The 55,060-nt window shown below is 69.4% G+C and carries 54 protein-coding genes (1 of these 54 cut by a window edge); 29 read left to right on the top strand and 25 right to left on the bottom strand.

Going from position 1 to position 55,060, the window contains the following annotated elements; all coding sequences use genetic code 11:
* Positions 1–96: the 3' end of an MOSC domain-containing protein gene (locus AC1DW3_RS07330; protein WP_477930276.1), read on the top strand. The gene continues 405 nt to the left of window position 1, outside the view; the window shows 96 of its 501 coding nt (coding positions 406–501); its start codon lies off the left edge, out of view; its stop codon occupies positions 94–96.
* Here the strand turns inward: AC1DW3_RS07330 and AC1DW3_RS07325 are convergent.
* The 3 genes from AC1DW3_RS07325 to AC1DW3_RS07315 all read right to left on the bottom strand — a co-directional run bounded on the left by AC1DW3_RS07325 (position 93) and on the right by AC1DW3_RS07315 (position 4,822).
* Positions 93–2,417 (bottom strand): TolB-like translocation protein, encoded by a 2,325-nt coding sequence (locus tag AC1DW3_RS07325; protein ID WP_477930041.1) that lies wholly within the window; start codon positions 2,415–2,417, stop codon positions 93–95. The two genes, AC1DW3_RS07330 and AC1DW3_RS07325, sit on opposite strands and share 4 nt — an antisense overlap.
* A 94-nt stretch (positions 2,418–2,511) precedes the next feature.
* Positions 2,512–3,972 (bottom strand): aminotransferase-like domain-containing protein, encoded by a 1,461-nt coding sequence (locus AC1DW3_RS07320; RefSeq protein WP_477930039.1) that lies wholly within the window; start codon positions 3,970–3,972, stop codon positions 2,512–2,514.
* 265 nt (positions 3,973–4,237) lie between these two features.
* A complete protein-coding gene (locus AC1DW3_RS07315; RefSeq protein WP_477930038.1) occupies positions 4,238–4,822 on the bottom strand; it encodes a LysE family translocator in 585 nt (194 codons plus the stop codon).
* A 96-nt stretch (positions 4,823–4,918) separates the two neighbouring features.
* On the opposite strand from AC1DW3_RS07315, the gene AC1DW3_RS07310 reads away from it, so the two are divergent.
* The 7 genes from AC1DW3_RS07310 (at position 4,919) to AC1DW3_RS07280 (ending at position 10,738) form a co-directional block, all read left to right on the top strand.
* Positions 4,919–6,130 carry a PQQ-dependent sugar dehydrogenase gene (locus AC1DW3_RS07310; protein WP_477930036.1) on the top strand — a complete coding sequence of 404 codons (1,212 nt, stop codon included), beginning with the start codon at positions 4,919–4,921 and terminating at the stop codon, positions 6,128–6,130.
* Between the two features lie 3 nt (positions 6,131–6,133).
* Positions 6,134–7,345 carry a helix-turn-helix domain-containing protein gene (locus AC1DW3_RS07305; RefSeq protein WP_477930034.1) on the top strand — a complete coding sequence of 404 codons (1,212 nt, stop codon included), beginning with the start codon at positions 6,134–6,136 and terminating at the stop codon, positions 7,343–7,345.
* Positions 7,346–7,379: 34 nt separating this feature from the next.
* On the top strand, positions 7,380–8,024 hold the full coding sequence (locus AC1DW3_RS07300) for an NHL repeat-containing protein (protein ID WP_477930032.1): 645 nt from the start codon (positions 7,380–7,382) through the stop codon (positions 8,022–8,024).
* Between the two features lie 80 nt (positions 8,025–8,104).
* Complete coding sequence (locus AC1DW3_RS07295; RefSeq protein WP_477930031.1) at positions 8,105–8,866, top strand: DUF899 domain-containing protein; 762 nt, start codon at positions 8,105–8,107, stop codon at positions 8,864–8,866.
* Positions 8,867–8,871: 5 nt separating this feature from the next.
* Positions 8,872–9,429 carry a hypothetical protein gene (locus AC1DW3_RS07290; protein WP_477930029.1) on the top strand — a complete coding sequence of 186 codons (558 nt, stop codon included), beginning with the start codon at positions 8,872–8,874 and terminating at the stop codon, positions 9,427–9,429.
* The gene (gene epsC, locus AC1DW3_RS07285; RefSeq protein WP_477930027.1) at positions 9,386–10,309 is read left to right on the top strand and encodes a serine O-acetyltransferase EpsC; all 924 of its coding nucleotides are present in this window, start codon (positions 9,386–9,388) and stop codon (positions 10,307–10,309) included. The genes AC1DW3_RS07290 and epsC overlap by 44 nt, the downstream gene beginning before the upstream one ends.
* 36 nt (positions 10,310–10,345) lie before the next feature.
* Complete coding sequence (locus AC1DW3_RS07280; protein ID WP_477930025.1) at positions 10,346–10,738, top strand: YybH family protein; 393 nt, start codon at positions 10,346–10,348, stop codon at positions 10,736–10,738.
* On the opposite strand, the gene AC1DW3_RS07275 is transcribed toward AC1DW3_RS07280, so the two are convergent.
* Together AC1DW3_RS07275 and AC1DW3_RS07270 are read right to left on the bottom strand one after the other, a co-directional pair.
* Positions 10,735–11,964, bottom strand: coding sequence for a potassium/proton antiporter (locus tag AC1DW3_RS07275; protein ID WP_477930023.1), 1,230 nt, complete (start codon positions 11,962–11,964; stop codon positions 10,735–10,737). The two genes, AC1DW3_RS07280 and AC1DW3_RS07275, sit on opposite strands and share 4 nt — an antisense overlap.
* Before the next feature lie 144 nt (positions 11,965–12,108).
* A complete protein-coding gene (locus tag AC1DW3_RS07270; RefSeq protein ID WP_477930021.1) occupies positions 12,109–13,251 on the bottom strand; it encodes a mechanosensitive ion channel family protein in 1,143 nt (380 codons plus the stop codon).
* Between the two features lie 209 nt (positions 13,252–13,460).
* Here AC1DW3_RS07270 and AC1DW3_RS07265 point away from each other — a divergent pair, with 209 nt between their 5' ends.
* From AC1DW3_RS07265 to AC1DW3_RS07225, 9 genes are all read left to right on the top strand, one after another.
* Complete coding sequence (locus AC1DW3_RS07265) at positions 13,461–13,736, top strand: DUF2789 family protein (RefSeq protein ID WP_477930020.1); 276 nt, start codon at positions 13,461–13,463, stop codon at positions 13,734–13,736.
* A 2-nt stretch (positions 13,737–13,738) separates the two neighbouring features.
* Positions 13,739–14,689 (top strand): extracellular catalytic domain type 1 short-chain-length polyhydroxyalkanoate depolymerase, encoded by a 951-nt coding sequence (locus AC1DW3_RS07260; protein WP_477930018.1) that lies wholly within the window; start codon positions 13,739–13,741, stop codon positions 14,687–14,689.
* Between the two features lie 56 nt (positions 14,690–14,745).
* Positions 14,746–15,069, top strand: a complete 324-nt coding sequence (locus tag AC1DW3_RS07255) for an ArsR/SmtB family transcription factor (protein WP_477930016.1) — start codon at positions 14,746–14,748, stop codon at positions 15,067–15,069.
* A 7-nt stretch (positions 15,070–15,076) separates the two neighbouring features.
* Complete coding sequence (locus tag AC1DW3_RS07250) at positions 15,077–15,580, top strand: arsenate reductase ArsC (RefSeq protein WP_477930014.1); 504 nt, start codon at positions 15,077–15,079, stop codon at positions 15,578–15,580.
* Entirely contained in the window at positions 15,577–16,248 is a 672-nt protein-coding gene (locus AC1DW3_RS07245) for an aquaporin (protein ID WP_477930012.1), read from the top strand. Before AC1DW3_RS07250 ends, AC1DW3_RS07245 begins: the two co-directional genes overlap by 4 nt.
* A 115-nt stretch (positions 16,249–16,363) precedes the next feature.
* Complete coding sequence (locus AC1DW3_RS07240) at positions 16,364–16,855, top strand: MarR family winged helix-turn-helix transcriptional regulator (RefSeq protein ID WP_477930011.1); 492 nt, start codon at positions 16,364–16,366, stop codon at positions 16,853–16,855.
* Positions 16,846–18,660, top strand: a complete 1,815-nt coding sequence (gene arsN2, locus AC1DW3_RS07235) for an arsenic resistance N-acetyltransferase ArsN2 (protein ID WP_477930009.1) — start codon at positions 16,846–16,848, stop codon at positions 18,658–18,660. The genes AC1DW3_RS07240 and arsN2 overlap by 10 nt, the downstream gene beginning before the upstream one ends.
* Before the next feature lie 2 nt (positions 18,661–18,662).
* Positions 18,663–19,850: an MFS transporter gene (locus AC1DW3_RS07230; RefSeq protein WP_477930007.1), complete on the top strand. Its 1,188-nt coding sequence runs from the start codon at positions 18,663–18,665 to the stop codon at positions 19,848–19,850.
* Entirely contained in the window at positions 19,847–20,383 is a 537-nt protein-coding gene (locus tag AC1DW3_RS07225; RefSeq protein WP_477930005.1) for an arsinothricin resistance N-acetyltransferase ArsN1 family B, read from the top strand. Before AC1DW3_RS07230 ends, AC1DW3_RS07225 begins: the two co-directional genes overlap by 4 nt.
* Here the strand turns inward: AC1DW3_RS07225 and AC1DW3_RS07220 are convergent.
* Genes AC1DW3_RS07220 through AC1DW3_RS07210 form a run of 3 tightly spaced genes read right to left on the bottom strand, consistent with a single transcriptional unit; the run spans position 20,367 to position 22,638 of the window.
* On the bottom strand, positions 20,367–21,896 hold the full coding sequence (locus tag AC1DW3_RS07220; protein WP_477930003.1) for a tryptophan halogenase family protein: 1,530 nt from the start codon (positions 21,894–21,896) through the stop codon (positions 20,367–20,369). The two genes, AC1DW3_RS07225 and AC1DW3_RS07220, sit on opposite strands and share 17 nt — an antisense overlap.
* Entirely contained in the window at positions 21,893–22,390 is a 498-nt protein-coding gene (locus AC1DW3_RS07215) for a PIN domain-containing protein (protein WP_477930001.1), read from the bottom strand. The genes AC1DW3_RS07220 and AC1DW3_RS07215 overlap by 4 nt, the downstream gene beginning before the upstream one ends.
* Entirely contained in the window at positions 22,390–22,638 is a 249-nt protein-coding gene (locus tag AC1DW3_RS07210) for a type II toxin-antitoxin system Phd/YefM family antitoxin (RefSeq protein ID WP_477929999.1), read from the bottom strand. Before AC1DW3_RS07210 ends, AC1DW3_RS07215 begins: the two co-directional genes overlap by 1 nt.
* A gap of 206 nt (positions 22,639–22,844) precedes the next feature.
* Here AC1DW3_RS07210 and AC1DW3_RS07205 point away from each other — a divergent pair, with 206 nt between their 5' ends.
* A complete protein-coding gene (locus AC1DW3_RS07205; RefSeq protein WP_477929997.1) occupies positions 22,845–24,209 on the top strand; it encodes a cation:proton antiporter in 1,365 nt (454 codons plus the stop codon).
* 133 nt (positions 24,210–24,342) lie between these two features.
* Positions 24,343–24,879 carry an HPP family protein gene (locus AC1DW3_RS07200; RefSeq protein WP_477929995.1) on the top strand — a complete coding sequence of 179 codons (537 nt, stop codon included), beginning with the start codon at positions 24,343–24,345 and terminating at the stop codon, positions 24,877–24,879.
* On the opposite strand, the gene AC1DW3_RS07195 is transcribed toward AC1DW3_RS07200, so the two are convergent.
* The gene (locus tag AC1DW3_RS07195; protein WP_477929993.1) at positions 24,876–25,970 is read right to left on the bottom strand and encodes an alpha/beta fold hydrolase; all 1,095 of its coding nucleotides are present in this window, start codon (positions 25,968–25,970) and stop codon (positions 24,876–24,878) included. The two genes, AC1DW3_RS07200 and AC1DW3_RS07195, sit on opposite strands and share 4 nt — an antisense overlap.
* Before the next feature lie 39 nt (positions 25,971–26,009).
* Here AC1DW3_RS07195 and AC1DW3_RS07190 point away from each other — a divergent pair, with 39 nt between their 5' ends.
* Positions 26,010–26,498 (top strand): DUF7482 domain-containing protein, encoded by a 489-nt coding sequence (locus AC1DW3_RS07190; protein WP_477929991.1) that lies wholly within the window; start codon positions 26,010–26,012, stop codon positions 26,496–26,498.
* On the opposite strand, the gene AC1DW3_RS07185 is transcribed toward AC1DW3_RS07190, so the two are convergent.
* The 5 genes from AC1DW3_RS07185 to AC1DW3_RS07165 form a co-directional block, all read right to left on the bottom strand.
* A complete protein-coding gene (locus AC1DW3_RS07185) occupies positions 26,399–27,619 on the bottom strand; it encodes an acyltransferase family protein (RefSeq protein ID WP_477929989.1) in 1,221 nt (406 codons plus the stop codon). The two genes, AC1DW3_RS07190 and AC1DW3_RS07185, sit on opposite strands and share 100 nt — an antisense overlap.
* 60 nt (positions 27,620–27,679) lie before the next feature.
* Positions 27,680–28,372: a LytR/AlgR family response regulator transcription factor gene (locus AC1DW3_RS07180; RefSeq protein ID WP_477929987.1), complete on the bottom strand. Its 693-nt coding sequence runs from the start codon at positions 28,370–28,372 to the stop codon at positions 27,680–27,682.
* Positions 28,360–29,427, bottom strand: coding sequence for a sensor histidine kinase (locus tag AC1DW3_RS07175; RefSeq protein ID WP_477929985.1), 1,068 nt, complete (start codon positions 29,425–29,427; stop codon positions 28,360–28,362). The genes AC1DW3_RS07180 and AC1DW3_RS07175 overlap by 13 nt, the downstream gene beginning before the upstream one ends.
* Before the next feature lie 76 nt (positions 29,428–29,503).
* Positions 29,504–31,723, bottom strand: a complete 2,220-nt coding sequence (locus AC1DW3_RS07170) for a M9 family metallopeptidase (protein ID WP_477929983.1) — start codon at positions 31,721–31,723, stop codon at positions 29,504–29,506.
* Between the two features lie 219 nt (positions 31,724–31,942).
* A complete protein-coding gene (locus AC1DW3_RS07165; RefSeq protein ID WP_477929981.1) occupies positions 31,943–32,743 on the bottom strand; it encodes a helix-turn-helix domain-containing protein in 801 nt (266 codons plus the stop codon).
* A gap of 207 nt (positions 32,744–32,950) precedes the next feature.
* Between AC1DW3_RS07165 and AC1DW3_RS07160 the strand changes: the two genes are divergently transcribed.
* Positions 32,951–34,096 carry a GGDEF domain-containing protein gene (locus tag AC1DW3_RS07160; protein WP_477930274.1) on the top strand — a complete coding sequence of 382 codons (1,146 nt, stop codon included), beginning with the start codon at positions 32,951–32,953 and terminating at the stop codon, positions 34,094–34,096.
* On the opposite strand, the gene AC1DW3_RS07155 is transcribed toward AC1DW3_RS07160, so the two are convergent.
* Positions 34,093–34,341, bottom strand: coding sequence for a hypothetical protein (locus tag AC1DW3_RS07155; protein ID WP_477929979.1), 249 nt, complete (start codon positions 34,339–34,341; stop codon positions 34,093–34,095). The two genes, AC1DW3_RS07160 and AC1DW3_RS07155, sit on opposite strands and share 4 nt — an antisense overlap.
* Positions 34,338–34,550 carry a hypothetical protein gene (locus AC1DW3_RS07150; RefSeq protein ID WP_477929977.1) on the bottom strand — a complete coding sequence of 71 codons (213 nt, stop codon included), beginning with the start codon at positions 34,548–34,550 and terminating at the stop codon, positions 34,338–34,340. Before AC1DW3_RS07150 ends, AC1DW3_RS07155 begins: the two co-directional genes overlap by 4 nt.
* Positions 34,551–34,737: 187 nt before the next feature.
* Here AC1DW3_RS07150 and AC1DW3_RS07145 point away from each other — a divergent pair, with 187 nt between their 5' ends.
* The 5 genes from AC1DW3_RS07145 to AC1DW3_RS07125 all read left to right on the top strand — a co-directional run bounded on the left by AC1DW3_RS07145 (position 34,738) and on the right by AC1DW3_RS07125 (position 38,900).
* A complete protein-coding gene (locus AC1DW3_RS07145) occupies positions 34,738–35,862 on the top strand; it encodes an MlaE family ABC transporter permease (protein WP_477929975.1) in 1,125 nt (374 codons plus the stop codon).
* Positions 35,862–36,653: an ABC transporter ATP-binding protein gene (locus tag AC1DW3_RS07140; protein WP_477929973.1), complete on the top strand. Its 792-nt coding sequence runs from the start codon at positions 35,862–35,864 to the stop codon at positions 36,651–36,653. Before AC1DW3_RS07145 ends, AC1DW3_RS07140 begins: the two co-directional genes overlap by 1 nt.
* On the top strand, positions 36,650–37,696 hold the full coding sequence (locus tag AC1DW3_RS07135; RefSeq protein ID WP_477929971.1) for an MlaD family protein: 1,047 nt from the start codon (positions 36,650–36,652) through the stop codon (positions 37,694–37,696). Before AC1DW3_RS07140 ends, AC1DW3_RS07135 begins: the two co-directional genes overlap by 4 nt.
* Positions 37,693–38,307 (top strand): PqiC family protein, encoded by a 615-nt coding sequence (locus AC1DW3_RS07130; protein WP_477929969.1) that lies wholly within the window; start codon positions 37,693–37,695, stop codon positions 38,305–38,307. The genes AC1DW3_RS07135 and AC1DW3_RS07130 overlap by 4 nt, the downstream gene beginning before the upstream one ends.
* A 131-nt stretch (positions 38,308–38,438) precedes the next feature.
* Positions 38,439–38,900, top strand: a complete 462-nt coding sequence (locus AC1DW3_RS07125) for a DUF3592 domain-containing protein (RefSeq protein WP_477929967.1) — start codon at positions 38,439–38,441, stop codon at positions 38,898–38,900.
* Between the two features lie 45 nt (positions 38,901–38,945).
* Here AC1DW3_RS07125 and AC1DW3_RS07120 read toward each other — a convergent pair whose 3' ends face one another.
* The 8 genes from AC1DW3_RS07120 to AC1DW3_RS07085 all read right to left on the bottom strand — a co-directional run bounded on the left by AC1DW3_RS07120 (position 38,946) and on the right by AC1DW3_RS07085 (position 49,707).
* Complete coding sequence (locus tag AC1DW3_RS07120; protein ID WP_477929965.1) at positions 38,946–40,337, bottom strand: efflux transporter outer membrane subunit; 1,392 nt, start codon at positions 40,335–40,337, stop codon at positions 38,946–38,948.
* 1 nt (position 40,338) lies between these two features.
* On the bottom strand, positions 40,339–43,629 hold the full coding sequence (locus tag AC1DW3_RS07115) for an efflux RND transporter permease subunit (RefSeq protein WP_477929964.1): 3,291 nt from the start codon (positions 43,627–43,629) through the stop codon (positions 40,339–40,341).
* 18 nt (positions 43,630–43,647) lie between these two features.
* A complete protein-coding gene (locus AC1DW3_RS07110; RefSeq protein WP_477929962.1) occupies positions 43,648–44,877 on the bottom strand; it encodes an efflux RND transporter periplasmic adaptor subunit in 1,230 nt (409 codons plus the stop codon).
* Positions 44,878–45,070: 193 nt separating this feature from the next.
* Positions 45,071–46,645 (bottom strand): peptide MFS transporter, encoded by a 1,575-nt coding sequence (locus AC1DW3_RS07105; RefSeq protein WP_477929960.1) that lies wholly within the window; start codon positions 46,643–46,645, stop codon positions 45,071–45,073.
* Positions 46,646–46,778: 133 nt separating this feature from the next.
* Entirely contained in the window at positions 46,779–47,342 is a 564-nt protein-coding gene (locus AC1DW3_RS07100) for a L,D-transpeptidase (RefSeq protein WP_477929959.1), read from the bottom strand.
* Positions 47,343–47,486: 144 nt separating this feature from the next.
* Complete coding sequence (locus AC1DW3_RS07095; protein WP_477929958.1) at positions 47,487–48,320, bottom strand: hypothetical protein; 834 nt, start codon at positions 48,318–48,320, stop codon at positions 47,487–47,489.
* Positions 48,321–48,355: 35 nt separating this feature from the next.
* Complete coding sequence (locus AC1DW3_RS07090; RefSeq protein ID WP_477929956.1) at positions 48,356–48,739, bottom strand: hypothetical protein; 384 nt, start codon at positions 48,737–48,739, stop codon at positions 48,356–48,358.
* A gap of 173 nt (positions 48,740–48,912) precedes the next feature.
* Complete coding sequence (locus AC1DW3_RS07085; RefSeq protein ID WP_477929954.1) at positions 48,913–49,707, bottom strand: exodeoxyribonuclease III; 795 nt, start codon at positions 49,705–49,707, stop codon at positions 48,913–48,915.
* A gap of 183 nt (positions 49,708–49,890) precedes the next feature.
* On the opposite strand from AC1DW3_RS07085, the gene AC1DW3_RS07080 reads away from it, so the two are divergent.
* The 3 genes from AC1DW3_RS07080 to AC1DW3_RS07070 all read left to right on the top strand — a co-directional run bounded on the left by AC1DW3_RS07080 (position 49,891) and on the right by AC1DW3_RS07070 (position 53,792).
* Complete coding sequence (locus AC1DW3_RS07080) at positions 49,891–52,212, top strand: TonB-dependent receptor (RefSeq protein ID WP_477929952.1); 2,322 nt, start codon at positions 49,891–49,893, stop codon at positions 52,210–52,212.
* Positions 52,213–52,440: 228 nt separating this feature from the next.
* Positions 52,441–53,109 (top strand): orotate phosphoribosyltransferase, encoded by a 669-nt coding sequence (gene pyrE / locus AC1DW3_RS07075; RefSeq protein WP_477929950.1) that lies wholly within the window; start codon positions 52,441–52,443, stop codon positions 53,107–53,109.
* Positions 53,109–53,792: a hypothetical protein gene (locus AC1DW3_RS07070; RefSeq protein ID WP_477929948.1), complete on the top strand. Its 684-nt coding sequence runs from the start codon at positions 53,109–53,111 to the stop codon at positions 53,790–53,792. The genes pyrE and AC1DW3_RS07070 overlap by 1 nt, the downstream gene beginning before the upstream one ends.
* Before the next feature lie 32 nt (positions 53,793–53,824).
* On the opposite strand, the gene gatB is transcribed toward AC1DW3_RS07070, so the two are convergent.
* On the bottom strand, positions 53,825–55,060 hold a 1,236-nt coding region (gatB, locus tag AC1DW3_RS07065), incomplete at its 5' end, for an Asp-tRNA(Asn)/Glu-tRNA(Gln) amidotransferase subunit GatB (RefSeq protein WP_477929946.1).

Genomic DNA, 55,060 nt, shown 5'->3' with positions numbered 1-55,060 from the left:
CGCGGCCATGGCGGCATGACGGCGCGCATCCTGGAGGGCGGGCGCATTGCTGTGGGCGACGTGGTGAGCGTGGCCCCGCCGGCCACCTCGCTCTAGAGCTGCGCCCGGTACAGCGTCGTCGGGTAGCCGACGGTGAAGTAGATCCAGCCCTCGGTGAGGGCGGCAGCGTCGAAATCGCCCACGCTATGCACCAGGCGTTCGCCCTTGCCGGGCGTCCACACGTAAAGACGGCTCCCGACGGCATAGGCCACCGCGCCGCTGCCGACGGCCAGCACCACGGCGCCCAGTTCGGTCCGCAGCGTCGTCGTCACGCCATTGCGCCAGGCCTTGAGCGCGAAGACCCTGCCGCCGAGAGGCTCGCTCCACACCAGCAGGCCGTCCGCCCATTGAGCCGCACCGGCAAGCGACGAGGACAGTCGCGTGGGCGGGCTGCTGCCGTCCACGGGTGCCACCCACAACTCGCCCGGCGTGGTGTTGGCCCGCTGAGCCACACCCCAGGCGACCCACCGGCCATCGGTCAGCGGGGCGCTCGCGATGCTGTCCTCGGCGGAGACGCGGCGGTGCGCATGGGTGGCTTCGTCGTACACATACACCGCCGAAGCCTTGACCCCGTCCACGACGCTGCGCTGCACGGCCGCATAGGCCGCGACGACCTTGCCGCTCGCGCCCATGCCCAGCGAGAGGCCGGCACCCTCGTTCTGCTGCACCGTCGTGGCGTTGCCGCTCAATGGAACGGCCGCCGGGGCCGGAGCTGCGAGGTTGGACAGCCACAGCGTCGGCTGCCCACCCACGTCCTGCAGCCAGCCGGCCTGGGTGCCCACCGCCGAGAAAGCGCCGGCGTCGCCATTGGAGATCGCCTGCCGCGAGCCGTCGGCCCGCCAGGCGTAGACGATGGTGCCGCTGCCCACGGCCCGGGCCAGCCAACGATCGCCGGCGAATTTCCATTGACCTTCGCTGGTGGACACGGCCGTCGGCAGCACGGCGCCTGCCGGCGTGCCGCCGGGGATCACCCACTCGGCGGTGAAATTGTTGTTGAGCAGCACACCGCCAGCGCCCGAGGCCGTCAGGCTGCCGTTGAAGGGCAGATCCTTGATCCGCTCGTAGGCCATCGGCGGCTGGGCCTGCCACAGCACGGCGGCCGAGGCGGTGGCGATGCCGCCGGCCTTGACCGTGGGAAAGCCCGTGGCAGAGAGGCTGTAGCGCCCGTCCGGCAGGCCGGTCATGTCGACGTCGAGGCTGAACGGGCCGTAGCCACTGCGCTCCAGCAGCAGGCGCTCGCTCAGGTCGGGGTAGCGCAGCAGAAGCTTGAGCGTGCCCGAGTAGCTCGGGTCGCCCGTCAGCTCGCCGCGCACTTCGACCTTGCCCGCCGTGAAGCGGCTCTGCAGCGGGCTGGTCAGCGTGACGGTCAACGGCGCGGGCTTGACCATGCTGCCCGTCACCAGGCCCCGCAGGCCGTTCGCGTCGACGAGGGCAACCTGCAGCACATGGGGGCCTACGTCGAGGTCCAAGCTCAGGAACTCGAAGAGGAAGGCCTGGACGCAGGCGCTGCCGACGGCGACGACGTGGCAGGCCGTCTTGTCCAGCGTGCCGACGGCCTTGCCATCGACGCTCAGACTGGCCGACACCACCGGCGCGCCGGAGCGGCTGGACGGGATCACATAGACCGTGACCCGCGGCGTGTCGTTGCCGATGCTGCTGACGAAGGTGGCCGAGAGGTCCTGGTTGCGCACGGCCACGACGCGCTCGATCTCGACGAAGGTGCCCGGCGCGTACTGCAACTGCAGCTTGACCTTGTAGTCGCCCTCGGCCTCCGTGCCGGCGCTCCACGAGGTCTCGAACCTCGGGCCGGCCGTGGAGAGGGGTCCGATCTGGGACGAAAGTTGATTCGTGGAAAAGCGCGCCGAGACGGCGCCGGCCGGCGCACCCGCGACGCTGAGCTTCACATTGCCCCGCACCGGTTCGGGTTGGTCCAGCGCGATGGCTGTGGCCGCCATCTCGGTCGGCACGCCCAGCTTCAGCTCTGCCGCGCCCGAGAGGGCCTTGAGGGCGATCTCGCGGCCGTCTGCCAGCACCGCCACCACGCGGTAGGACGTGGGCGACGCCTCCAGCGGGCCCGTCCAGGTGCTCGGCACCCCGGCCAGCGCCCCGCCCGGCGTGCTCGGCAGCGTGGCGACGGGCGTCCAGCTGTTGTTGACCGACTTGTCGACCCGAAAACCCGTCTCGCCTTCCACCCAGTCCGTCCACCGCAACTCGGCTTTCTGGGCAGCGGGCATCGAGTAGGCCTGCAACTCGGCAAGCGACGCCGCCTTGACGACCGAATCCGGCAGCGGCGCCGGGCCGCCATCTTCACTCCCACCACCACCGCCACCACAGGCCACCAGAGCCAGGCCCAAGGCGCAGGCCAACCATTGCTTCATGCTTTCCCCTGCACGCCGCTCGAACGCGACGTTTGCGAACAGCTTAGCGCGGCAGCATGACGGCCTTGGCCTGTTCAAGTCCCATGGTGAAGGTTCACAGCGCCCCCCCTGCGGCCATCCTCGAGCGCGCCCTCTGCACCGCCACCTGAGCGCTGGTTGCCGCACTCAATTGCTGTTGCAGAAATTCCGCCAGCCGCGGCTGCTGGCTGAAGGCCGCGTTGAAGCGGATGTGCGGGTCGCGCGCACCGTCCGCCGCGAAGGTGGCGCCGCGCACCAGCAGGATGCCGGCACGGAAGGCCTCCTTGACGACGCCGTCCACGTCCACGCCGGCCGGCAAGGCGCCCCACAGGAACAGACCGCCCTCGCCCGCATGCTCCAGCAGCACGCCGGCCTGGCGCAGCTGCTGCGTGGCCGCGGCGCGCGCGGCGGCCAGGCGCTGTTGCAGGCGGTCCAGGTGCTTGCGCCAGCGGCCGGCGGCCAGCACTTCCAGCAGCACGTACTCGTTGAGCGCCGCCGTCGTCAGCACCGAGATGATCTTCTCGCGCATCAGCGCGCGCAAAAGAGCCGGCTCCGCGGCCATATAGCCCAGGCGCAGGGCCGGGCTCATGGCCTTGCAGAAGCTCGAGTAGTAGATGACGCGCTCCAGGCCCGACAACTGCGCCAGGCGCGTTGGCGAGCCTGAGTGGAAGTGGCCCTGCACATCGTCCTCGGCGACGAGGAAGTCGTGGCGCTGGGCCAGCATCAGCACGCGGTGCAGATTGGCCGCCGTGCTGCCCCAGCCGGTCGGGTTGTGCAGCACGCTCTGGATGAAGAGCAGGCGCGGGCGATGCCGGGTGCAGGCTTCGTCGAGTGCCTCCAGATCGATGCCATCGGGCCGGCGCGGCACGGGCACGATGTTGACGCCGGCCTGGCGCAGGCGATCGAACAGCAAGAAATAACCCGGCGTCTCGACGGCGACCGAGTCGCCCGGGCGCAGGAAGGCGCGGCAGATCAGGTCGATGGCCTGGGTGCCGCCATAGGTCGTCAGGATGCGGCCGGCGTCCACCGCGATGCCCTGCGCGCGCATCAGCATCGCGATGCGCTCGCGCAGCTCCGGCACGCCCTGGGGCGGGCAGCGCGAGGCCATGCCGGCGTTCGCCCGCGCCAGGCCGCGCTGCACGGCGGCGGCAGGGATGGCCTCCTCCAGCCAGGTGGCCGGCAGGGCGCCGCTGCTGGCCAGCAGCACGCCGGCCTTCTGGTCGTTGGCCTGCTGGGCCAGCCAGACGGCCTCCTGCTCTTCACCGGCCTCCACGCGGGCGGCGTCGGGCATGGCGTCGGCCGGGCCCTCGGCGACGAAGAAGCCGGCCGTGCCGCGCGAGTCGATGACGCCAGCGGCGACGAGGCGGTCGTAGGCGACGACGACAGTGTTGGGGCTGACGCCCAGACGCGAGGCCAGCTGGCGGATGGAGTTCAGCCGTGCGCCGGGCGGCAGCTGGCTGCTGGCGATCAAGGCATGCAGGCGCTGCTCGATCTGGTCGGCCAGCGGCGTGGGGGAGTCGCGGTCCAGCGAGAACATGGGGCCTGATAGCACTGCGAGGATCGGTGCGAGAGGGTCTGCGCGGATGCAGGGCTAGGCGCGCGCTGAAGCCCGGGCCGGGTGCCCGGGCAAGGCGCATAACAACGCCATGCGTCCGCGCAGCCCCTCTCCCGAAGGGTTGTCACACAAAAGCCCGCGCGCGGCGTTGCTCGGCCTCGCTGGGGGCCAACCCCAGCTTCGCCTCACGCCTTGCTCGCGGACTTTTGTGTGGCAACGCATCCGATTCTCGCAGTGCTATCAGGCCCTACCGCATCAAAAGGAGGGCAAGCACGGCGAGGGAGACGGCCATCATCGTATTGAACACCCGCCGCCGCGCCGGGCTGGACAGGAAGCGCCCGATGCCGACGCCAAACAGCGCCCACATCGAGATGCAGGGAAAGCCGATGACCGCGCCGACGAGGCTGACGAAGAGCGCACCCGACGCCACGCTCCACTGCGTCGGCATGAATACCGACGCGATCGTCACCGCCTTCACCCAGCTCTTGGGGTTCACCGCCTGGAAGAGGGCCGCCTGCGAGAACTTCAGGCGCTCGGGCGGCCTGTCGGTCGCCGCCGGCGCGACCGCCAGCTTCCACGCCAGCCACAGCATGTAGAAGGTGCCGGCAAGCTTCAGTGCCTCATGCAGCACCGGCCAGGCGACGAACAGCGCGCCCAGGCCCATGCAGGTGACAAAGGTCTGCACCGCCCCGCCGGTGTTGATGCCCAGGATGGCCGGCAGCGTGCGCCGGTAGCCGTAGTGGGCGCCGTTGGCCACCAGCATCATGTTGTTCGGCCCCGGCGTGCCGGACATCAGGGCGCAATAGACCAGCAGGGGCAGCATCTCGTTCATGCCGGCATTGCAACGGCCGGCGGCGGTGGCGTGAAGCTACAGCACGGGGCACCGTGCGGCGTGCTGTATCAACGCGAGCACCGACACAATGAGCCCATGACCGCCCTCATCCGCCACGCCATCTGCGCCCTGGCCGCTCTGCTGAGCGCATCCGCTTGGGGCCAGCCGCCTGCCTACCGCACGCAAGGCCAATGCGACGGCCTGCCTGCCATCACGTCGCTGCAGGTCGCGCCCGAGTTCTGCCTGGCACTGGCCGCCTCCAACTTGGGCCGCCCGCGCGGCGTGCTGGCGCTGGGGCCCAACCACCTGCTCGTCACCGACATGGGCAACTGGAACCCCGGTCGTGGCCGCCTGCTCGAGCTGAAGCGCGAGCCGGGCAAGCCCTTCAAGGTCACGGTGCTGCTGAAGGGGCTGGATCGCCCGCATGGCCTGCGCAAGGACGCCGAAGGCCGGGTGCTGCTGGCCGAGACGCACCGCATCAGCCTGGTCGACATGAACCTGGCGCGGCTGCGGCCGATCATCACCGACCTGCCCGCCCAGGGGCGCCACCCGCTGAAGTCCTTCGCCGTCGATGCGGCCGGCGAATTCTTCGTCAACGTCGGCGCGCCGAGTGACCACTGCGAGGCCTTTGACGGCGTCGAGGCGGGCAGCGACAAGGGCTGCCCGCAGACCGGCGGCAAGGCGCCCTATGCAGCGGTCTGGAAGTTCACGCGCGGGCAGGGCGTCGCGCCGTCCTGGGAAGGCAAACCCTTTGCCTGGGGCCTGCGCAACTCCGTCGGCCTGGCCGTCCACCCCGACTCCGGTGAACTCTGGCAGGCCGAGAACAGCCGCGACACCCTGCCCGGCGACAAGTACGACAAGGCCGCGCCGCCCGACGAGCTGAACCGCGTCGAGGCCGGCAAGCACCATGGCTGGCCGCATTGCACCGGCACCGACGTACTGGACCGCAGCTACGGCGCCAGCAGTTGCCAGGACTTCACCGCGCCGGTGAAGCTGATACCGGCCCATGCCGCGCCGCTGGGCATGCTGTTCTACAAGAACGGCGGTCCGGCGAAATGGCAGGGCAGCCTCGTCATGGCATGGCACGGCTACCAGCCGAGCGGCCACCGCCTGATGGCCTGGCGCTTTGACGGCAAGAAGCACCAGCCCGTGGGCGAGCCGCTGCCGCTGATCGAAGGCTGGAATGCGCTGACGGGCAAACACCCCACGGGCGCGCCCACCGACGTCGACCAGGATGGCGATGGCCGGCTCTGGATCACCGAGGACCGCAACGGCGACCTGCTGCTGCTCGCGCCCAAGGCCAAGTAGACCGTGGACTCGCTGATCTCCGCCGCCGCCCGCGCCCTGGCCGCGGGTGACGCGCTGGCCGCCCTCAAGCGCGTGGCCCTGCGCGAGGACCCGCCGGCCCTGGCCCTGCGCGGCATCGCGATGGCCCAACTCGGCGAGCACGCCCGCGCTCGTGAATTGCTGAAACGCGCGGCACAAGGCTTTGGCACGCAGGAGGCGCTGGCGCAGGCGCGCTGCGTCGTCGCCGAGGCCGAGGTGGCGCTGGCGATGCGCGACTTCAGCGCCGCGCCGCGCGCGCTGGAGGCGGCCATGGTCACGCTCGAAGCCCGAGGCGACCCCACGAATGCGCTGCAGGCCCGGCTGATCGCGGTGCGGCGTCAGTTGCTGCTGGGCCGCCTCGACGCGGCCGGGGACTTGCTCGCACCGCTGGACGGCCAGGCCCTGCCGCCGCTGCCGGCCGCCGTGGCCGCCCTGGCTTCGGCCGAACTGGCGCTGCGCTCGCTGCGCATGCCCGAGGTGCACGCCGCCCTTGCTCGCGGCCGCGCCGCTGCCGCCCGCAGCGGCGTGCCGGCGCTGCAGGCCGAGGTGGCCGACGCGAGTGCGGTGCTGGACCGCACAGCTGCGCGCCGCCTGCGCGATGGGCAATGGCAGCCGCTGCGCCTGCCCGAGGTGGCCGCGCTGATGGACTCGGGCATCCTGGTCGTCGATGCCTGCCGCCACGCGCTGACTGCCACGGAACTGCGAGTGCCGCTGGCCCGCCGGCCCATCCTGTTCACGCTGTTGCGGGCGCTTGCCGAGGCCTGGCCGGCCGAGGCCGAGCGCGACACGCTGATCGAGCGCGCTTTTCGCATCCGCGAGGTCGACGAAACCCATCGAGCACGGCTGCGCGTCGAGATCGGGCGGCTGCGTGCCCTGGTCAAGTCCGTCGCCGGCATCGAGGCGACCTCACGCGGCTTCGCGCTGCGCGCGCCGGACGTGGCCGTGCTGGCGCCCCCGGTCGATGGCGAGGCCAGCGAGTTGCTGGCCCTGCTGTCCGACGGCGCGGCCTGGTCCACCTCGGCCCTGGCCCTGGCCCTGGATGCCAGCCAGCGCACCGTGCAGCGCGAGCTGGCCGAGCTGGAGGCCGCGGGCCGCGTGCGCGCCATCGGCCAGACCCGCTCGCGGCGCTGGCTGGCGCCGCCGCTGACCGGATTCACGACGATCTTGTTACTCCCCGCCGCGCTGCAGCTTGGCTAAGGTTCGCCCATAGCCAGCCAATAGGAGCAACCAGATGAGCATCCCCACCCAGCCCGCCGAGATCGTGCGCGAATACGGCCCCTTCGAAGGCGGCAAGAGCATCGCCGGCGTCACCCACGACGGCCAGCGCGTCTGGGCCGCCACCGGCACCGCCCTGGTCGCCTTCGACCCCGCCAGCGGCGAGGCCCAGCAGCGCATCGAGCGCCCCTGCGACGCCGGCACCGCCTTTGACGGCCACTACCTCTACCAGCTCGCCGAAGCCCGCATCGACAAGATCGACCCCGCCACCGGCAGCGTCGTCGCCTCCATTCCGGCACCCGGCCAGGGCGGCGACTCGGGCATGGCCTGGGCCGAGGGCAGCCTGTGGGTGGGCCAGCACCGCGGCCGCAAGATCCACCAGATCGACCCCGCCACCGGCGCCATCCAGCGCACCATCGAATCCAACCGCTTCGTGACGGGCGTGACCTGGGTCGACGGCGAGCTCTGGCATGGCACCTGGGAAGACGACGCCAGCGAGATCCGCCGCATCGACCCCAGCGACGGCAGCGTGCTCGAAAGCCTGCAGATGCCCCCGGGCACCAATGTCAGCGGCCTCGAATCCGACGGTGCCGACCTCTTCTATGCCGGCGGCGGCGGCACCGGAAAAGTCCGCGCCGTGCGCCGGCCCAAGCGCGCCTAACCCCTGATTCCCCTGAGCAGCACCGCACCCGAGCCCGGGTGGAGCCGCTGCATTGCCTTCGCCAACCCAAGGAGTCTTTGATGAACGCCCCTCTCCCCCACCCCGTCGTCACCCGCGATCTCTGGATCGCCGAGCGCAAGAACCTGCTCGCCCAGGAAAAGGAGCTGACCCAGCTGCGCGACCGCGTCGCCCAGGAACGCCGCGCCCTCCCCTGGGTACGCCTGGACGACAGCGCCTACGTCTTCGACACGCCGGACGGCCCGCGCAAGCTCAGCGAACTCTTCCAGGGCCGGCGCCAGCTGCTGGTGCAGCACTTCATGCTCGCCCCCGGCTGGGAGCAGGGCTGCAAGAGCTGCTCCTTCATGGCCGACCACCTCGACAGCATGGCGCCCCACCTGGCCCAGCGCGACATCACGCTGCTGGCGGTGTCGCGCGCGCCGCTGGCCGAGATCGAGGCCTTCAAGCGCCGCATGGGCTGGCAGTTCGCCTGGGCCTCGTCCAACGGCAATGACTTCAACCGCGACTTCCACGTCAGCTTCACGTCGGCGGACCGCGTCGACGGCGAGGTCTATTACAACTTCCACATGACGCCCTTCCCGCAGGAGGAGGCGCCCGGCATCAGCATCTTCTGCAAGGACGACGACGGCCAGGTCTTCCACACCTACTCGACCTTCGGCCGCGGCGTGGAAGTGATGATGGGCACCTACAACCTCATCGACCTGACGCCCAAGGGCCGCGACGAGGCCGGCTTGAGCTACACGATGGAGTGGGTCAGGCACCACGACCGCTACGCGTCGCAGGCCGCGGCGCCGGCAGCCTGCTGCGGCGGCCAGAAGGCCTGACGGCCATGAGCGCGGCGAACCTCTGGCCCTGGCTGGCCCTGGCCGGCGCGGGAGCGCTGCACGGCCTGAACCCGGCCACCGGCTGGGGACTGGCCGCCTGTGCGCAAGACACACGCCGCGCCTTGCTGCCGATCGCGCTCGGGCATGCCGCCGCCGTCGGCGGCGTGGCGGTGCTGGTGGCCCTGGGCGGGTCCATGGGCGGCTGGCAGCTGCTGTGCGGCCTGCTGTTGCTGCTGGCGCTGGCGCTGCGCCATGCCAAGGCCGGGATGGCACTGTGGTCCTGCCTGGTAGCCAGCGCCCATGGCAGCGGCATGATGCTGGTGCCGGCCCTGGTGCCCATCTGCCTGAGCGCCTCGCCGGCCAAGGAGATCACCGCCTCGGGCTCACTGCTGCTGGCGCTGGCGGCGGTGGCCGTGCACATGGCTGCCATGCTGGCCGTGACGGCAGCCCTGGCCCTCGTGGGGAGAAGGTGGATTTCTATACTGACCGCCCTTGCCCACCGCCTGCGCGGCGCCCGCCATGACCCAAGCCCCCACTCCTCCGTCAACGTCCGCGCCCGGTGATGAACTGCAGGCGGTCGTCGAGGCCCTGCGCAACGAACGCAGGCGCTGGCGCGACGCACACCGCCGCGGCGGCGACGGCCGCGAACTGCCGTCGCGCGAACTGCTGGCCGGCATGGTGCAGTGCCTGTCGGGCGCGCTGTTCCCGATGCGCCTGGGGCCGCCGACGCTGCAGCCCGAGCACGAGGACTTCTATGTCGGCCACACCCTCGGCGCGGCCATGACGACGCTGCGCCAGCAAGCCGCGCTGGAGCTGCGCCACGACGCCCGCCAGCGGGGTGACGACACGCCCAGCCAGGATGCCGCCGAGCTGGCCACGCGCTTCCTGCGCACCCTGCCCGGCGTGCGCGTGCTGCTGGACAGCGACGTGCTCGCCGCCTACCAGGGCGACCCGGCCGCACGCAGCGTGGACGAGGTGCTGCTCTGCTACCCCGGCGTGCGCGCGCTCATCAGCCACCGCCTGGCACATGAGCTCTACAAGCTCGGCCTGCCGCTGATCTCGCGCGTCATCGCCGAGCTGGCCCATGCCGACACCGGCATCGACATCCACCCCGGCGCCACGATAGGCAGCGGCTGTTTCATCGACCACGGCACCGGCGTCGTCATCGGCGAGACGGCCGTCATCGGCGAGCGGGTGCGCATTTATCAAAACGTGACGCTGGGCGCCAAGAGCTTCCCCACCGACGGCGACGGCAACCTCGTCAAGGGCCAGCCGCGCCACCCCATCGTCGAGGACGAGGCCGTCATCTACGCCGGCGCCACCGTCCTGGGCCGCGTCACCATCGGCCGCGGCGCCGTCATCGGCGGCAATGTCTGGCTGACGCGCAGCGTGGCAGCGGGCAGCCTGGTCACGCAGGCGGACTCGCTGGCCGGCACAACCTGAAACAGTGGGCAGCGCCTCGAGGGCTAAGGTGTCGCCATGAACAGCGATGAACGAGAGATTCGCGACCTCGTGGCGATCTGGATGAGTGCGACGCGCGATGGTGACGTGAACACGGTGCTCGGCCTGATGACGGACGATGCCGTCTTCTTGATACCGGGCCGCGCCCCCATGACGCGGACCGATTTCGCCAAGGCCGCCGAAGGCCAGGCCCGCGGCAAGGCGCCCAGGTTCGATGGGCACAGCGAGATCCTGGAGGTGCAGGTCATGGGCGACTGGGCCTTCATGCGCAGCCGCCTCAGCGTCACCGCCACACCGCCCGACGGTTCGCCGCCGACACGCCGCGAAGGCCACACGCTGACGCTGCTGCGCAAGGACGGCGGCCGGTGGAAGCTGGCGCGTGACGCCAACCTGCTGGCGCCCGTCGCCTAGCGCTGGCGCTGATCGAGCCCCAGCCAGCGTGCCAGCGGCGCCAGCGTCGGCCCCTGCACCAGCAGCGACAGCAGCACGACGACGAAGGCCACGTCGAAGAAGCGCCAGCCATTCGGCAGGCCGGCCAGCACCGGGTAGGTGGCCAGCACGATGGGCACGGCGCCGCGCAGGCCAGACCAGGCGACGAAGCATTGCGAGCGCCAGCCAAAGCCCAGCGGCGCCAGGCACAGCACCACCGCGGCGGGCCGTGCGACCAACATCAGACCGGCGGCCAGCAGCAGGGCCGGGCCGATCAGGCGCAAGACCTCATGCGGCGTGACGAGCAGGCCCAGCAGCAGGAACAGCACCGCCTGGGCCAGCCAGGTGTAGCCGTTCAGCCCGGGCAGGCTCATCGTCGCCACGCGCTCGGCGCGGTGGCGCACCAGCAGGCCGGCCACGTAGACGGCCAGGAAGCCCGAGCCGCCGCAACGGTTGGTGACGGCAAAGAGCAGAAAGCCCAGCGCCGCCATCAGCAGCGCGGCCAGACCGTCGTGGTCGTCGGTGATGGGCAGCTTGCCCACCCACCAGGCAGCCAGCAGGCCGCCCAGGCCACCCGCCAGCAACCCCAGACCGAGCTGTTCGCCCAGCAGGGGCAGCAGGTCGAGCAGGCTGCTCACCTGTGCGTCTCCGGCTTGGCCGAAGGGTGTCAGCCAGGTGATCAGGCCGATGGTCAGCACCATGGCCATGGGATCGTTCAGCGCCGACTCGACCTCGATGGTGGCCGCCAGGCGCGGTTCCAGGTTCAACTTGCTCGCGCTGAACTGTGCAAACACGGCGGAAGCATCGGTGGACGACACGGCTGCGCCCAGCAGCAGGCCCTCGGTCCAGGGCATGTCCAGCACCAGCCTGGCGATGCCGGCGACGATGCCGGCCGTGATGGCCACGCCCACCGTGGCCAGCAGGCTGGCCGGCAGCATGGCGCGGCGCACTTCGCTCCAGCGCGTGCGCAGGCCGCCGTCGAACAGGATCAGCGCCAGGGCCAGGTTGCCGACATTGACGGCCAGGCGGTGGTCGTCGAAGGGCAGGCCCAGCGGCCCGTCCACGCCGGTCAGCATGCCGACCGCCATGAAGATGAGCAGATGCGACAGACCCAGGCGGTGGGTGTAGAGGGCGCCGGCGATGGCGACGAGAACGAGCGCCGCAACGGCCGCCGTCAGCAACTCGGGGCCGGCGGCGCTGTGGATCACGCCAGCAATCCGAAGCTTGCGGGCCGAGCGCCGGGCCGCTCCCTAGCCGGCCCGCTCAGGCGATGTGCTTGCCGGTCGAACCGGCAAGCATCGCCGTCCCCTCGGGGGACCGGCCAAGGTAAGCCTAGGACGAGGGGCTTCATTTCAGCCGGCGGCGGCGGGGACGATGTCGGGGGCGTCCGGCGACGAGCCCTTGCGCGTTGGTGCCGGGCCGGCCTGAGCCTGCAGACCCACGACATTCACCGTGTTGGTCGCGAACGCGAGCCGGATGCCGCGCTGCTGCAACTCACGCATCAACGCGAGGTTCAGCATCTGCTGGTGGTCCATATAGACGTCGTAGCTCGGGTCCTTGACGCGGTAGACCACCTCGAAGTTCAACGAACTCTCGCCAAAGCCCTTGAAGTGGGCGCGCACCAGTTCGAGCTTGGGGTCGGCCTCGATCAGGGCCTTGACCAGCGGCGGCACGGCGGCGGCGTCATCGGCGGAGGCATCGGACGTGATGCCAAAAGTGAAGGCCACGCGACGCGTCTGCAGGCGCTTGAAGTTGGCCACCGTGCGTTTGAGCAGTTCGGCGTTGGACATGACGATCTGCTCGCCGCCCAGGCTGCGGATGCGCGTCGTCTTCAGGCCGACGCGCTCCACCGTGCCAGTGACGTCGCCGACGGTGATGGAGTCACCCACCTCGAAGGGCTTGTCCACGGCGATGGCCAGCGACGCGAACAGGTCGCTGAGGATGTTCTGCACGGCAAGAGCCAGCGCGATGCCGCCGATGCCCAGGGACGCGACGAAGGCCGTGATGTTGACGCCGAGGTTGGACAGCACGGCCAGCACCACGACGACCCACAGCGCACCCCGCAGGCCCCAGCTGAGCAGCGTGGCGGAGGCCGACAGCGCGGCGGTGCCGCCATGGCGCTGCTGCTGGGCGGTGAGTACCTGGGCCACCGCCTGCTGGGCCCACAGGCCGAGCTGCAGGGCCACGACGGCGAACCACAGCTGCGACACGCGGTCGTGCCAGCGGTCGTCCAGCGGCAGCATGTTGAGGCCCACGAGCAGGCCGACCACCCAGATCAGCGCGCCATTGGTGCGCTCCAGCACGCTGACGAGGCCGTCGTCCAGCGTGCTGCTGGTGTGTTGCGACAGCTTGCGCAGCCTTTGCACGACGAAGCGCAGGCCGATCTTGATGACGACGATGGTCAGGGCGCCGGCCAGCACGGCAGGCAGCACTTCGGTCCAGCCCACGTCGGGCCATGCGGCCTGCATGCGTTCAACGAAATCATTCCAGGTCATCGTCGACCTCCATCGAATCTGCTCATCCCCTGACGCTAGGCGACTGCAGCCCGCGAGTCTGTCAGCCGGCGGCAGCCAGGGCTGTGGGCCTTGGCTGACAGGGCCGCCAGGCATTGACGGCGCGTCGGCTGACACCGGCGTGGAGCGTCGCCATCTAAGGTCTGAGTCTCACGGTCCCCGCTGTGAAACCCTTTGAAAGAGGATGTGCCATGGACACCACCACCCACCATGACCTGCCTGCGCTGTTCTGCCAGCTCGGCCTGCCGGATTCACCCGCCGAAATCAGGCAATTCATCCGCCTGCACCGGCCGCTGCCGCAGACGCTCAACCTGTCGGAGGCGCCGTTCTGGAATGCCAGCCAGGTCGCCTTCATCCGCGAACAGTGGCAGCAGGACGATGGCGACTGGTGCGGGCAGATCGACCAGCTCAACGCCCTGCTGCGAGAGCATCCGGACCCTTCCGAACTGACGCAAGCAGCCGCTTGAGCATGAAGCAGCCCTCCTGGTCGGCGCTGTTCAACCGCAACGCCGCCCTGTTCAAGCAGGCGGTCCAGCCGCTGCGCGAGCGTCACCGGCCGCCGTCCGGTGGGGGCAGCTGGCTGATGGGCCTGGTGATGGCGCCCGATGGACCGCGCCGCTACTACCTGTTCCGGCCCGCCGGCGTGCGCTTTGGCGAGCGGCTGCCGCTGCTCGTCATGCTGCATGGCTGCCACCAGGATGCCAAGAGCTTCGCCGACAGCACGCGCATGAACGCCGTCGCCACGCGGGAGCGTTTCCTGGTGCTCTATCCCGAGCAGCCACGGCTGTGCAATGCCCAGGGCTGCTGGAACTGGTTCGAGACCCAGTCGGGCCGTGCCTTCGCGGAAGCCGCCTGGATCATGAAGGCCGTCGACCAGACCTGCGTGCTGTTCGCGGCCGACCGCGAGCGCATCGCCGTGGCCGGGCTGTCGGCCGGTGCCAGCATGGCGGCCCTGCTGGCCACGCGCTACCCGGATCGTTTCAAGGCCCTGGTCATGCACTCGGGCGTGCCGCCTGGGGCCGCGAGCACGCCGACATCGGCCATCCGCGCGATGCAGGGCTGGCGCCAGCCGCTGCCGACCGGCGCGGCGCAGGACTGGCCGCCGCTGATGGTCATCCACGGCGATGCGGACCGCATCGTGTCGGCCCGCAATGCCGGCTCGGCGGCACTGATGTGGTCCGAGGCCGCCGGCGCGCAGCAGGAGGCACCACAGGAACAGCGCCGCGGCAAGCGCTACCCCATGCGGGTGACGCAGTACAAGCGCTCGCGCGAGGTGGTTGCCACGCTGGTGGAGGTCGACCGCCTGGGCCACGCCTGGAGCGGTGGCGCCGCGCGCCAGCGCTTCAGCGACGCCAATGGGCCGGATGCGTCGCGCATGGTCTGGCGCTTTGTCGCGCGGCAGTTCGACAACCCGCACTGAGCCCCTTCAACCCTTGCCGCTTGCGCGCTGTCCATTAATTCGATAATAATGGAATTATGGATGAACAACTCGTCGTCAAAGCCCTCGCCGCGCTGGCACAGCCCATGCGCCTGCAGGTGTTCCGCGCCCTCGTCGTCGTCGGCGACGCCGGCCTGACGCCCGGCGCCATCCAGGAAGGTCTGGGCGTGGCGCCGGCCACGTTGTCCTTCCATCTGAAGGAACTGGTCAACGCCGGCCTGGTGACCCAGGAGCGCGCCAGCCGCAACCTGATCTATCGCGCCCACTACGAGCAGATGAATTCACTGCTGGGCTATCTGACCGAGAACTGCTGCCAGGGCGCCGCCTGCGCCCTGCCGAGCGGCACGGCAGCCTGCTGCTGAGATCACCATGACCACCCACGTCCTCATCCTGTGCACCCACAACTCCGCGCGCAGCGTCCTCGGCGAAGGCATGCTCAACCACTGGGCGAAGAAGCTCGGTCGCGACGTGCAGGCCCACAGTGCCGGCAGCGCCCCGAGTGGCCGCATCAATCCTTTCGCCCTCGAGGCGCTGCAGAACGCCGGCGTCGACACGGCGGGTTACCGCAGCAAGAGCTGGGACGAGTTCAGCCAGGACGGCGCGCCGCCCTTGTCCATCGTCATCACCGTCTGCGACAGCGCGGCGGCCGAACAATGCCCAGTGTTCTTTGGCGGCAATGGCCAGCCCGTGAAGGTGCACTGGGGCTACCCGGACCCGTCCAACGCGGAAGGCGGTGATGAAGGCAAGCGCCGCGCCTTCGAACTGACGCGCCAGGCCATCGGCTACCGCATGCTGCAGCTGCTTCAGCTGCCTTTGGCCACGCTGAGCAGGGCCGAGCTGCAGCAGGCCCTCGTCGGGATCTCGCAAGCATGAGCCTGCCCCGCCAACTCTTCGCCGAAGGCCTGGGCACGGCCGGGCTGCTGGCTGTCGTCATCGGGTCGGGCGTCATGGCCGACCGCCTGTCGGGCGGCAATGTCGCCCTCGCGCTGCTGGCCAACACGCTGGCCACCGTCGGCGGCCTGTATGTGCTGATCGAGGTCTTCGGTCCCGTCAGCGGCGCCCACTTCAATCCGGCGGTCAGTGCGGTCATGGCCTGGCGCGGCGAGCTGGCGGTGTCGGCCCTGCTGCCCTATGTCGCCGCGCAACTGATGGGCGCCATGCTGGGCGCCTGGCTGGCGCACGCGATGTTCGACATGAGCGTGCTGCAGTTCTCGTCCAAGCTGCGCACCGGCACGGGCCAGTGGATCGCGGAAGGGGTCGCGACCTTCGGCCTGGTGCTCGTCATCCTGCGCGCGCCGGGCTCGCGCGTGGCGGCCATGGTGGCGGCCTACATCGGCGCGGCCTACTGGTTCACCGCGTCGACCTCCTTCGCCAACCCGGCCGCCGTGTTCGGCCGCATGTTCAGCGACAGCTTCGCCGGCATCGCGCCGGCCAGCGCGCCGGGCTTTGTCATCGCCGAACTGATGGGTGCCGCGTTGGCGGTGGCGGTCAACCGCGTGCTGTCCAGCGCCACCGAGGTGACGAGCCGACACGCGGCCTGACCGTGACCTGAACGTGCGGGGCCTCGAGCCCCGCCTTTTTGACCGATGTAGTTGCTATTGACAACGAGTAATAGGGGCCTGAACATGCGACCAGATAGTTGCTACACACATCCAAATGACCGAGTCCGCCCCCGGCAGCCTGTTGCGCGAAGTGGCGCGTCTGTACACCCGCGCCCAGCGCGTCGTGGCCGACTGCTGCCGCACCACCAGCACGCAGTGCCATCTGTTGACCGAGCTGGGGCGCTCCGGGCCACTGCCCTTGTCGGAACTCGGCACACGGGTCAGCCTGGAGAAGAGCTGGGTGTCGCGTGCCGTGGAGGCCATGGCAGCCCGTGGTTGGGTGAGCAAGGAGCCGAACCCGCTCGACGCAAGGAGCTGGCTCGTCACGCTCACCGCCGACGGCGAGCGCACCGTCCGTGAGCTGAACCAGACCCTCGACGACCACGCCCAGCAGCTGCTGGCGTCCTTGAGCGAGCGCGAGCGCGCCGCCGTCGAGACCTCTTTGCTGACGCTCCTGAAGGCCTTGCGCGAAGACCCGGCCGCGACCTGCTGCCTGCCGCCCCAAGCCCTGAGGGAGCCCACCCAGGATTCCAAATCATGCTGTTGAACGACACCCTCTCCCTGCGCCAGGCCGGCGCCGCCGACTGGCCGGCCGTTGAAGCCCTGCTGCTGGCGAACAAGCTGCCCACCGAGGGCGCACAGGGCCATCTGTCCACCTATCTGCTCGCCACACAGGGCGGTGAAGTCGTCGGCTGCGCCGGCGCCGAGGTGTATGGCCATGTCGCCGGAACCATCGCGCTCGTGCGCTCAGTGGCGATAGCGCCCGGGCTGCACAAGCAGGGCATCGGCCGGCTGCTCGTCGAGCGGCTGCTGCAGGAAGCCCGTTCGCGAGACATCGCGGCTCTGTACCTGCTGACGGTGACGGCGCCCGAGTACTTTGCGCAATACGGCTTCAAGCGCATGAAGATCGAAGACGTGCCGGCGGCGCTCAAGGCCTCGGCCGAATTCCAGGGCGCCTGCCCGGCCTGCGCGGCGCTGATGACGCTGGTGCTGCGCGAGGCGCCCGTTGCCGACGGCGCGTTGCCGGTCGCCGTGCTCGGCGCCGGTCCGGTCGGCCTGGCGGCTGTCGCTCAGTTGATCGAACGAGGCCTGCCCTTCGTCGCGCTGGAGGCCGGTGCGGTGGTCGGCGCGAATCTCGTCGACTACGGCCATGTGCAGCTGTTCTCGCCCTGGCAGTTCGACGTCGACGCCGCGATGGCACGCCTGCTGGCGCCCACCGGCTGGACGGCGCCACCGGCGGCCGAGCTGCCCCAGGCCGGCGAGGTGGTCGAGCGCGTGCTCAAGCCGTTTGCCGCCCTGCCGCAGGTGGCCACGTCGTTGAAGCTGGGCGCACGCGTCGTGGCCGTCAGCCGCGAGGGCTTTGACAAGGTCAAGAGCGCCGGCCGCGATCAAGCCGCTTTCCTCGTGCGCTATGAGCAGCACGGTCAATTGCACGAACTGCGCGCCCGCGCCGTCATCGACGCGACGGGCACCTGGAACCAACCCAACCCGGTCGGCGCCAACGGCCTGCAGGCCATCGGCGAAGCCGAGGCGCGGGCGCAGATCTTCTACGGCATCCCCGACGTGATGGGCGCGCTGCGCGAGCGCTACGAGGGCCGCCGCACCCTCGTCGTCGGCGCCGGCCACTCGGCGGCGAACGCGCTGCTGTCGCTGGCCGAACTGGCCCGGCAGTCGCCCGGCACGCAGCTGGCCTGGGCGGTGCGTGCACCGTCACTGCAGCGCGTGTTCGGTGGCGGCGATGCGGACGCCTTGCCCGCCCGCGGCGCACTGGGTGCGTCGCTGCGCCGGCTGCGTGACGGCGGCGCGCTGGAGTTCTTCAGCGGCCTGCGCATCACGCGCATCGAGCGCATGGGCGGGCAACTGCGCGTGCACGGGCTGGATGCGCAGCAGCAGCCCGTGGTCGTCGACGGCATCGACGAGATCGTCTGCGCGACCGGCCAGCGGCCCGACCTGGCCCTCACCAGCGAGCTGCGCCTGAAGCTCGATCCGTGGCTGGAATCGACCGAGGCGCTGGGCCCGCTGATCGATCCCAATCTGCACAGCTGCGGCACGGTGCGCCCGCATGGCCACCGCGAGCTGGCCCACCCGGAGCCGGGCTTCTACACGCTGGGCGTCAAGAGCTATGGCCGCGCCCCCACCTTCCTGATGGCCACCGGCTTCGAGCAGGCGCGCTCGGTGGTTGCCGCCATCGCGGGCGACCTGATGGCGGCGGCCCGTGTCGAGCTGGAGCTGCCGGAGACGGGTGTCTGCTCGGCCCCCGTCGATGCGCCCAAGAAGGGTTGCGGACCGAGCGGCTGCGCACCCCGGCCCGCCGTCGAAGCAGAACCGCGGGCCTCCCGCTGCTGCGGCTGACGATGGGCAACAGCCGCGTCCGCGTCGTCACCACACTGGGCATCGCCCAGACCCTGGCCTGGGCTTCGTCCTATTACCTGCCGGCCCTGCTGGCGCGGCCGATGGCGGCCGAATTGGCCGTGGACGAACCCACCGTGTTCGCGGCCTTCTCGGTGGCCCTGGTCGTGTCGGCCCTGGTGGGGCCGCATTCGGGTCGGCGCATCGACCGCTGGGGCGGCCGGTCGGTGCTGATGGCCACCAGCGGCCTGTTCGCACTGGGCCTGGCCTCCATGGCCCTGGCCAGCGGCCCCAGGGGTCTGTTCGCGGCCTGGCTGGTGATGGGCGTCGCGATGGGCGGCGGGTTGTATGAAGCGGCGTTCGCATCGCTGGTGCGGCTTTACGGCCAGGAAGCGCGCGGCCCCATCACCGGCATCACCTTGATCGCCGGCTTTGCGAGCACGGTGGGCTGGCCGCTGACGGCGGCGCTGGAGCACGCCTTCGGCTGGCGCGGCGCCTGCTGGGCCTGGGCGGGGCTGCACCTCCTCATCGGCCTGCCGCTCAATGCCTGGCTACCGCGCGCGCTGCCCACCCCCGTCGCGGCCGCCACCGGCGCGGCGGCAGACGCGTCGGGCAAGCCGCCGGCGCTGACGGCGGCGCTGCTGGCCTGGGTGTTCGCGGTCAGCTGGTTCATCAGCACGGCCATGGCCGCCCATCTGCCGCGGCTGCTGGCTGCAGTGGGCGCGGCGCCCACGGCTGTCATCCTCGTCAGCGCCCTCGTCGGGCCTGCCCAGGTCGCCGGGCGTCTGCTGGAGTTCGGCCTGCTGAGGCATCTGCATCCCCTGCATTCCGCCCGCGCCGCGGCCTTGATGCACCCGCTCGGCGCGGCCCTGCTGGCGCTGCTGGGCGCCCCCGCCGTCGCCGCCTTTGCGCTGCTGCATGGCGCGGGCAACGGCATCCTGACGATTGCCAAGGGCACGCTGCCGCTGGCGCTGTTCGGCGCGCAAGGCTATGGGCAGCGACAGGGCCTGCTGGTGCTGCCCGCGCGCCTGGCGCAGGCGCTCTCGCCCTGGCTGTTCGGCCTGCTGCTGGCCGGTTTCGGCACGCGCGTGCTGTGGTTTTCCGCCGCCCTGGGCCTGAGCGCGCTGGCGGCCCTGCTGCTGATCCGGGCGCCGGCCCGCACCCTTGCTGAACCCGTGGAGACGCCCTCTTGAAGATCCGCACCGCCACCTCCGACGACGCCGCGGCCGTCGCCGCCATCTACGGCCCCATCGTGCAGCACACGACGATCTCCTTCGAGACCGAGCCACCCGATGCGGCCGAGATGCGCTCGCGCATCGAGAAGACGCTGCCCGCCCTGCCGTGGCTGGTGGCCGAGGACAGCGAGGGCGCCGTCTGCGGCTATGCCTACGCGAGCAAGCACCGCGAGCGCGCCGCCTATCAATGGTCGGTCGACACCACCGTCTATGTGCGCGAGGACGCGCGCGGCCAGGGCGTGGGCCGGGCGCTGTACGAGAAGCTGCTGCCGCTGCTGGCCGAGCTGGGCTACTTCCAGGCCTTCGCCGGTGTCGCACTGCCGAACGCGGGCAGCGTGGGCCTGCACGAGGCGGTGGGTTTCGAGCCCTTGGGGGTCTATCGCAACGTCGGCTTCAAGAACGGCGAGTGGCGCGACGTGGGCTGGTGGCAGAAGTCGCTCAGGCCGCTGGACACGCCCTCGGCACTGCAGGCCTTCAGCGCCCCGCGTTGATCTGCTGGATCAGCGCCCTGTGGCTGGGCAGGTCGGCGATGGCGCGGTCGGCAAAACGCTGGATCTTGGCGAAGAGCTTGTCGGCGTCCGCCATCTGCGGGAAGTCGCTGCGGCCGGCGCTGAGGTCGGTCGCGAAGCCCATGCCGTAGAGGATGTACTGGTAGTTGAAGAAGGCGAAGGTCTCGGTGTCGAGCACGAAGTCGAAGCGGCCCGGCGGGCGCAGCCGCCATTCCTCCAGCAGGCCGGCCAGGCGGTCCGGGATGGTGGAAGGCTGGGCGTTGTCGCGCCAGAAGGGTTCCTGGCGCTGGCTCAGGCAGTAATGCAGCTTCAGGAAGTTGATGATGTTCTCGAAGCGCGCCGTCATCAGCTCGTTGAAGCGCCGCGCCGGCGCGTGGATGGGGCCGCTGTGCGGCAGCATCTCGGCGATCATGCCGACGGCCGCTTCGATGAGGACCAGGCCGGTGGCCTCCAGCGGCTCCAGGAAGCCGGCCGACAGTCCGACGGCGATGCAGTTCTTCACCCACTGCTGCTCGCGATAGCCGGGCGTGAAGGGGATGCTGCGCACGCCCAGGTCTTCGTGGCCGGCGCCGCAGTAGGCGCGCAGGATGTCGGCGGCGCGGTCGTCGCTGAGGTGGTCGCTGGAGTAGACGCACCCGATGCCGCGCGCACCGTTCAGGCCGATCTCCCACAGCCAGCCGGCCTCGTGGGCGGTGGCGATGGTGCTGCTCTCCATCGTCGCGTTGGCATCCAGCGGCACCTTGCAGGCCAGGGCGCGGTCGACGAAGAGCTGGTGGCGGACGGACTTGAAGTTCGAGCCCAGGGCCCGGCCGATCAACTCGGCGCGGAAGCCCGTGCAGTCGATATAAAGCTCCGCCTCGAAGCGGCCCTGCTGGGCGGTGTCGAGGTGGGCGATGGAGCCCGTTGCATCCAGCGACACGTCCGTCACCGTGCCCTGCACATGGCGCACACCGAGTTCGCGGGCGCGCTCGGCCAGCAGCTTGGCGAGCTTCAGCGCATCGAAGTGATAGGCGTAGTTCAGCGGCGCCGCATAGGGCGCCTCGCCGGCCCGCTTGGGTGCGCGATGCGCCTCGGCGACGCGCACCTGCAGCGTCATGGCCTCGGCGAAGGGCATGCGCCCGGCCTCGTCCTGCAGCAGCCAGTAGGGCACCAGGTTGAGGTCCTCCGTGTAGAAGGGCGCCTCGAAGGGATGGAAGAACTGCTGATGCTGGCCCGCCGTGGGCGTGCGCGCCCAGTCGACGAAGCGGATGCCCTGCTTCAGCGTCGCCGAGGTCTCGCGGATGAAGCGCGCCTCGTCGATGCCCAGGAACTGCAGCGTGCTGCGGATGGTGGGGAAGGTGCCTTCGCCGACGCCGACGCTGCTGATGTCGGGCGACTCCAGCACCGTCACTTCGAGATGGGGGCGCTCGGACAGCTTCAGGGCCTTGGCCAGGTAGGCAGCGGTCAGCCAGCCGGCGGTGCCGCCGCCGACGATGAGGATGCGTCGCTTGTTCATGCTCTCGTATAGAGGTTCTTCAGCCACTGGTGGCCGGTCTGGGCACCGTGGGCCCAGTCCTCGTCCTCTTCGCTGGGCTGGGCGATATAGCCGGAGGGGTTGAGCAGCTTGACGCGGCCGACGCGGAAGGCCGACACGCGATGCGTGACGAAGGTCAGGCCATGCTCCAACGCCGTCGCAGCCAGCAAGCCGTCGCGCGTGTTGGCATAGGGCAGCTGGGCGCGGCGGCGCACGACAGCCGCGTCCACCGGCAGCACACGGCCTTCGAAGGCAGGCAGCACGCGGTTGTCGATCCAGTCCCGCACGACCAGGCCGGCAGCACGGTCCTTGCGGCCGAGGCGAGCGGCGGCGTTCTCGATCTCCAGCAGGTTCAGCGCCGACATGAAGAGTTTCTGCCGAGGCAGGCCGGCGGCCCAGGCGGCCAGGCCCGCATCGGACTGGCCGGCCTTGGCCTTGCGAAGTTCCAGGACGATGCCGGTGTCGAGCAGGAACATCAGAGGCTTTCCCTGTGATCCCAGGCACCGTCCGCCGCCGCATCGGCCGCGTCGATGGCCAGCGTCTCGGGCATGGCCAGCAGCTCCAGGATGCTCTCGCCCTCGCCGCTCAGGCGGCGGTACTCGCCGATGCTCATCAGCACATGGGTGGGCTGACCGCGGTCGGTGATCAGCACCGGCTCGACTTGGGCGGCCCGCTTGGCGAGGCTGACGTCGCGATTGAACTCGCGGCTGGTGAGGAGCTTCATGGCGCTGCCAATGTACCTACGTACCTTCAATCGCGCAATTGGGATGTAGGTACATAGGCTCGGATCGGTTCAACCCAATGGACACCTGAAACGCGGCTGGCAAAGTGTTCTGCACGGTGAATGCGCTTTCACCAAAAGAGGCAGACAACGCTGTACAAAACCGCGAGACGGTGCGTGGCAGCGACAAGAAATCTAGAGGAACAGCCATGGAATTCGATCTTCTTGCCATCCTGGGCGACGTGTTCGCCAAGCATGGCCCCGCTGCGGCCGCAGCCGCCAAGACCTACGCGCCGGGCGACTTCAGCATCCACTTCTTCCTGCAGCTGGCCATCATCCTGCTGGCTTGCCGCATCGTCGGATGGTTCGGCAGCAAGTTCCTCGGGCAGCCCCAGGTCGTCGGCGAAATGATCGCGGGCGTGCTCCTTGGCCCGTCGTTGTTCGGCCTGCTGGCGCCCGAAACCCAGGCCGCCATCTTTCCCAAGGAGATGAAGAACGTCCTGTACACCGGCGCGCAGCTCGGCGTGGGCCTGTACATGTTCCTCGTCGGCACGACTTTGCGGCTGGATCACTTCGCGACCAAGGCCAAGAGCGCCATTGGCGTGTCGGTGGCCGGCATCACCGCACCCTTCTTCATCGCCTTCCTGATCACGCCACTGCTCCTGCAGGTGCCTGGGCTGTTCGCCGAAGGCATCTCAACGACCAATGCGACCCTCTTCATGGGTGCCTGCATCGCCCTGACGGCCTTCCCGATGCTGGCCCGCATCATCAACGAACGCGGCTTGGCCAACACGTCGCTCGGCACCTTGTCGCTGACGGCCGGCGCCTTCGACGACGCCGTGTCCTGGTGCGTGCTGGCGCTGGTGCTGGCTGCCTTCGGCGCGGGCCCGGGCGTTGCGGTGCTGGCCATCGGCGGCGGCGTCATCTATGCCGCCTTCATCATGCTGTTCGGTCGCAAGCTGCTGGCACCGCTGGGCCGCATCGTCGAGCGCGAGGGCGAGATGAGCACCACGGTGCTGGGCATCACGATGGCGCTCTTCTGCCTGTCGGCCTTCATCATGGACGCCGTCGGCATCCACGCCATCTTCGGCGGATTCATCCTCGGCGCCGTCATGCCGCGCGGCCTGTTCGCCACCGAGCTGAAGAAGAAGGTCGAGCCCCTGGCCGTGATCCTGCTGCTGCCGATGTTCTTCACCTACTCCGGCCTGAACACGCGCCTGGACATGATCAATTCGGTCCAGCTGCTGCTGATCGCGCTGGGCGTGCTGGTGGCCTCGGTGCTGGCCAAGTTCGGTGCCTGCTACCTGGCGGCCCGCATGGCGGGTGAAGACAACCGCACGGCGCTGGGCATCGGCGCGCTGATGAACTCGCGCGGCCTGATGGAGCTCATCATCATCAACATCGGCCTGCAGAAGGGCATCATCGGCCCGGCCCTGTTCTCGATGCTGGTGCTGATGGCGGTGGTAACCACCATGATGGCCACGCCCGTGTTCGAGCTGGTCTACGGCCGCAAGGCCCGCGCCTCGGGCGAGCTGGACGCCGTCCCGGGCAGCACCGCCGCCCGCCCCGCCTGATCCCGGTCTCCACGCCGCCGCAGTGAGGTGTCGGCGGCGTTTGCAGGGGGCGTGGCCGCTGGCCTGCCCCCGTTTTTTTTGCCGCGGTCCGGCGTGATCCTTGCTAGATCTGCCAGACCTGCCGAGGACATCCATGAGCGAGCTTGCATCCGGCGTCGTGGCACGGCCCTCCGAGCCGGCGCCCATCGCCCGTCGGCCCAGCCAGGCGCCGAGCTACAGCCTGCGCAGCGGCGTCGTCGCCTGTGCCGGCGTCTTCGCCATCATCGGCGTGCTGGCCTTTGCCTCCTACAACCTGGGTTGGCTGCTGCTGCTGGGCTCCTTCGGCTCCAGTGCGGTGATGGTCTTCACCTTCCCGGAGCTGCACTTCTCGCAGCCCCGCAGCCTGGTCGGCGGCCATGTCATCTGTACGGCGGTGGGCCTGGGCGTGCTGGCGCTGTTCGGCCCGAGCTGGTGGTCGCTGGCCTTGGCCACCGCCGTGTCGGTGGCCTTGATGATGCTGACGCGCACCCTGCACCCACCCGCCGGCTCGAATCCCGTCATCGTCTTCCTGGTCGCACCGAAGTGGAGCTTCCTGCTCTTCCCGACGCTGTTCGGTGCACTGACCATGGTCGTTGTCGCGGTGCTCTACCACCGCGCCTGTCGGCGAACCTACCCGCTCTACTGGCGTTAGCGCGCCGCCAGCGGCCGCACATGCTCGACGAGGGCGACCAGGAACTTGCCCGGCTCCTCGTGCGGCGCCAGGTGCGCCGAGTGCTCGAACCAGACCAGCTTCTTTGACGGCGCCTTCAGCTGGGCCAGCCAGGGCTCGATGACCGAGGCCGGCGTCGTCAGGTCGTGGCGACCCAGGAACATCAGCACCGGGAAGCGCGTGGCGCGGATCTGCGTGTGGTCGGCCCGCTTCATGTCGGGCAGCAGCGCCGGCACGCACAGCTGGCCGCCCTGGTCGATGGCCAGGCGGTCCTCGAACTCGTAATAGGGCGACAGCCGCGCGGCGCGGAAGTAGAAATTGGCGTTGTCGCGGTAGGCCGCCAGGCCGCCATAGGCCTGCACCCACCGACGCGCGACATTGACCTTGGCGAAGGGGATGTCGCCCTCGCCCGGATAGGGTGCGATGGCTTCGAGTTCAGCCAGGGCGGTCACGTCCTTGCGCCGACGCGCCTCGGCCAGCAGGCCCTCGTACTGCGCGCGCTCGTTGGCCTGCAGATTCATCAGGGGCCCGACGCCGACATAGGCGCTGACCCACTCCGGCTTCGTCATGGCCGCATCCAGCCCGATGACATTGCCCCAGGAATGGCCCAGCAGGATGACGCGCTCGACCTTGAGGCGCTGGCGCACCAGGGCCATCAGTTCAATCAGGTCCTTGGCCATGCGCTCGCGCGTCAGCTCGGCGGTATTGGCGGCTTCACCGCCGGAACGCAGCGTCTTGGCCGTGCCGCGCTGGTCCCACTGCACGACGGTGAAGAAGTCCTCCCAGCCGCGCTGGTAGGGCCAGCTGCGCCCCATCTCGGCCGCACCCGGTCCGCCATGCACATAGATGAGCACCGGGTTGGCGCGGTCGGCGCCGCGGATGGTGATCCACTGCTTGAGCCCGCCCAGCTCGACGGCCTCGCTGACCTCGATGGCGTTGGGCGCCACGAGGCGCTGCTGGTCGGCAATCATGGGCCGCACGGCGATATAGGCGGGCTCGACGGGCGGCGGCTCGACAGCCCAGGCCAGGCTCGCAAAAAACAGCAGCGCGGCGGGCAGGAATTTCTCGATCATGGCGGGTCAGCTTTGAACGGGCGGCGCACCATAGCACCCATGAACAACCGCCACTGGCTTCTGCTCCCCGCCCTGCTTTGCGCCTGCGCTTCCGGCATCACGCTGCCGCGCGAGCAGGCCTGGGTGGACGGCAAGCGCGTCGAGTACGTGACGACGGACATCTCCGATGCAGCCATGGCCGCGCAGGCCGGCATCAACCACGTGCCACGCCTGGCCGGCGCCGTCGGTGCAGGCTCGGCCTCGCTGACGGAGCGTGTCTACAAGTTCGCCGACGGCGCGCAGGTCAGCGTCTTCGCCTCCGGCCCTGCGGCCGTCGGCGCGGCGCGGCCGGACCCGAACTACAGCCCGCTGTGGCGGCTGGTGCTGGTGCACTGGAAGCCGGGCAAATCACGGCACGAGCTGCGCTCCGAGGAAGCACTACTGGGCGCTCAGGCCTCGGGCGAGGTCGAGTTCGACGTGACCGGCATCGTCGTCAACTGCCCCATCACGCGCGGCGTGGACGGTGTCGCCTTGCGCGGCGTGCGCTGAATGCCCACCAGCAGGGCCAGGCCCGGCACGCGGCGCAGCAAGAGATAGGCCGCGCCGCTGACGATGCCGGTCAGTGCGATCAGCAGCACGGCTTCCAAGCCCCAGGGCATGGCCAGCGGCTTCAGCCACTGGCTGAGCACGACGATGACGCTTTGGTGCAGGATGTAGAGGCAGAACACCGCCTTGCTCGCCTCGCGCAGCAACGGCGACTCACGGGTGAAGGCGCGCTGAGCCCAGCCGCAGGCGGCGACGATGGCAAACCAGGTCAGCGAGCCGCGCAGCGTGCGGGCGGCGGTCAGGATGGCATCGCTGGGCGTCACCTCGGCATATTGCTGATTGAAGACCAACAGCACCGCCCAGCCCGCCAGCGAGACGCCGAGGGCCACCCAACGCAGCCGCAATGCCGCGGCCCAGAAGCCTTGGGCCAGCGGCGTGCGGCTGGCCCAGCCGATGGCGAACAGCCAGCCGTACTGCAGATGGTTGTAGAGGTCGTGCACCAGGTCGTGCTCGATGGGGAACAGCGGCTTGATGAAGATACGCATCAACGCCAGCGGCACGGCGGGCAGCAACAGCCAGGCCCAGGTCGGCAGCTTCAGTTCGCGGGAGACGGTGACGAAGCGCGCCACCAGCGCACCGAGCACCGCGTACAGCCACAGATAGGGCAGGAACCACAGATGGTTCCAGGTCGGCATGCTCATGCAGTCGTTGCCGCGGCAGGCTTTGCCGGCGGTCAGATAGAAGCGCCAGAAATCCAGGTAGCCGCCGTCCCCCGGCAGCACGTCGGGCGCCTTGGTCAACACCTCGAAGTAAGCCTGCGGCGTGACGATGACGACCATGCCGAAGATCAGCGGCAGCAGCAGGCGCAGCGAGCGGTCCTTCAGCGTGCCCAGCATGCCGCGCTTGGCGAACAGCCCTTGGCAGGCCGCGCCAGCGATCAGGAACAGCAGGCCCAGGCGCCACGGCGAGCTGAGCTGCATGAAGGGCTCGAGGGCGCTGCTGGCCGCCGCGCTCTTCACATGCCAGTCCCAGGTCACGTAGTACATGCCGACGTGATAAGGGATCAGCAGCGCGAAGGCGGCGACGCGCAGGCCGTCGAGGAAGGGCAGGCGGTTTGTGTTCATGGCCGCCAGCTTCGCGGCCGGGCTCGCGCGGCGCGAGGGCGCCGGGGCGAGTAGTGGGATTTATGGGGCGAACGCGTCCAACACCGCGCGATAACCGCGCGACACGCGCAGCGTGTCTCCGCTGGCAAGTGTCAGGACCGCCTCGCCAGTCGGGAGACGCTCGATGCGCTGAACATGGGCCATGTTGACCGCATGGCTGCGGTGCACGCGCAGGAAGCGCGCCGCCCAGCCCGGGCGCTCCAGCGCGTCGGCCAGCGTCGCGCGCTCCAGCAGGCTGCGCGGCGGCAGGTGCAGCTCGATGTAGTTGTCGGCGGCCGAGATCCAGTGCACCTCGGAAAGCCGGATGCGCTCGCCCTCCACCCACCATTCACCGACCGGCGCCGCGGGTCGCGCCAGCAGCTCGCGCACCCGCGCCAGCGCCGCGCTCAGGCGCTCGGCCGTGTAGGGCTTGAGCAGATAGTCCAGCGCCGCCAGCTCGAAGGCCCGCAGCGCGTGTTCGGCGTGCGCCGTCGAGAAGACGATGCAGCGCACACCGGCCTCGCGCAGGGCGGCACCCAGTTGCACGCCATTGCCACCGGGCATCTCGATGTCGAGCAGGGCGAGATCGGGCGGCGCCGGCAGCGAGCGCACCAGGGCGAGGGCCGCCGGCGCGTCGTTCGCCTCCAGCAGTTCGGCGATGTCGACCTCGGCCGCGAGCAGGCGCCGCAGCTTGGACCGCGCAGCCGGCTCGTCGTCGACGATCAGCACCCGCATGGCAGCTCCACCGTCAGGCTCATGCCGGCGCCATCGGGCCCGAAGCCGACGCTGGCCGCATCGCCATAGCGCCCCGCCAGCCGCTCTCGCAGATTGCGCAGGCCCAGGCCTCCCTCGGGATCGGGCGGCGACTCGGGCACCGGTGTGTCGCCATGGTTGCTGACGCTCAGATGCAGGCGCTCGCCGATGCGCTTGGCGACGACGCTGACCGTCACGCGGCCACGGTGCCGCGCCACGTCATGCTTGACCGCGTTCTCCACCGGCGCCAGCAGCAGCAGGGCCGGCAGCCGGCAGTCCGCGGCGGCCGCGTCCGCCTCGATCTGCACCACCAGTCGCTCGGCGCCAAAGCGCGCCTGCATCAGCTCGAGAAACGGTTGCACCAGGGCCAGCTCCTCGCGCACCGTGTGCTCGGCGCGCTGCTGGGCCGCCAGGGTCTGGCGCAGCAGGTCGGCGAGCTGGCACAGCAGCCGGTCGGCACGCGCCACGTCCTCGTACATCACCGACGAGATCAGGTTCAGCGTGTTGAACAGGAAATGAGGCTGCACCTGGTCGGCCAGGCGCGCCAGGCGCACCTCGGCCAGCTCGCGGCGGGCGCGGTCCAGCTCCTGCGCCCGCGCGGCAGCGGCCTGGGCCATCCAGACGCCGCGTGAGATCAGGCAGAAGCTCAGATAGCTGACCGCGTCCTTGCCACCCTCATAGACCAGCACCGTGGCCAGATCGTCGGGGTGGTAGCCCGCGCCGGCCAACGCATAGACCGCGAAGCGCAGGCCGAACATGCCGGCAATGTGCAGCAGGCTGAACAGCGGCATCGCGACCGCGTGCGCTGCCAGCTGCTGCGGCCAGGGTCGGCCCCGCAACTGGCCCAGCAGGGCATGCACGCCCAGGGCCAGCAGGCCGATGACGATGACGGAGCTGAACTCCCACAGGAAGGGCTCCCAGGGCTGGTTGCCACCCGAGAGGCGGTAGGACTGCAGCGCGGAAATGCTCAGCAGCAGGCCGATGATGGCCAGCACGGCGAAATAGGGCAGGCGCCAGCGGCGCGGCAGGATCGACATGGCCGGCAGCGTAGCGGGCTTTGACCCCGCCGCCGCCGCCGCCCGCCCCGGGACGATCGCGTTTCGCCCCTTCGCGTCAGGGCTTGGGAAGGTCGTAGGTGGCGGCGATGCTCACGCCGCTGTAGCTGGCGCGCGGGTCCTTGGAGCCGAGCACGACGTAGTACCAGTCGGACGAACCGGGCTGGGCCAGGTTGACGCTCTGCGCCGTGCCGGTCTGCGCGGAGCGGGCCAGGTACTGGGTCGCGGTGGGCCAGCGGCCGTAGTCCACGGACAGGCTCAGGTCACCGCTGCCGCCGCTGCTGAAGATGCGCACATTGCTCGCGCCCGCCGGCAGGCGCAGATACAGGTAGTTCACCGTCCCGGCGGGCAGGGCGATGGCGCAGTTGCGGCCCAGATAGCGCGGGTCGCCGCTGCAGGCGGGCAGGGCAGGGTCGGCGGGCAGCGGCGGCTGGCCGGCGGTGGTGGCGCTGGCCACCCAGTTGGCGAACTCGGCGTCGTAGCGCGTGCCGATGGCCTGCATGCGCGCCTGGTAGCCGGTGTAGTCGCCCAGGCGGAACAGGGCGAGGTTGGCATCCACGTCGCTGCGGTGGCGCTCGACCATGAAGCGCGTGGCCATATAGCCCCAGCGGTAGGCGCGATTGACGTAGTCGGCCATCTCGTAGGTGTTGCCGAAGATGTCGCTGAGCCTGTACTGCGCCGTGCGCGCAGCGTCGATGGCCGCCTGGTCGTTGTTGCCCAGCGAGAGGTACTCGGCAATGCCCTCGATCCACCAGACGGTGGGCTTGGACGTGCCCAGCGCGAAGTCGCCGGCCATGTCGAAGCGGCCGTCGATGTAGTGGATGTACTCGTGCTTGAGGTTCCAGATCTGGAAGTCGGGCAGCCAGGTGGCCTTGTAGGCGACGAAGCGCGCCTGGTTGGCCGCATCGGCGGGGTTGCCTTCAAGGTACATGCCGCCGTTGTCGGTGCTGATGCCATAGATCAGCGAGGCGTACTTCTGGTAGTTCGCGTAGTCGTCGAACACGACCACCTCCAGCGCGCCGTTGTTGTCGTTGGCGACGGGCAAGCGCCGCGTCTTCAGCATGGTGTGCGCATAGGCCTCCTCGGTCGCCAGCTGGCTGCAGGTGTCGGCCAGCTGCGCGGCGGTGAGGGACTGCGAGCGCACGCGCAAGGTGTCGCTGCAGCGCTGCGTGACCTTGAGCACGGCGTCGGCCAGCGTCGTCTTGTAGTTGCAGGTGCCGTAGCTGGCGCAGTTGGCGTTGTCGTAGTAGCTGACGGCTTCGGCCGCGGCGGCCCACAGCGAGACGCTGTTGTCACCGGGCCGGCTGTTGGCCAGCGTGTCACGGATCTCCTGGCTGACCGTGGGCAGCAGCGCCGGGTACCGGCCGTAGCGCAGCGCCTCGCGCAGCGCGTCGTTGAGCTGGTAGTCGTTGGCCGTGCCCAGCAGGGCGGCGCGGTTGCCGCGCACGAAGCCGTACAGCGCCTGGGTGGTGCTGGGGTCGTTCTGCAGCGCGGCTGTCGCGCCATCACGCCAGTGCACGTAGTACATCACCGTCAGCGCGCCGGTGAAGCCGGCGGCCGCGGTGCGCTCGGTCAGCGCCTGCACGGCGCGGGGGTTGGCCGCCGTGTTGGTGAAGCGCGTGACCAGGCCGCGCAGCCGCGGCATGTAGTACAGCTCGTCGTTCTGGTTGGTGATCAGCGTCATCACCTCGCCGGCCGTGGTGTAGCCGGGAGTGTTGGCGCGCATCAGCAGGCCGTTGTCGAGCAGGCCGCCGATGACGCCGCGCGTGACCTCGCGCACCGCCGCAGGCGGCATGGGGCCGTTGCCGCCGCTGGCCACGTAGTAGCCCGCGCGCAGGTAGAGCGTCAGGTTGACGAGGCGGATGTTGCTGGCGTCGTAGCTGGTGGCCTCCTGCGCGAAGCGCTGCGCCACGGCCGTGAAGTTGGCGGCGCTGAACACGCTGGCCGCGCGCGTGCCGCCGAGCGAGAACAGGCCGTAGTGGCAGTCGAAGGCCGGCAGGTTGGCGACGTAATCGGCCAGCGCGCTGCCCTGCAGGCCGGCCAGCACGCTCATGTCCTCGCAAGGCCGCGCGGCCAGCGCCTTCACGCGGCCGGCGACGGGCTTGACGCTGTCGCGCGGCGCCGTCTGCAGCCGGTACTGCGCCTGCTCGGGCGAAGGCGGCAGGGCGCTGCGCTGGCTGGGGCGTGGTGCCTGCTGCTGCGGGGTGTCGTGGGCCTGGGCCAGCGTGGCCAGCGCGCCCAGCGCCAGGCTCGTGGCCAGGCGGTGCAATGTCTTCATGGGTGTCTCCTGTGTTGCGCCGTCGCCGGTGATGAGGCGATGCGGCAGCGGCGCACCGTACGCACGGCCCGCAGGCCCGTCTTGTGCGGATTCGCTGCGATCGGCGAGGTGCGAAACCCCTGCGCCAGCGCGGCTTCGGCCCGCTCTACTGGGCGCGGCGCGGGTTGTCCCGGACTGGGTTGGCCCCAGGCGCGCCGCGAGGGGCGCGGATACAAGGCGTCACGCCTGGGCGGCCTCGGGATGGATGTCGCGCACCCACTGGCGGAAGGCGCGCGGCGTGAGGCCGGTCAGCGCGCGGAATTGCTTGGTCAGTGCGCTCTGGTCGCAGAAGCCGCAATCCAGCGCGATGTCGCTGATGCGCCGGTCGCTGGCCTGCAGCAGCCGCGCCGCGGCGTCGATGCGCAGCTTGGTGAGGTACTGGCTGGGGCTGAGGCGAAAGATCTTCTTCATGCGCCGCTCGAACTGCGCGACGTTCAGGCCGGCATGGTCGGCCAGCATCTCGATGCCCAACGGCTCGGCATGACGCGCCAGCATCAGGTCCACGACGGCGGCCATGCGCGCGTCGACCATGCCGGAGCGGCTGGGCTCCTCCAGGTCGCGCGACAGGCAGGCCAGCCCGATGACCTGGCCCGCGCGGTCATGCAGCGGCAGCTTGGTGCTGAGGCACCAGCCGGGCTCGCGGTTGGCGAACAGCGTCAGGTCGAGGTTGTCGAGCACGGGCTCGCCGGTGCGGAACAGCTGCTCGTCCTGCGCCGTGTAGCGCTCGGCCATATGGGCCGGAAACAGCTGCCGCGCGGTACGTCCGATGGCGTCGCCCTGGTGCACCAGGCCGCAGCGTTCGGCGCAGGCCTGGGAGATCGACACATAGCGGCCGCTGCGGTCCTTGATGGAAAAGACCATGTCGGGCTGGCGGTCGAACAGGCCCTCCACCCAGGGCAGCGGCTGCGCCAGTTCACGCAGGAACTGCTGGCGCCAGTGCGCTACGCAGGGCTCGGGCGGGGGCGCGTCGGGACTGATCAAGGCAGGGCGGCACAGAAATGGGCGCGCAGTGTGGCGCGGCGCTTTGCCCCCCAGCCAGTCCCCATCTGGGCGACGCATCAATCCGGATTGCGCGCCGGCCACCATTCACTCACGCGCACGCGCCCCGCGGCACTTTGCCGCATTCCACCGACCAACTTGCCACCTAGACTCGCGTTTCGACTGGCGGAAGGTCAGACCGTGCTGGACATGCTGCAGCTTCGCACCATCAGCGGCGTCACCGGGGTGATGGGCTGCCTGATGGCGCTGGTCATGTTCTTCCAGCGCCGCAGCTATCCGCCCTCCATCCATGGCCTGGGCCACTGGGCCGCCGCGCCGCTGGTGGGTTTCGCATCGGCGCTGCTGTTCACCTTGCGGGGCGCGCTGCCGGAGCTGCTGTCCCTCGGCCTGGCGAATGCGCTGATGTTTGCCGGCGCCGCCTTGTTCGTAGCCGGCAGCTACCGCTTCTTCGAGCAGCCGCTGCCGGCCCGCAGCTGGGCGCTGCTGGGCATGACCGGACTCGCCATCGTGGCATTCATGCATTTCTTCACCGGGCCCTACGGCTACCGGGTGCTGTTCATGGGCCTGCTGCTGGGAGGCACGGGCGCCTGGCATGCGCACTTCATCTGGAACCAGCCGGCGCAGAGCTTCGCGACCCGCTTCACCGCCGTCGTGCTGCTGCTGAGCAGCACCATCATCCTGGCCCGCGCGGTGACGGCGCCCTTCATGCCGCCGCAGGAAGGCCTGTTCACGCCGTCGCCCATGCAGGTCATCTACCTGCTGGGGCTGGCCTTCGGCACGCTGCTGACCAGCATCGGCACGGTGTTGATGGCCTCGGAGCATTTGCGCCAGGAGCTGGAGCGTCTCATCACGCGCGACAGCCTGACCGGCGCGCTGACGCGCCGCGCGCTGTACACGACGGGAGAGGCGGAACTGTCACGGGCCCGGCGGCAGGGCCGCCCACTGTCGGTGCTGATGCTGGACCTGGACCTGGACCATTTCAAGCGCATCAACGATGAGCACGGCCACCTGGTGGGCGACCGCGTGCTGGCCGACTTCGTCGAACGCGCGCATGCCGTGCTGCGCCGGCCGGCCGTGCTGGGCCGCTACGGCGGCGAGGAGTTCGTCGCCCTGCTGCCCGACACCGATGCCGCCCAGGCGCTGGCCGTGGCCGAACGCCTGCGCACCAGCACCGAGGGGGACGCGGCCCTGCCGCGCTGCCACGTCAGCATTGGCGTGGCCACGGCGCGGCCGGAGGAGACGCTGGACGGCCTGATCAACCGCGCCGACGCCGGCCTCTACCAAGCCAAGGCCCAGGGTCGCAACCAGGTCGTGCAGCGGCTGATGCCGTCCTAGCGGCGCGTTTTCTGGTCGCCGGCGCCGTGTTCTCCGCCCTTCACCATGCCGCCGCGTTTATCGGCGTCCAGCCCCGGCGTGGCGCGCAGGTCGGTGTCGACCTGGCCCTGCTGGAGATCGCGCGCGGCGCGGTGCACCTGCGGGTCCGGCTCGGGGTTGGTCGCCGTGTTCTGCTGGTCACGCTCATGCGGCAGCGAGGGCTTGCCCTCGGGCCGGGCGGCATCGGGGTTGATGGTCTTGCTCATCGCTTGGCGTGGCTCTTGCCAGCCTGTTCGGCGTCGCGCATCTCGCGGGCTTCGTCGATGTTGTGGGGTGCAGCCTCACGGGCCGGAGGCTCGACCGCGCCGCTCTTGACGAACTTCTCGACGGACTCGCGGTGGCGGCGAGCGGCGGCGTAGTTGCCTTCGCCTTGCAGGCCGTCGCCTTGGACGGGCGTCTTGGCAGTGGGTTTCATGGCGGGCTCCTGAATCGGCTGGGCGGGCTACAACTTTGAGCGTTGGCGCGCGCGGGCGCGGTCATCCACGCCGCCATTGGCGTGTCGGCCCACACCGACAGGGCCGGTGCGGCGGCGCGCCGTCCTACAAATCGCGCCGTCGGCGTCCGGGCCGCGAACGCGCAGCCGGGACAGAGCATGAGCTGTCATGTCCCATACCTTGTCAGCTCCCCTCCCTTCGTCCGGCGCTTCCGGCACGGGCGAGGCGCGCTGGGAGGGTGAGGGCCAGCAGTGGCGCCTGGTCTTGTCTGGCGACCTGAGCGGCGCAGAGCTGCCCAAGCCGCCCGCAGAACTGCCGGTGGCCGACGGCACGCGGCTGGGCTTCGACAGCGAGGCGCTCTCGCACTGGCAGCCGCCGCTGGCCGGCGCGCTGTGGCAGCTGTTGGCGCCACTGGCGCGCGGCGGCGTCCAGCTCGACTTCGCCGGCCTGCCGCGCGGGCTGCAGCCGCTGCTGGGCCTGAGCCTTCCGCAGGCTCAGGCGCCCAAGCAGAAGCCGGTGGCCGATGACGAGGAAGCGCCCGATCCCGAATGGCGCAAGACCCTGGTCTTCATCGGCGACACGCTGGCCGCCCTCGGACGACTGATGCGTGGCCGCAGCGCGATGCGCATGAGCGACTGGCTCTGGCAGATCGAGCAGACCGGACCGCGCAGCCTGCCCATCGTGCTGCTGGTCAGCAGCCTGGTGGGCCTGATCGTGGCCTATATGGGCGCCGAGCAGCTGCAGCGCTTCGGCGCGCAGAGCTTCATCGCCAACCTCGTCACCATCGGCGTCGTGCGCGAGATCGCGGCCCTGGTCGTGGGCATCGTGCTGGCTGGCCGCGTCGGTGCTGCGTTTGCGGCCCAGATTGGCAGCATGCGCGCCGGCGAGGAGATCGACGCGCTGACGACGCTGGGGGTGGACCCGGTCGAGCACCTGGTGCTGCCGCGCATGCTGGCCCTGCTCGTCACCGGCCCGCTGTTGACGCTGTGCGCCGGCGTGGCCGGGCTGGCGGTGGGCGGGGCGGTGGCCGTCCTGCTTTACGACGTCCCGCCCATGGCCTATCTGACGACCACCCGCGAGGCGCTGGCGGGCTGGGACCTGTTCGTCGGCCTGCTCAAGGGCAGTGTCTACGCGGTACTGGTCGCGCTGGCAGGCTGCCGCCAGGGCCTGAACGCCGGGCGCAGTGCGCAGGCGGTGGGCGAAGCGACGACCGCGGCTGTTGTACAGGCCATTGTCTGGATGGTGGTGGCCGCCTCGACGCTGACCGTCATCTTCCAGCGCTTGGACATCTGATGGCCGACAAGAAGAAACAGCCTGACGAGGTGCTGATGCGCGTCGAGAACCTCAGCTTGCACGCCGGCGGCAAGGAGCTGCAGCATGGCCTGAACTTCGAGGTCAAGGCGGGTGAAGTGCTGGCCATCGTCGGTGCCAGCGGCTGCGGCAAGAGCACGCTGCTGCGCCACATGATCGGCCTGCAGACGCCGCGGACCGGCCGCGTGCTGTGGACGGCCGACGGCCAGCAGCGCGACGTGCACGGCGACGACCCGCCGCGGCGCGAGATCGGCGTCGCCTTCCAGGCCGGCGCGCTGTGGAGCAGCATGACGGTCGGCGAGAACCTGATGCTGCCGCTGGAGCTCTACACCGAGCTGGACGAGGCCGAACGCGAGCGCCAGGCGCGCTTCAAGCTGGCCCTGGCCGGCCTGGACGATCCTGCCACCTTCGACGCCGAGCCAGCCGCACTGTCCGGCGGCATGAGGAAGCGCGCGGCCATCGCCCGCGCGCTGATGCTGGACCCGCCACTGCTGTGCCTGGACGAACCTTCGGCCGGCCTGGACCCGCTCACCTCGGCGCGGCTGGACGACCTCATCAAGCGGCTCAAGGACGAGATGGGCCGCGCCATCGTCCTCGTCACGCATGAGCTGGAGAGCCTCTTCGCCGTGGCCGACAGGGTGCTCTTCCTGGACGTCGAAGCGCACACGGCAACAGCGCTGGGGCCACCCGCCGAGCTGCGCGACCACGGGCCGGATGCGGTGCGCGAGTTCCTGACCCGCGGTCAGTACGAGCCAGAGCGGGAGGCCGCGTGAAGCGCCGCCGCGCCAGCCCCTTCGTCATCGGCGCCTTCGTCGTCGGCGCCGTGGCCTTGCTGGTCATCGCGCTGATCGCCCTGCCCGGGCAGCACTGGTTCAAGCAGCCGGAACGCGTGGTGATGTTCTTCTCGGGCTCCGTGTTCGGGCTGCAGAAGGGGGCGCCGGTGGTGTTCCGCGGCGTGCGCATCGGTGACGTCACCGACATCACCGTGCACTACGACAGCAAGTCCGACAGCTTCGCCATTCCCGTCATCGCCAACCTCGACGAGGACGCCGTGCGCGGCCTGGACGGGCGCATGGGCAACGACGACATCGGCCATGCGCTGCCGACACTGATCAAGCGCGGCCTGACGGCCCAGCTCGGCACGCAAAGCCTGCTGACCGGGCAGCTCTACATCGACCTGGACTTCCGCACCAAGCCGCCCGGCAGGCTGCATGGCGGCTACAAGGGCGATGCGACCGAGATCCCGACCAGCGCGACCGCCTTCCAGGCGCTGAAGGACCAGCTCGAAAGCGTCGACCTGAAGAAGATCGTCGACGACCTGAGCCAGATCGCCAACTCGGCGCGCCAGCTCATCGCCGCGCCCGAACTGAAGCAGGGCCTGAAGGATTTCGCCGCCACCGCCACGCACGCCCGCAGCCTGGCGGCGCAGCTGGACCGCCGCGCCACGCCGCTGACGAGCAGCGCCGAACGCGCGATGGCCAGCGTGGACCGTGCGGGCGACAAGGTCTCGATCGCAGCCGACAAACTGGGCACCGGCGCCGACCGCGCCAGCGATCTGCTGGACCCCAAGGGGCCGACCGTGCGCGATGTGCAGCGCGCGGTCAATGAGCTGGCGAAGGCCAGCGCCTCGCTGCGCGAAGCCGCCGACGGCGACGGCCCGCTGCTGCAGCAGACCGAGCGCACGATGCGCGAGCTGTCGCAGGCGGCACGCGCGCTGCGACAGCTCGCGCGGTCGCTGGACGCGCAGCCGCAGCAGCTGCTGCTCGGCCGCCAGCCGGATGCTCCCCCAACCGCCGCACCGGAGGCTGCCAAATGACGACCGCCATGAACCTGCGCCGCCGTGGCCTGCTCATGCTGGCTGCCGCAACTTTCGCCGGCTGCTCGACACGCAACACGCCACCACGCCGTCTCTACGGGCTGACCGGCATGCCGCCGCTGCCCGCCGATGCCAAACCCGGCCAGGACGGCCGCGCCTGGGTACTGAGCCCACAGCTGGCCCTGCCCGAGCTGCTGGACCGCGACGAGATCCTTGTCGCCGAGGGCAGTGCCGGCCTGCGTCCCTTGCCCGAGGCGCGCTGGGCCGAGCCGCTCAGCGAGGCGCTGCCGCGCCTGCTGGCCGAGGACCTGTGGCGGCTGCGCCAGCCCTACCCCGTCACGGTGGGCAAGCAGAACACGCCCGACGGCGAGTCGCTGCGCCTCGTCGTGCAGGTGGATGAATGGCTGGCACGGCCCGACAGCGGCGGGCTGCAGCTGCGGCTGCGCGCCCGCTGGCACTGGCTGCCGTTGCAGGCGCCGGCCGGCACCGCGCTGCCGCCTCCCGGCTCGGCCGACCTGAGCCTGCCGTGCGGCGCGCAGGCAGACGCACTGGCCGATGCCTACCGCCGCAGCGTCATGCAGCTGGCCGCCCGCATCGTCGCGGCCTCGTGAGCCCTGCAGCTTCAGGCAGACCCTGAGAAAGCGCGCTCAGCGGCGCTGGAACAATCGCGGCCGCAGGGGCGGCTGCCTCGCTGAAAAAAGAACCGCGCCCGGGCCGCCCGAGGGCGCCAAGGGAGTGAGTGATGCTGGAAGGTTTCAGATCCTGGATCATGGTGGCCGTGCTGCTGATCGGCGGGCCCTATGTGATGTTCAGCGGCGCGAGCAATGCCCGCGACGTCAAGCGCCTGCAGGCCAATGGCCGCGAGGCCACCGCCGTGGTGGAAAGCATCGAGTGGCGCAAGAAGCGCGGCTCGGAGAGCGGCTTCCGCGGCCACATCGTCTTCAAGACGGAAGCCGGTGACCTGGCCCGTGGCGAGATCAGCCTGCCGCAGCAACTGGGTCAGTCCATGAAGGACGGCAAGACCGAGCCCATGGTCAAGGTGCGCTACCTGCCCAACGAACCCAGCGTCGTGCGCATGGCCGACATGGAGGACAGCTCCGGCGAGACGCGCTGGGTCGGCGCCGTGATGTTCGTCCTCGGCCTGGGCCTGCTGTGGTGGCGCTGGCGCAGGCGCGCGGCCGGACCGGCCACCGCGGCTGCTTGATCGCTACAGGGGCCGGCAGCGCCGGCCCCATGCACAACAGACGACCTACTGCGCCACCGTCAAGCGGGCCGCGAAAGCCTTGTGCACGCCCAGCAGGGCTGCGGCGCGCTGAGTCTGCACCTGGATCAACGCGTCCGCCGCCGCCAGGCGCTCCTGCTCGGCGCTGAGCAAGGCATAGAAGTCGGTCACGCCGGCTTCGTAGCGCTTCAGGGCCAATTCGCGGGCGCGCCGCGTCGCGTCGGCGGCCGTGGCCTGGGCCGTAGCCTGCAGCTCGGTCTCGCGCAGCGTCGACAGGCTGCCCTGGGCGTCCTGCAATGCCGTCAGCTGGGCCTGTTCGGCTCCGGCCACGGCGGCCTCATAGCCAGCGCGCGCCGCGCTCTCCTCGGCCTTGCGGGCGCCGAAGTCCAGGAAGTTCCAGTTCAAAGCAGCGGCGAGGCTGTGGATCTGCGTGCCGCTCTTGAACAGGTCGCCAGCACTGCCGGCGCTCCAGCCGATCTGGCCGGTCAGACCCAGGCTGGGCCAGCGCGCGGCCCAGGCGACGTGGGCGCGTGACGCGGCGGCCTGGGCACGCACGGCGGCGGCCTTCACATCGGGGCGTGCGCTGAGCAATCCAGCCGGATCGGGCAGGGTGCCGAGGCTGATGAGGCGGGGCTCGGGCATGCCGGGCAGCGGATCGCTGTCGGCCTTGTCGCAGTCGGCCGGCAGCTGGCCGCGCAGCACGTCGAGTTGCAGGCGCGTCAGGCAGGCCGCGTTGCGCAGCGCGGGCACGCTGGCGGAGGTCTGCGCCACCAGCGCTTCGGCACGGGCCTGGTCCAGCGCCGTGCCACGGCCGGCGCCGACGCGTGCCTTGACGAGGTCGAGCAGCTGGTTCTGCACGCCCAGCGTTTCCTTGGCGAGCGCGAGCCGGTGGCCGAGGCCGATGAGCTGGGTCTGCAGGTTCAGCGCCGTGCCGGCCAGGCTCAGCTGGGCCGCGTCGCGATCCAGCGCTGCTCCTTCAGCGTCATAACCGGCCGCCTGCGCGTTGGACGACGCGCGGCCCCAGAGGTCGACCTCCCAACCCGCCGTCGCATTGACGCCGTAGCTGGTGAAGTTGTTGAACACGCCCTGGTCGTTGGGCGCGCGCTGGCGGCTGGCGCTGGCGCCCAGGCCCACGGTGGGCAGGCGGCGGGCGCCGGCCGCATCGGCCAGGGCCTCGGCCTGCTTCAGCCGCGCGGCGGCGGCGCGCAGGTCGCGGTTGTTGGCCAACACCTCGTCGACGACGCGCTGGAGTTGGGCGCTGTCGACAAAGGCCGTCGTCATCGTCGCGGCGCCGGGGTTGGCGGGCGGCAATTGCGCAAACTTCTCGGGCGCGAGATTGGCCGGGCCCTTGGACAGGCCGGGCGCGGCGCAGCCGACCAGCGCGACGGCCAGGGCGAGTGGGGTCAGACGGGCGAGCATGTCAGTGACCCTCCTTCTTCGTGGAGACATCGTCATCGATGCCGGGGTGGAAGGCATGGGCCGAGGCCTCGACCTGGGCGCGCAGCGCCGCCGCACGGGCACGGCGCTTCTCGGTGCTGGCGCGCAGCAGGCTGTAGAAGACCGGCGTCAGGAAGATGCCGAACAGCGTCACGCCCAGCATGCCGGCAAACACGGCGATGCCCATCGCACGGCGCATCTCGCTGCCGGCGCCGCTGCCCAGGATCAGCGGGATGACGCCGGCGCAGAAGGCGATGGACGTCATCAGGATGGGGCGCAGCCGCAGGCGGCAGGCCTCGATGACGGCGTCGCGGATGGACTTGCCCTGCTCCTCCAGCTCCTTGGCGAACTCGACGATCAGGATGGCGTTCTTGCACGCCAGGCCGACCAGCACGACCAGGGCCACCTGCGTGAAGATGTTCAGGTCCCCCGCCTGCCCGAAGGGCGGGAAGTGCGACAGCCAGACGCCGAACAGCGCCGACAGGATGCACATCGGCACGATCAGGATGATGGCCAGCGGCAGGCTCCAGCTCTCGTACTGGGCCGCCAGCACGAGGATGACGAGCAGCACCGAGAAGGCCAGCACCGCCGCCAGCGTCGGCACCTCGACGTTCAGCACCGGGATGGTGACGCTGCGCGTCAGGCGGTCCTGGTAGCTGAGCTCGGTGAACTCGTAGCCGAAGCCGCGCGGCAGCGTCTTCAGCAGGCGCTCGATCTCGGCCTCGGCCTGGCCGGACGAGAAGCCGGGCTTGGGCGCACCGTTGATGTCGGCCGACGGGAAGCCGTTGTAGCGCGTCACGCGCGTCGGGCCGAAGGTCGGCTCGACGCTCATCAGCGAACCCAGCGGCACCATCTCGCCGCTGCCGTTGCGGGTCTGCAGCTGCGTGATGTCCTCGGCCTTGGCGCGGAAGGGCGCGTCGGCCTGCACGATGACCTGGTAGGTCTTGCCGAAGCGGCTGAAGTCGTTGACGTAGAGGGAGCCGAGGTTGATCTGCAGCGTGTCGTAGATGGAGGCCAGCGGCACGCCCATCTGCTTGGCCTTGGTTCGGTCGACGTTGGCGAACAGCTGCGGCACGTTGATGTCGTAGTTGGAATACGGCGTGCCGATCGACGTGTTCTGGTTGCCATAGACCTGGCCCAGCGTGCCCCAGACGGCGCCGTACAGGGCCTGCTCGCCCTGGCTGCTGCGGTCCTGCACCTGCACCTTGAAGCCGCCGGCGATGCCCAGGCCGTCGACCGGCGGCGGCGGCACGACGAACATGCGCGCGCCCTGGATCTGCTGGATGGCGCCGTTGACCTTGCCGAGGATGGCCTCCTTGCTCAGGTCATGCGAGGTGCGCTTGTCGAAGTCCTCGAGGCCGAAGAAGACGATGCCCTCGTTCGGTGCGGCCGAGAAGCCGGCACCCGACAGGCCGGGGAAGGCCACCGAGTCCTTGATGCCGGGCACCTTCAGCGCGATCTCGCTCATGCGGCGGATGACTTCCTCGGTGCGGTCCAGGCTGGCGCCGGCCGGCAGCTGGGCGATGCCGATCAGGTACTGCTTGTCCGGCGCGGGCACGAAGCCGCTGGGGATGCGCGCCAGCAGCAGCACGGTGGCGCCCAGCAGCAGCGCGTAGACGATCAGCGCTGCCGACTTGCGGCGCAGGATGCCCGTCACGCCGCGGCTGTAGCCCTCGGAGCGGCGGTGGAAGAAGCGGTTGAACCAGTTGAAGAAGCGGCCGAAGACCTTGTCCATGCCGCGCGTCAGTGCATCCTTGGGCGCGTCGTGCGGGCGCAGAAGGATGGCGGCGAGGGCCGGCGAGAGTGTCAGCGAGTTGAAGGCCGAGATCACCGTGGAGATGGCGATGGTGACGGCGAACTGCTTGTAGAACTGGCCCGACAAGCCCGGCACGAGTGTGAGCGGGATGAAAACCGCGCACAGCACCAGGGCGATGGCGATGATGGGGCCCGAGACCTCCTGCATCGCTTTCACCGTCGCCGCATGCGGCGTCAGGCCGTCCTGGATGTTGCGCTCGACGTTCTCGACCACCACGATGGCGTCGTCCACCACGATGCCGATGGCCAGCACGAGGCCGAACAGCGTCAGCGTGTTGATGGAAAAGCCCAGCAGCAGCAGCACGGCGAAGGTGCCGATGATGGACACCGGCACGGCCACCAGCGGGATGATGGAGGCGCGCCAGGTCTGCAGGAAGATGATGACGACCAGCACCACCAAGGCAACGGCCTCGAACAGCGTGTGCACGACCTTCTCGATGGAGGTCTGCACGAAGCGCGTCGGGTCGTAGACGATGTCGTAGTCCACGCCCTTGGGGAAGCTGGGCTTGAGCCTCTCCATGGTCTTGCGCACGTTGTCCGAGATGGCCAGGGCGTTGGAGCCCGGCGCCTGGAAGATGGCGATGGCCGCGGCTTCCTTGTTGTTCAGCAGGCTGCGCAGTGCATAGGTGTTGGCGCTGATCTCGACGCGGCCGAGATCCTTCACGCGCACCATGGCGCCCGTCCTGGGCTCGCTGCGGACGATGATGTCGCTGAACTCCTCCTCGCTGGCCAGGCGCCCCTGGGCATTGATGGACAGCTGGAAATCGGTGTTCTTGGGCGATGGCGAGGCGCCGACGACACCGGCCGCGACCTGCGTGTTCTGTTCGCGGATCGCGCCCACGACGTCCGAAGCCGTCAGGTTGCGGGCCGCCAGCTTCTGCGGGTCGAGCCAGATGCGCATCGCATAGTCGCCTGCACCGAAGCTCAGCACCGAGCCCATGCCGGGCACGCGCAGCAGGTCGTCACGCACATTGAGCGTGCCGTAGTTGCGCAGGTAGAGGGCGTCGCGCGAGTTGTCCGGGCTGACCAGGTGGACCACCATGGTCAGGTTGGACGCCGCCTTCTCGGTCGTCACGCCGATCTGGCGCACGATGTCGGGCAGGCGCGGCAGCGCGCGGTTGATGCGGTTCTGCACCGCCGTCTCGGCGGCTTCCGGGTGGGTGCCGATCTTGAAGGTGACGGTCAGCGTCATGCCGCCGTCGCCGGTGGCCTGGCTGTCGAAGTAGAGGACGTTCTCGAGGCCGTTGATCTGCTCCTCGAGCGGCGTGGCCACCGTCTCGGAGATCACGCGCGGGTTGGCGCCGGGGTATTGGGCGCGCACGACGACCTGTGGCGGCGCGACCTCGGGGTACTCGGAGATCGGCAGCAGCGGGATGGCCAGCGCGCCGATCAGGAAGATGAAGAGGGACAACACGGTCGCGAAGCGCGGCCGGTCGATGAAGAAGCGTGAGATGTCCATGGGGCTACCGCCTTGGGATTACTTCGAGGCGGCCGAAGCGGGAGCAGAAGCCGGGGCGGGAGCAGGCGCAGCGCCCGGGGGAGCCGCCGGGACGGGCATGCCCTTCTCATCCACCTTCAGCACCTGCGGCGTGACCGGCGCGCCGGGGAAGGCGCGCAGCAGGCCGTCGACGATGACCAGCTCGCCGGCCTTGACGCCGTCGACGACGCGCATGCCGTCGATCAGCGCGCCCGGCGTGACCGGGCGGGGCTGCACGATGTTGTTGGCGCCGACGATGAGGACGACCTTGCGCGTCTGGTCGGTCGAGATGGCGCGGTCGGGCACGACGACGGCCTGGTAGCTGCCGCTGCCGATCAGCTTGATGCGGGCGAACAGGCCCGGCGTGAACAGGCCCTGCTTATTGTCGAACACCGCGCGGCCGCGGATGGAGGCAGTGGCCGGGTTCAGGCGGTTGTCGACGAAGTCCATCTTGCCGGCATGCGGGTAGCCCTGCTCGTTGGACAAGCCCATCTGCACCGGGTTCGCCGCGTCGCGAGACGAGGCGCGGCTGCCCTCGCGGGCGGCGCGCATGTATTTCAGGTAGGTGGCTTCGCTGGCGTCGAAATAGGCGTAGACCTTGTCGCTGGAGACGACGGTGGTCAGCACCGGGTCGCCGACACCGACGAGATTGCCTGGCGTGACGTTGGCGCGCGAGGTGCGGCCGCTGACGGGCGCCGTGATGCTGGCGTATTCGACATTCAGCTTGGACTGCACCAGGGCGGCTTCCGCGGCCTTCTGGTTGGCCTCGGCCGAGCGCAGTGCCGAGCGCAGCTGGTCGATCTCCTGCTGGCTGACGGCGTTGATGCTGACCAGCTTCTCGGAGCGCGCCAAATCGGTGCGCGCCAAGTCGGCCTGCGTCTTGGCCGCGGCGATCTGCGCTTCGACACGGGCGACGTCGGCCTTGAAGGCGCGCGCGTCGATCGTGAACAGCGGGTCGCCCTTCCTGACGAGCTGGCCTTCCTTGAAGCGCACGGCGTCCACGGTGCCGGCAACGCGTGAGCGCACGTCGACGGTGTCGGGCGCTTCCAAGCGGGCCGTGAACTCGTCGAATTCCTGCACCTCGCGCTGGGTGGCCGGCGCCACCGACACCGGCGGCGGGCCGCCACCGTGGCCGCCCGGGCCGCCGGCGCCTTCCTGCTTCTGGCCGCAGGCGGCGAGCAGGGCGATGAGAACGGGGGTCAGGGTCAGCGCCAGATTCTTCTTGGACATGGGGGGCTCCGAATGCAAGCGGGCGACTGTAAGCACATCGCCGCGGCGCCGTTACCCCAAAACCTAAAGCCCGACCAGGCTGCTGACATTCCTTGTCAACAGGGAGGAACTGTGAACAAAAAAGCCGCCGGGCGCGGGGCCGGGCGGCTTTGGCAGTAACGCACGGGTTTCATGACCCCGTGCAGATGATTTATTAGTGGACGCCGTGCATCTTCTTCTTCATCCAGGGCGTCAGCAGCATCAGGATGACGCCGGCGCCGATGGGGATGGCCGTGAAGATCAGGAAGAAGACCGACATCGAGTACTTGGTAGAGATCTCGTCGATGTAGGCGCCGGTGGAGCCGGCCAGCTTGTTGGCAATGGCCGTGTTCAGGAACCAGACGCCGAACATCAGACCCAGCAGGCGCGCCGGCGCCAGCTTGGAGATATAGGACAGGCCCACGGGCGACAGGCAGAGCTCGCCCATGGTGTGGAAAAGATAGGCCAGGCACAGGAAGACCATGCTGACCTGGGCCGTCTTGGCGCCCGCCGGGATGCCGCTGGAGCCATAGGACAGCGCCGCGAAGCCCAGGCCCAGCAGCACCAGGCCGACGCCGAACTTGACCGGGCCGGCCGGGTTCCAGTGCTTCTCCCACATCTTGGAGAAGGCCGGCGCCAGGATGACAAGGAAGAAGGAGTTCAGCACGCCGAACCAGCTGGCCGGGACTTCCGATTGCTCCAGCGCGAACTCGCGCGCCAGCATCCACAGCACCAGGCCCCAGATGACTGCGAAGGCCAACGCCAGCAAGCCGTTGGCCAGTGCGTAGCGGCTGCCCGTGCTGCGGTTGAGCTTCCACAGCAGCCAGGTCAGGATCAGCGCCGGCAGGACGGTCATCAGCGAGTTGACGACCTTGAAGACGAAACCACTGGTGCCGACCAGGGTGCGGTCGGTGTAGTCGGCCGCGAAGATGGTCATGGAACCGCCAGCCTGCTCGAAGGCGAACCAGAAGAAGATCGTGAAGAAGGAGAACACGAAGATGGCCTTCAGGCGGTCGGCCACGACATGGGCCGGCGCTTCCTCTGCCGCGGCGGCAGCAGCAAGCTTGGCGCGGTCTTCGGCCTTGGGCGGGCCGCCGATGTCGCCAAAGATGTGCTGGCTGAAATAGAACTGCAGCGCGCCCAGGATCATGAACAGGCCCGCGAGGCCGAAGCCCAGGTGCCAGGACACCTTCTCGCCGATGTAGCCGCACAGCAGGATGCCGAAGAAGGCGCCGGCGTTCACGCCCATGTAGAACAGCGTGTAGCCGCCGTCACGGGCGTTGTCTTCCTTGGGACCGTAGAGCTGGCCGACGATGGCCGACACATTGGGCTTGAACAGGCCCGTGCCCAGCACGACGAGGCCGAGGCCGGCGTAAAAGCTCGGCACCGTGTTCAGGAACATCGAGATGTGGCCGGCCGCGATGACGAAGCCGCCGAACAGCACCGCGCGGCGCGTGCCGAGGTAGCGGTCCGCCAGATAGCCGCCCAGCACCGGCAGCAGATAGGCCATGCCCGTGTACCAGCCGTACAGCGACGTCGCCTCGGCGCGGGTCCAGCCCCAGCCGCCCTTGGCGACTTCGGTAACAAGGAAAAGCACCAGCAGGCCGCGCATGCCGTAGTAGGAGAAGCGCTCCCACATCTCGGTGAAGAACAGCACGAAGAGCTGGTTGGGCTGGCCGAGGATGGTCGCCGGGGTCGGCGTCGCTCGGCCGGCCGCGGCCGGATTGGCCACGGGGGAGGTGGTAGTCACGTCAGTCGTTCCAGGTGAAACCGCAGGAGGTGGGCGGGTAGCCCGCGCGGAAGCCTGGAATTGTCCCGCCCGCAGCGCGTTTTCCACGGACGGGCGGCCCAGGGATTGCCCTGGGTCGGCCGGCCCGCGGAACTCAGGGCGCGGCGGCGTGCGGCGTGCCCGCGGCGGCGGCGATCAGGGGCTCGCGCTCCGGCAGGATGTAGACCAGGCTCTTGCCGCCGCCCAGCGTCGGCAGCACGACCTGGTCGAAGAAGGCGGGGTCGACGACGACGCAGCCCAGCGTGATGCGGCGATCTTCCAGCCTGGCGGAGGCGAGGCGCTCGGGGCGGCGTTGGCTGGCCGGCGCCGGGCGCAGGCGGTGGATGGCGAGGTTGGCGTCGTAGTCGAACCAGACGATGCGCTCGCCGTTCAGGTTGACGCCAGGCTGAGCCTCGAAGCGGCCCGATGGCGTCACGCGTTCGCTGACCTTCAGCGCCGAAGGATCCTTGCCGCGCGAGCTCTGCGGCTCCTGGTCGCCGGGCGTCAGCCCGAGCAGCACCGGCGCGCGACCGACGAGGCTGCCGTCGGCGGCATAGATGGACAGGGTCGCCTGGCGCTTGTCGACGATGGCAAAAGGGCGGGCGTCTCCCGCGTCACCGGCGACGGGGCGTGAGATGACTTCCGCGCCCGCTGATGCGGCTGCCAGAAAGCCCGCCACGCCAGCGATGCCACATACGAAGGCCTTGGCCCGAACTGCCCAACTGCTGCCCACTCGACGCCCCTTGTCCCGGGCGGCGCAACCATCGCGCCTGCCTTGGCGGGCAGTCTAGGAAGAGGCTCTTGTAACCAACAGACAAGGAGTTCACGGTTTGGCGCTGTTACCTCGCCGTGAACCCGCCTGGGCCAGCATCTGGGGGGGCGCGGCGGCCGGGAAGAAGGCTGTCAGGGGTTGCTTTTCAGGCAGCACATAGACCACGGCGCGGCTCTGGCCCAGGTTGGGCAGCACGGTGCGCTCGAAGAAATCGACAGGAACATTGATGCAGCCCCAGCTGATGCGGTTGTCGGCCGCCGTCTTGGTGGCCAGGCGCTCCAGGCGGCGCTCCGCGGGGTTGCTGTTGATGACACGGTGCATGGAGACGGCCGCGTCGTAATCCACCCAGACCACCTCCTTGCCGTCGGCGTTGCGGCCGGGGGCCGAGACGAAGCGGCCGGCGGGCGTCGTGCGCTCCTGCGGCTTGATCTCTTCGATGCTCTTGTTTCCGATGCCTGCGACGGTGCGGTCACCTGATGCATAGCCAAGCAGCACGGGGCTGGTGCCGAGCAGGCGGCCACCCGGGGCGAAGACATAGACCTGGGCACGGCGCTTGTCGACGATGGCGAAGGCGCTGCTGCCGTTGTCGGCCTCGCGCACGGCCCAGGCGGCGACGCGGGTCACGTCCAGCGGCGCGCGGACCTGGCCGAAGTCGAGCTGGCGGTCGATGACCGCTGGCGGCGACGGCTGTACCGCAGCGGAAGCCTTCGCGCTGGCCACCGGGCGGGGGGTCGGCGCTGCGAGCTTGCGCTTGAAGCTGCCGCCCGAGAAAGTGAAGAACACGGCCAGGGCCAGCGCAGCGATGACGCCGCCCTGGCCCAGGCCGATGAGGATGTCCCGCCGCCGGGCTGCGGCGGCGAGTTCGGCGCGTTCTCCGAAACGCATGGTCGGTGACGGAGGCCGCGCTCAGCCGATGACGCTCAGTGGCGGTCGGCGCGGGGGGCCGGGGTGGCCGGCTGGTCATAGCTCGGGCTCGGCGTCGTCGTGGTGGTGGTCGTGGTGGTCGTGGTGTCGCTCGGCAGCGCGGCCGTGCTGTCCACCGGCGGCGTCACCTTGGCCGGGTCATCGGCGGGGGCGGGCTGCTGGGCGATGGCGGCGTTGCTCTCGAGGGGCATGGCGGCGTTCGGATCAACCGGCGCTGCGTTCGGGTCGGCAGGTGTCTGCTCGCTCAGGGGCGCAGCGGTGGCGGCGGCCACGGGATCGGTCGGCTGCTTCTGGTCTTCGGTCTGGGCAACAGCCAAGCCGATGCCGCTGACAAGAATGGCGGCGGTCAATGCACTGGTGACGGTCTTGAGGGTGGACATTGGGAACTCCTATTCAAAGCGGGAACCGGCCTGGAGCCGGATGGCTGGGCCGGACATTTCCACCGGCTGAGGTCCACTCTAGGACGCCCGCTTCTCGCCCGGCGTCGGTGCCAAGCGTCATCTCATGTAGGAGGCTCCCCCAGCCTGTAGCGGCCGGTTACGCCGTGTTTTCGTTACAGCTTGAAGTCGTAGTCGATCGTCAGCGGTGCGTGGTCGCTGAACATCTGGCCGGTGTAGATGGCTTCCGTTCGGGCCAGGGCCGCGATGCCGGGCGTGGCCAGGTGATAGTCCAGCCGCCAACCGACGTTGTTGGCGCGCGCGGCGCCGCGGGCGCTCCACCAGGTGTATTGCTCGGCCTTGTCATTGAGCGTGCGGAAGACGTCGACCAGGCCGCCCCCTTCAGCGCCGTCATCGAACAGCGTCGTCAGCCAGGCGCGCTCCTCGGGCAGGAAGCCGCTGTTCTTCTGGTTGCCGCGCCAGTTCTTCAGGTCGATCTGCTTGTGCGCGATGTTGACGTCGGCCACCAGGATGAACTCGCGCTCGGCCTTCAGCGCCACCAGGTGCGGGTGCATCGCGGCCAGGAAGCGGTACTTGACCGCCTGGCGCTCCTCGCCACTGGTGCCGCTCGGGAAGTAGACGCTGATGAGGCTGAGCTTGCGGCCGGGCTTGTCGAAACGCTTCTCGACCCAGCGGCCCTCGCTGTCGAACTCGCTGATCCCCAGACCGGTGATGAGGTCACTCGGCTCTTCACGCGTGTACAGGCCGACGCCCGAGTAGCCCTTCTTCTCGGCGTAGTGGAAATGCCCGCTGAGCTTGTCGCAATGGCGGAACTTGGCCTCCACCACATCGGCCTGCGCCTTGAGCTCCTGCACGCCCACCGCGTCGGCCTGCTGCTGGTCGAGCCACTCGAAGAAGCCCCTGCTGGCGGCGGAACGCACGCCGTTGAGATTGGCGGTGATGAAGCGCATTTGAACTAGGGAGAGGGTTGGTCCGGGGGAGTATCGCAGTGCAGCAAATGAACAACACCCACCGCACGGTTTCATCATCAAACGGTCACGCGATCTTTACGATCCCGTAGGAATCAGAGGCGTTACGAACGCCCATTTTTTCGCCCCCGCATGCCCTTACCCCCGCCAACCCGAGGATTTCCCATGCCGAACCCCCGCATTTCTCCGACCCTGCTCGCGCTCGCGCTGGTCGCGGCCTTCCCGATGCAGGCCGCCCTGGCACAGACCGCGACGGGCCCGGAAGCCAAGAAGGACGTCAGCCAGCTGGAAGCCGTCATCGTGACCGGCAGCCGCCGCGCCGAGAACCTGAAGGAAGTGCCGCTGTCGATCTCGGCGATCAAGTCCGAGGACCTGGACACCTACAACGCCAGCGGCCAGGACATCCGCGCGCTGTCCGGCAAGGTGCCGAGCCTGAACATCGAATCCGACTACGGCCGCACCTTCCCGCGCTTCTATGTGCGCGGCCTGGGCAACACCGACTTCGACATGAATGCCTCCCAGCCGGTGGGCCTGGTCTATGACGACGTCGTGCAGGAAAGCATCGCGCTGAAAGGCTTCCCGGTCTTCGACATGGCGCAGGTGGAACTGCTGCGCGGCCCGCAGGGCACGCTGTTCGGCCGCAACTCGCCGGCCGGCGTCATGAAGTTCGACTCGGCCAAGCCGACCAAGCGCCTGGAGGGCTATGCCAACGTCGGCTTCGGCCGCTGGAGCGCCGTCAACCTGGAGGCCGCCGTCAACGTGCCGGTGAACAGCGACCTGCAGCTGCGCGTGGCGGGCCTGGCCCAGCGCCAGAGCGACCGCGTCCACAACCCGCTGCCCAACGCCACGTCCGACCTCGAGGGCTACAACGACAAGGCGCTGCGCATGCAGGCCCTGTACAAGAACGGCAACTTCGAGGGTCTTTTCAAGGTCCAGGCCCGTGACTTCAAGGGCACGGCGACGACCTTCCGCGCCAACATCATGAAGCGCGGCACCAACGACCTCGTCGACGGCTACGACGACAGCTCCTACCCCACCGACGGCTACAACTCGCAGACGCTGAAGTCCAGCGAGGTCAGTGCCCGCCTGCGCTGGGACTTCGACGGCGTGTCGCTGTACTCCATCACCGCCCACGACCGCGCCAAGTTCTACAGCCGCGGCGACGTGGACGGCGGTTTCGGCTGCCGTTTCTGCGGCATCTCCGACGGCCCGAAGTACTACCCCTCCGGCTCGCAGACGCCCTATCCCTCGGTCATCCCCTTCGACGCCCAGACGGCCGACGGCATTCCCTATCTGCGCCAGACGACGCAGGAATTCCGCCTGCAGTCCAACACCAGCGCGGCCTTCCAGTGGATCGCGGGCCTGTACTACTTCAACGAGAAGCTGCAGGTCGACAGCTTCAACTTCGACAGCTTCGCCGTCGGCGACCCGCAGAACGGCTACGCCGTGCAGCACCAGCAGGCCAAGTCCTGGGCGGCCTTCGGCAACGTGAAGTTCGCCGTCACGCCGGACTTCAAGCTCACCGCCGGCCTGCGCTACACCGACGACAAGAAGGACTTCGACGCCGTGCGCACCTGGACGCCGGGCAAGGCGCCCAACGTCGACATCATCGGCCCCTTCTACACCCACCCCAAGTCCACCAACTGGAGCTGGGACGTCGGCGCCAACTACAACATCGACAAGTCCACCAGCGTGTTCGCGCGCGTCGCCACCGGCTACCGTGCACCGTCCATCCAGGGCCGCGTGCTGTTCGGTGACTCGATCTCCATCGCGAACTCCGAGAAGGTGCTGTCCGTCGAGGCCGGCTTCAAGGCCGACCTGCTGGACAACACCGCCCGCATCAGCGGCACGGTGTTCAAGTACCGCGTGAAGGACATGCAGCTGACGGCCGGCTCGGGTTCGACCAACCAGAACCGCCTCGTCAACGCCGCCAAGGCCGAGGGCCAGGGCTTCGAGCTGGACGCGCAGGCCATCATCGCGCGCGACTGGCGCACGACGCTGGGCTTCTCGTACAACGACACGAAGATCAAGGACGCCAACCTCTTCGTGCTGCCCTGCGGCAATGCCGGCTTCCAGTTCCTGGAAGCCAACACCGGTTGCACGGTGCTGGACCCGGCCGGCCCGCTGGCCGGCACCGTCAGCATCAACGGCAACCCGCTGCCGCGCGCACCCAAGGTCACCTGGAACTGGACGCTCAAGTACAGCGTCGAGATCGGCGCCGGCGAGCTGAGCGTGCTGACCGACTGGGCCTACAAGGACAAGTACAACATGTTCCTGTACGAGGCGGTCGAGTACAAGGCCAAGTCGGCCCTGGAAGGCGGCCTGCGCGTCGGCTACGGTTGGGCCAACGGCAAGTACGAGGTGGCGGCCTACTCGCGCAACATCACCAACCACCGCCAGGTCGTCGCCGCCATCGACTTCGACAACCTGACCGGTATCGTCAACGAGCCCCGCAGCTACGGCGTTCAATTCAAGGCCAGTTTCTAGTCCTTGAGGATGGCCCTGACCGTGTACTCACGGGCAGCTCCGTCCCCAACTGATCCAGCGGGTTCTTGAGGGGCGGACCTGGCCAGGTACTTCTGGACAGCTCGGCCCCCAACTGGTTCAGCGCAAGACGACAAGCGGGCCCCGCCCGCGACTTGGTGAAAACCACGGACGGCCCGGCCTCCTTCTAGGGGTCGGGCCTGTTTTTTTGACCCCTAGAATCTTTGTCACATGTCCGCCGCGCCCACCGACTCTCTCGCCCAGTCCTTTGTCGCCTTCGCCGTCGAGGCGGGCGTGCTGCGCTTCGGCGAGTTCAAGACCAAGGCCGGCCGGCTCAGTCCCTACTTCTTCAACGCCGGCCTGTTCGATGACGGCGCCAAGCTCGGCCGCCTGGCTGGCTTCTATGCCGAGCGCCTGATCGCCTCCAACCTGCCGTTCGACATGATCTTCGGCCCGGCCTACAAGGGCATCACGCTGGCAGCGGCAGTGTCCATGGAGCTGGCGCGGCGCGGCCGCAACCTGCCCTTCGCCTACAACCGCAAGGAAGCCAAGGACCACGGCGAAGGCGGCACCCTGGTCGGTGCGCCGGTGAAAGGCCGCGTGCTCATCATCGACGACGTCATTTCCGCCGGCACCTCGGTGCGCGAGTCCATCCAGATGATCGAAGCTGCCGGCGCCACGCCTTGCGGCGTCACCATCGCATTGGACCGCCAGGAAAAGGCGGCCGAAGGCGGCGTGGACAGCCCGTTGTCGGCCGTGCAGCAGGTGCAACAGCGCTACAACCTGCCCGTCGTCGCCGTGGCAGGTCTTGCCGACTTGCTGGCCTATCTGGAGGACGCGCCCGAACTGGCCGCCCACCGCCCGGCCGTGCTGGCCTACCGCGAGCGTTACGGGGTCTGATGCGCGTCCTGCCCGTCGTTGCCGGATTGTTCCTCGCCAGCACCGCGCTGGCGCAGGACGCCACGCCCGCCAAGGGCATCTACACCTGCACGACGGCCGACGGCCGCAAGCTGACGGGCGACCGCCCGATTCCCGAATGCGTGGCGCGTGAACAGCGCGTGCTCAACCCCGATGGTTCCCAGCGCGCGACGCTGCCGCCCTTCCTCAGCCCCGAGGACCGAGCTGCCAAGGAGGCAGCCGACCGCCGCGCCGCCGCCGACCGCCTCGCCCAGCAGGACGCCATCCGCCGTGACCGCTCGCTGATGCTGCGCTACCCCACCGAGGCCTCGCACCTGCGGGCGCGCAACACCGCGCTGGACGATTCGAACAAGGCCATGCGCAGCTCCGAGCGCCGCATCAAGGACCTCAACGTCGAGCGCAAGCCGCTGCTGGACGAAGCCGAGTTCTACAAGGGCAAGCCGCTGCCGGCCAAGCTCAAGCAGCAGCTGGACGCCAACGACGCCAGCATCGAGGCCCAGGAGGTTCTCATCGAGAACCAGAAGGCCGAACTCGTGCGCATCAACAAAACCTTCGACGCCGAACTCAGCCGGCTGAAGAAGCTCTGGAGTGGTGCCACGCCGGGCTCGCTGCCTCCGCTCGGTGAGTTGCCGCCGACGGCGCCGCCACCGACGCCCAAGCGCTGAAATCGGCCTCAGAGAAACCCTGAGGCCAATGTTCAACCAAGTTTCTTCTTCAGCAGCTCGTTGACCAGGGCCGGGTTGGCCTTGCCCTTGGTCGCCTTCATCGCCTGGCCGACCAGCGCATTGAAGGCCTTGTCCTTGCCAGAGCGGTACTCGTCCACCGACTTCTGGTTGGCCGCCAGCACCTCGTCGAGGATGGCCTCGATGGCGCCGGTGTCGCTGACCTGCTTCAGGCCCTTGGCTTCGATGACGGCGTCCACGTCGGTGGCCTCGCCGCTCCACAGTGCCTCGAACACCTGCCTGGCGGCGTTGTTCGAGATCGTGCCGTCGGTGATGCGCGCGATCAGCGCGCCGAGCAGCGCGGGGCCAACCGGCGCCGCGTCGATCTCACGGTCTTCGGCATTCAACCGGCGCGAGATCTCGCCCATGACCCAGTTCGCCACCAGCTTCGGTTGCGCGCCCGCGGCCTTGGCGGCCTCGTAGTAGCGCGCCGTCGCCAGGCTCTGCGTCATCATCGTCGCGTCATAGGCAGGCAGGCCGTCGACGCTCTCGAAGCGCGCCGCCATCACGCGCGGCAGTTCGGGCATCTCGCCCTTGACGCGCTCCACCCATTCCGGCGCAATGACCAGCGGCGGCAGGTCGGGGTCGGGGAAGTAGCGGTAGTCGGCCGAGTCCTCCTTGCTGCGCATCGCGCGGGTCTCGCCGGTGTCGGGGTTGTAGAGGATGGTGGCCTGCTGGATCTTGCGGCCGTCCTCGATCTCGTCGATCTGCCAGTTGACCTCGTAGTTCACGGCGTCCAGCAGGAAGCGGAAGCTGTTGAGGTTCTTGATCTCGCGGCGCGTGCCATAGGGCTCGCCGGGCTTGCGCACCGACACGTTGACGTCGCAGCGGAAGGAGCCTTCCTGCATATTGCCGTCGCAGATGCCCAGCCACATCACCAACGCATGCAGCGTCTTGGCGTACTCGGCGGCCTCGGCGCCCGAGCGCATGTCAGGCTCGGAGACGATCTCCAGCAGCGGCGTGCCGGCGCGGTTCAGGTCGATGCCCGACTGGCCGTGATAGTCCTCATGCAGGCTCTTGCCCGCGTCTTCCTCGAGGTGGGCGCGGGTCAGGTTGACCTTGTGCTTCACGTCGCCGACGAAGAACTCGACCGAGCCGCCCTGCACCACCGGGATCTCGAACTGGCTGATCTGGTAGCCCTTGGGCAGGTCGGGGTAGAAGTAGTTCTTGCGCGCGAAGATGGACAGCGGCGCCACCTTGGCGCCGACCGC

Source organism: Roseateles sp. P2_H4, from assembly GCF_056403315.1.
The sequence above is the reverse complement of the archived record's forward strand: the minus strand, read 5'-3'. Positions and strand labels throughout refer to the sequence as shown.

Coding starts and splice junctions, on each gene's coding strand:
- AC1DW3_RS07325 (WP_477930041.1), bottom strand. CDS start 2,417: ATGAAGCAATGGTTGGCCTGCGCCTTGGGCCTGGCTCTGGTGGCCTGT.
- AC1DW3_RS07320 (WP_477930039.1), bottom strand. CDS start 3,972: ATGTTCTCGCTGGACCGCGACTCCCCCACGCCGCTGGCCGACCAGATC.
- AC1DW3_RS07315 (WP_477930038.1), bottom strand. CDS start 4,822: ATGAACGAGATGCTGCCCCTGCTGGTCTATTGCGCCCTGATGTCCGGC.
- AC1DW3_RS07310 (WP_477930036.1), top strand. CDS start 4,919: ATGACCGCCCTCATCCGCCACGCCATCTGCGCCCTGGCCGCTCTGCTG.
- AC1DW3_RS07300 (WP_477930032.1), top strand. CDS start 7,380: ATGAGCATCCCCACCCAGCCCGCCGAGATCGTGCGCGAATACGGCCCC.
- AC1DW3_RS07295 (WP_477930031.1), top strand. CDS start 8,105: ATGAACGCCCCTCTCCCCCACCCCGTCGTCACCCGCGATCTCTGGATC.
- AC1DW3_RS07290 (WP_477930029.1), top strand. CDS start 8,872: ATGAGCGCGGCGAACCTCTGGCCCTGGCTGGCCCTGGCCGGCGCGGGA.
- epsC (WP_477930027.1), top strand. CDS start 9,386: ATGACCCAAGCCCCCACTCCTCCGTCAACGTCCGCGCCCGGTGATGAA.
- AC1DW3_RS07280 (WP_477930025.1), top strand. CDS start 10,346: ATGAACAGCGATGAACGAGAGATTCGCGACCTCGTGGCGATCTGGATG.
- AC1DW3_RS07270 (WP_477930021.1), bottom strand. CDS start 13,251: ATGACCTGGAATGATTTCGTTGAACGCATGCAGGCCGCATGGCCCGAC.
- AC1DW3_RS07265 (WP_477930020.1), top strand. CDS start 13,461: ATGGACACCACCACCCACCATGACCTGCCTGCGCTGTTCTGCCAGCTC.
- AC1DW3_RS07260 (WP_477930018.1), top strand. CDS start 13,739: ATGAAGCAGCCCTCCTGGTCGGCGCTGTTCAACCGCAACGCCGCCCTG.
- AC1DW3_RS07255 (WP_477930016.1), top strand. CDS start 14,746: ATGGATGAACAACTCGTCGTCAAAGCCCTCGCCGCGCTGGCACAGCCC.
- AC1DW3_RS07250 (WP_477930014.1), top strand. CDS start 15,077: ATGACCACCCACGTCCTCATCCTGTGCACCCACAACTCCGCGCGCAGC.
- AC1DW3_RS07245 (WP_477930012.1), top strand. CDS start 15,577: ATGAGCCTGCCCCGCCAACTCTTCGCCGAAGGCCTGGGCACGGCCGGG.
- AC1DW3_RS07240 (WP_477930011.1), top strand. CDS start 16,364: ATGACCGAGTCCGCCCCCGGCAGCCTGTTGCGCGAAGTGGCGCGTCTG.
- arsN2 (WP_477930009.1), top strand. CDS start 16,846: ATGCTGTTGAACGACACCCTCTCCCTGCGCCAGGCCGGCGCCGCCGAC.
- AC1DW3_RS07230 (WP_477930007.1), top strand. CDS start 18,663: ATGGGCAACAGCCGCGTCCGCGTCGTCACCACACTGGGCATCGCCCAG.
- AC1DW3_RS07220 (WP_477930003.1), bottom strand. CDS start 21,896: ATGAACAAGCGACGCATCCTCATCGTCGGCGGCGGCACCGCCGGCTGG.
- AC1DW3_RS07215 (WP_477930001.1), bottom strand. CDS start 22,390: ATGTTCCTGCTCGACACCGGCATCGTCCTGGAACTTCGCAAGGCCAAG.
- AC1DW3_RS07210 (WP_477929999.1), bottom strand. CDS start 22,638: ATGAAGCTCCTCACCAGCCGCGAGTTCAATCGCGACGTCAGCCTCGCC.
- AC1DW3_RS07205 (WP_477929997.1), top strand. CDS start 22,845: ATGGAATTCGATCTTCTTGCCATCCTGGGCGACGTGTTCGCCAAGCAT.
- AC1DW3_RS07200 (WP_477929995.1), top strand. CDS start 24,343: ATGAGCGAGCTTGCATCCGGCGTCGTGGCACGGCCCTCCGAGCCGGCG.
- AC1DW3_RS07195 (WP_477929993.1), bottom strand. CDS start 25,970: ATGATCGAGAAATTCCTGCCCGCCGCGCTGCTGTTTTTTGCGAGCCTG.
- AC1DW3_RS07190 (WP_477929991.1), top strand. CDS start 26,010: ATGAACAACCGCCACTGGCTTCTGCTCCCCGCCCTGCTTTGCGCCTGC.
- AC1DW3_RS07185 (WP_477929989.1), bottom strand. CDS start 27,619: ATGAACACAAACCGCCTGCCCTTCCTCGACGGCCTGCGCGTCGCCGCC.
- AC1DW3_RS07180 (WP_477929987.1), bottom strand. CDS start 28,372: ATGCGGGTGCTGATCGTCGACGACGAGCCGGCTGCGCGGTCCAAGCTG.
- AC1DW3_RS07175 (WP_477929985.1), bottom strand. CDS start 29,427: ATGTCGATCCTGCCGCGCCGCTGGCGCCTGCCCTATTTCGCCGTGCTG.
- AC1DW3_RS07170 (WP_477929983.1), bottom strand. CDS start 31,723: ATGAAGACATTGCACCGCCTGGCCACGAGCCTGGCGCTGGGCGCGCTG.
- AC1DW3_RS07160 (WP_477930274.1), top strand. CDS start 32,951: ATGCTGCAGCTTCGCACCATCAGCGGCGTCACCGGGGTGATGGGCTGC.
- AC1DW3_RS07155 (WP_477929979.1), bottom strand. CDS start 34,341: ATGAGCAAGACCATCAACCCCGATGCCGCCCGGCCCGAGGGCAAGCCC.
- AC1DW3_RS07150 (WP_477929977.1), bottom strand. CDS start 34,550: ATGAAACCCACTGCCAAGACGCCCGTCCAAGGCGACGGCCTGCAAGGC.
- AC1DW3_RS07145 (WP_477929975.1), top strand. CDS start 34,738: ATGTCCCATACCTTGTCAGCTCCCCTCCCTTCGTCCGGCGCTTCCGGC.
- AC1DW3_RS07140 (WP_477929973.1), top strand. CDS start 35,862: ATGGCCGACAAGAAGAAACAGCCTGACGAGGTGCTGATGCGCGTCGAG.
- AC1DW3_RS07130 (WP_477929969.1), top strand. CDS start 37,693: ATGACGACCGCCATGAACCTGCGCCGCCGTGGCCTGCTCATGCTGGCT.
- AC1DW3_RS07125 (WP_477929967.1), top strand. CDS start 38,439: ATGCTGGAAGGTTTCAGATCCTGGATCATGGTGGCCGTGCTGCTGATC.
- AC1DW3_RS07120 (WP_477929965.1), bottom strand. CDS start 40,337: ATGCTCGCCCGTCTGACCCCACTCGCCCTGGCCGTCGCGCTGGTCGGC.
- AC1DW3_RS07115 (WP_477929964.1), bottom strand. CDS start 43,629: ATGGACATCTCACGCTTCTTCATCGACCGGCCGCGCTTCGCGACCGTG.
- AC1DW3_RS07110 (WP_477929962.1), bottom strand. CDS start 44,877: ATGTCCAAGAAGAATCTGGCGCTGACCCTGACCCCCGTTCTCATCGCC.
- AC1DW3_RS07095 (WP_477929958.1), bottom strand. CDS start 48,320: ATGCGTTTCGGAGAACGCGCCGAACTCGCCGCCGCAGCCCGGCGGCGG.
- AC1DW3_RS07090 (WP_477929956.1), bottom strand. CDS start 48,739: ATGTCCACCCTCAAGACCGTCACCAGTGCATTGACCGCCGCCATTCTT.
- AC1DW3_RS07085 (WP_477929954.1), bottom strand. CDS start 49,707: ATGCGCTTCATCACCGCCAATCTCAACGGCGTGCGTTCCGCCGCCAGC.
- AC1DW3_RS07080 (WP_477929952.1), top strand. CDS start 49,891: ATGCCGAACCCCCGCATTTCTCCGACCCTGCTCGCGCTCGCGCTGGTC.
- pyrE (WP_477929950.1), top strand. CDS start 52,441: ATGTCCGCCGCGCCCACCGACTCTCTCGCCCAGTCCTTTGTCGCCTTC.
- AC1DW3_RS07070 (WP_477929948.1), top strand. CDS start 53,109: ATGCGCGTCCTGCCCGTCGTTGCCGGATTGTTCCTCGCCAGCACCGCG.